Source organism: Pedobacter sp., assembly GCF_041662865.1.
In the GTDB taxonomy this organism is placed as follows: Bacteria; Bacteroidota; Bacteroidia; order Sphingobacteriales; family Sphingobacteriaceae; genus Pedobacter.
Genome location: NZ_JBAZRL010000009.1, coordinates 1 through 57,671, shown reverse-complemented (window position 1 = coordinate 57,671; position 57,671 = coordinate 1). Strand labels below are relative to the sequence as shown.

Annotated in this window: 61 protein-coding genes and 1 pseudogene (1 of these 62 running past the window's edge); 24 read left to right on the top strand and 38 right to left on the bottom strand. The window is 33.9% G+C overall.

Annotated elements, in window-relative coordinates; all coding sequences use genetic code 11:
* On the top strand, positions 1–614 hold the 3' portion of the coding sequence (locus tag WC622_RS05205) for an exopolyphosphatase (protein WP_372817964.1). It extends 292 nt beyond the left edge of the window; 614 of the gene's 906 nt are visible here — the last part of the coding sequence; the start codon falls outside the window, past its left edge; it ends in the stop codon at positions 612–614.
* Positions 615–669: 55 nt separating this feature from the next.
* On the opposite strand, the gene WC622_RS05200 is transcribed toward WC622_RS05205, so the two are convergent.
* The 9 genes from WC622_RS05200 to msrA form a co-directional block, all read right to left on the bottom strand.
* Positions 670–1,239 carry a nucleoside triphosphate pyrophosphatase gene (locus WC622_RS05200; protein WP_372817962.1) on the bottom strand — a complete coding sequence of 190 codons (570 nt, stop codon included), beginning with the start codon at positions 1,237–1,239 and terminating at the stop codon, positions 670–672.
* 74 nt (positions 1,240–1,313) lie between these two features.
* Entirely contained in the window at positions 1,314–1,712 is a 399-nt protein-coding gene (locus WC622_RS05195; protein ID WP_372817960.1) for a hypothetical protein, read from the bottom strand.
* A 168-nt stretch (positions 1,713–1,880) separates the two neighbouring features.
* The gene (locus WC622_RS05190; RefSeq protein ID WP_372817958.1) at positions 1,881–2,408 is read right to left on the bottom strand and encodes a KdsC family phosphatase; all 528 of its coding nucleotides are present in this window, start codon (positions 2,406–2,408) and stop codon (positions 1,881–1,883) included.
* 16 nt (positions 2,409–2,424) lie between these two features.
* Positions 2,425–2,670, bottom strand: coding sequence for a Fe-S cluster assembly protein IscX (iscX, locus tag WC622_RS05185; RefSeq protein WP_131553036.1), 246 nt, complete (start codon positions 2,668–2,670; stop codon positions 2,425–2,427).
* A gap of 79 nt (positions 2,671–2,749) precedes the next feature.
* Complete coding sequence (locus WC622_RS05180) at positions 2,750–3,082, bottom strand: 2Fe-2S iron-sulfur cluster-binding protein (RefSeq protein WP_372818033.1); 333 nt, start codon at positions 3,080–3,082, stop codon at positions 2,750–2,752.
* A gap of 42 nt (positions 3,083–3,124) precedes the next feature.
* Positions 3,125–3,883, bottom strand: coding sequence for a Rossmann-like and DUF2520 domain-containing protein (locus WC622_RS05175; RefSeq protein ID WP_372817956.1), 759 nt, complete (start codon positions 3,881–3,883; stop codon positions 3,125–3,127).
* 1 nt (position 3,884) lies between these two features.
* Positions 3,885–6,356, bottom strand: coding sequence for a heme lyase CcmF/NrfE family subunit (locus WC622_RS05170; protein WP_372817954.1), 2,472 nt, complete (start codon positions 6,354–6,356; stop codon positions 3,885–3,887).
* Positions 6,356–6,772, bottom strand: a complete 417-nt coding sequence (locus WC622_RS05165; protein ID WP_173268499.1) for a cytochrome c maturation protein CcmE — start codon at positions 6,770–6,772, stop codon at positions 6,356–6,358. Before WC622_RS05165 ends, WC622_RS05170 begins: the two co-directional genes overlap by 1 nt.
* A gap of 170 nt (positions 6,773–6,942) precedes the next feature.
* On the bottom strand, positions 6,943–7,581 hold the full coding sequence (msrA, locus tag WC622_RS05160; RefSeq protein WP_372817952.1) for a peptide-methionine (S)-S-oxide reductase MsrA: 639 nt from the start codon (positions 7,579–7,581) through the stop codon (positions 6,943–6,945).
* A gap of 163 nt (positions 7,582–7,744) precedes the next feature.
* On the opposite strand from msrA, the gene WC622_RS05155 reads away from it, so the two are divergent.
* Positions 7,745–8,203, top strand: a complete 459-nt coding sequence (locus tag WC622_RS05155) for a hypothetical protein (RefSeq protein WP_372817950.1) — start codon at positions 7,745–7,747, stop codon at positions 8,201–8,203.
* Between the two features lie 64 nt (positions 8,204–8,267).
* Here WC622_RS05155 and WC622_RS05150 read toward each other — a convergent pair whose 3' ends face one another.
* The 4 genes from WC622_RS05150 to WC622_RS05135 form a co-directional block, all read right to left on the bottom strand.
* Positions 8,268–9,689: a Glu/Leu/Phe/Val dehydrogenase gene (locus tag WC622_RS05150; RefSeq protein WP_372817948.1), complete on the bottom strand. Its 1,422-nt coding sequence runs from the start codon at positions 9,687–9,689 to the stop codon at positions 8,268–8,270.
* 145 nt (positions 9,690–9,834) lie between these two features.
* Complete coding sequence (locus tag WC622_RS05145) at positions 9,835–10,053, bottom strand: CcmD family protein (RefSeq protein WP_372817946.1); 219 nt, start codon at positions 10,051–10,053, stop codon at positions 9,835–9,837.
* A gap of 4 nt (positions 10,054–10,057) precedes the next feature.
* Positions 10,058–10,714 carry a cytochrome c biogenesis protein CcsA gene (gene ccsA / locus WC622_RS05140; RefSeq protein ID WP_372817944.1) on the bottom strand — a complete coding sequence of 219 codons (657 nt, stop codon included), beginning with the start codon at positions 10,712–10,714 and terminating at the stop codon, positions 10,058–10,060.
* 20 nt (positions 10,715–10,734) lie between these two features.
* The gene (locus WC622_RS05135; protein WP_372817942.1) at positions 10,735–11,400 is read right to left on the bottom strand and encodes a heme exporter protein CcmB; all 666 of its coding nucleotides are present in this window, start codon (positions 11,398–11,400) and stop codon (positions 10,735–10,737) included.
* 69 nt (positions 11,401–11,469) lie between these two features.
* Between WC622_RS05135 and WC622_RS05130 the strand changes: the two genes are divergently transcribed.
* The gene (locus WC622_RS05130) at positions 11,470–11,955 is read left to right on the top strand and encodes a methylated-DNA--[protein]-cysteine S-methyltransferase (protein WP_372817940.1); all 486 of its coding nucleotides are present in this window, start codon (positions 11,470–11,472) and stop codon (positions 11,953–11,955) included.
* 35 nt (positions 11,956–11,990) lie between these two features.
* Positions 11,991–12,506, top strand: coding sequence for a DUF421 domain-containing protein (locus tag WC622_RS05125; protein WP_372817939.1), 516 nt, complete (start codon positions 11,991–11,993; stop codon positions 12,504–12,506).
* Here WC622_RS05125 and WC622_RS05120 read toward each other — a convergent pair.
* The 4 genes from WC622_RS05120 to WC622_RS05105 form a co-directional block, all read right to left on the bottom strand.
* Positions 12,489–12,893 carry a hypothetical protein gene (locus WC622_RS05120; protein WP_372817937.1) on the bottom strand — a complete coding sequence of 135 codons (405 nt, stop codon included), beginning with the start codon at positions 12,891–12,893 and terminating at the stop codon, positions 12,489–12,491. The genes WC622_RS05125 and WC622_RS05120 overlap by 18 nt on opposite strands.
* 19 nt (positions 12,894–12,912) lie before the next feature.
* On the bottom strand, positions 12,913–13,248 hold the full coding sequence (gene gldC, locus WC622_RS05115) for a gliding motility protein GldC (protein ID WP_372817935.1): 336 nt from the start codon (positions 13,246–13,248) through the stop codon (positions 12,913–12,915).
* A 62-nt stretch (positions 13,249–13,310) separates the two neighbouring features.
* Complete coding sequence (locus WC622_RS05110; RefSeq protein WP_372817933.1) at positions 13,311–13,574, bottom strand: hypothetical protein; 264 nt, start codon at positions 13,572–13,574, stop codon at positions 13,311–13,313.
* Positions 13,574–14,920 carry a DEAD/DEAH box helicase gene (locus WC622_RS05105; protein WP_372817931.1) on the bottom strand — a complete coding sequence of 449 codons (1,347 nt, stop codon included), beginning with the start codon at positions 14,918–14,920 and terminating at the stop codon, positions 13,574–13,576. The genes WC622_RS05110 and WC622_RS05105 overlap by 1 nt, the downstream gene beginning before the upstream one ends.
* Before the next feature lie 131 nt (positions 14,921–15,051).
* Here WC622_RS05105 and WC622_RS05100 point away from each other — a divergent pair, with 131 nt between their 5' ends.
* Both WC622_RS05100 and WC622_RS05095 read left to right on the top strand, forming a co-directional pair.
* A complete protein-coding gene (locus tag WC622_RS05100) occupies positions 15,052–16,386 on the top strand; it encodes a dihydroorotase (RefSeq protein ID WP_372817929.1) in 1,335 nt (444 codons plus the stop codon).
* A gap of 3 nt (positions 16,387–16,389) precedes the next feature.
* Positions 16,390–17,460, top strand: a complete 1,071-nt coding sequence (locus WC622_RS05095; protein ID WP_372817927.1) for a DUF3810 domain-containing protein — start codon at positions 16,390–16,392, stop codon at positions 17,458–17,460.
* 72 nt (positions 17,461–17,532) lie between these two features.
* Here the strand turns inward: WC622_RS05095 and WC622_RS05090 are convergent, their stop codons facing one another.
* On the bottom strand, positions 17,533–18,114 hold the full coding sequence (locus WC622_RS05090) for a tRNA-(ms[2]io[6]A)-hydroxylase (RefSeq protein WP_372817925.1): 582 nt from the start codon (positions 18,112–18,114) through the stop codon (positions 17,533–17,535).
* Between the two features lie 105 nt (positions 18,115–18,219).
* On the opposite strand from WC622_RS05090, the gene hscA reads away from it, so the two are divergent.
* The 3 genes from hscA (at position 18,220) to WC622_RS05075 (ending at position 21,719) form a co-directional block, all read left to right on the top strand.
* Complete coding sequence (gene hscA / locus WC622_RS05085) at positions 18,220–20,082, top strand: Fe-S protein assembly chaperone HscA (protein ID WP_372817923.1); 1,863 nt, start codon at positions 18,220–18,222, stop codon at positions 20,080–20,082.
* Positions 20,083–20,097: 15 nt separating this feature from the next.
* Positions 20,098–20,550 (top strand): GNAT family N-acetyltransferase, encoded by a 453-nt coding sequence (locus WC622_RS05080; RefSeq protein ID WP_372817921.1) that lies wholly within the window; start codon positions 20,098–20,100, stop codon positions 20,548–20,550.
* 212 nt (positions 20,551–20,762) lie between these two features.
* Entirely contained in the window at positions 20,763–21,719 is a 957-nt protein-coding gene (locus tag WC622_RS05075) for a zinc dependent phospholipase C family protein (RefSeq protein ID WP_372817919.1), read from the top strand.
* Positions 21,720–21,894: 175 nt separating this feature from the next.
* Here WC622_RS05075 and WC622_RS05070 read toward each other — a convergent pair whose 3' ends face one another.
* The 9 genes and pseudogenes from WC622_RS05070 to WC622_RS05030 form a co-directional block, all read right to left on the bottom strand.
* Entirely contained in the window at positions 21,895–22,581 is a 687-nt protein-coding gene (locus tag WC622_RS05070; RefSeq protein WP_372817917.1) for a VTT domain-containing protein, read from the bottom strand.
* A gap of 319 nt (positions 22,582–22,900) precedes the next feature.
* Complete coding sequence (gene dnaN, locus WC622_RS05065) at positions 22,901–24,025, bottom strand: DNA polymerase III subunit beta (RefSeq protein WP_372817916.1); 1,125 nt, start codon at positions 24,023–24,025, stop codon at positions 22,901–22,903.
* Between the two features lie 33 nt (positions 24,026–24,058).
* The gene (gldG, locus tag WC622_RS05060; RefSeq protein ID WP_372817915.1) at positions 24,059–25,789 is read right to left on the bottom strand and encodes a gliding motility-associated ABC transporter substrate-binding protein GldG; all 1,731 of its coding nucleotides are present in this window, start codon (positions 25,787–25,789) and stop codon (positions 24,059–24,061) included.
* Positions 25,783–26,511, bottom strand: a complete 729-nt coding sequence (gene gldF, locus WC622_RS05055) for a gliding motility-associated ABC transporter permease subunit GldF (RefSeq protein WP_372817913.1) — start codon at positions 26,509–26,511, stop codon at positions 25,783–25,785. The genes gldG and gldF overlap by 7 nt, the downstream gene beginning before the upstream one ends.
* Before the next feature lie 95 nt (positions 26,512–26,606).
* Complete coding sequence (locus WC622_RS05050) at positions 26,607–27,251, bottom strand: porin family protein (protein WP_372817911.1); 645 nt, start codon at positions 27,249–27,251, stop codon at positions 26,607–26,609.
* Between the two features lie 101 nt (positions 27,252–27,352).
* Positions 27,353–27,859 carry a hypothetical protein gene (locus tag WC622_RS05045; protein ID WP_372817910.1) on the bottom strand — a complete coding sequence of 169 codons (507 nt, stop codon included), beginning with the start codon at positions 27,857–27,859 and terminating at the stop codon, positions 27,353–27,355.
* 99 nt (positions 27,860–27,958) lie between these two features.
* A complete protein-coding gene (locus WC622_RS05040; protein ID WP_372817908.1) occupies positions 27,959–28,480 on the bottom strand; it encodes a hypothetical protein in 522 nt (173 codons plus the stop codon).
* Positions 28,481–28,604: 124 nt separating this feature from the next.
* A pseudogene (locus WC622_RS05035) lies at positions 28,605–29,311 on the bottom strand (ATP-binding cassette domain-containing protein).
* Position 29,312: 1 nt separating this feature from the next.
* Positions 29,313–30,233, bottom strand: a complete 921-nt coding sequence (locus WC622_RS05030; protein ID WP_372817906.1) for a glycerophosphodiester phosphodiesterase family protein — start codon at positions 30,231–30,233, stop codon at positions 29,313–29,315.
* 530 nt (positions 30,234–30,763) lie between these two features.
* On the opposite strand from WC622_RS05030, the gene WC622_RS05025 reads away from it, so the two are divergent.
* The 3 genes from WC622_RS05025 (at position 30,764) to WC622_RS05015 (ending at position 34,680) form a co-directional block, all read left to right on the top strand.
* Positions 30,764–32,515, top strand: coding sequence for a hypothetical protein (locus tag WC622_RS05025; protein ID WP_372817905.1), 1,752 nt, complete (start codon positions 30,764–30,766; stop codon positions 32,513–32,515).
* A 5-nt stretch (positions 32,516–32,520) separates the two neighbouring features.
* On the top strand, positions 32,521–33,081 hold the full coding sequence (locus tag WC622_RS05020; protein ID WP_372817903.1) for a hypothetical protein: 561 nt from the start codon (positions 32,521–32,523) through the stop codon (positions 33,079–33,081).
* A gap of 117 nt (positions 33,082–33,198) precedes the next feature.
* Positions 33,199–34,680, top strand: coding sequence for a glycine--tRNA ligase (locus WC622_RS05015; protein ID WP_372817901.1), 1,482 nt, complete (start codon positions 33,199–33,201; stop codon positions 34,678–34,680).
* A gap of 46 nt (positions 34,681–34,726) precedes the next feature.
* Here the strand turns inward: WC622_RS05015 and WC622_RS05010 are convergent, their stop codons facing one another.
* Together WC622_RS05010 and WC622_RS05005 are read right to left on the bottom strand one after the other, a co-directional pair.
* Positions 34,727–35,068 (bottom strand): arsenate reductase family protein, encoded by a 342-nt coding sequence (locus WC622_RS05010; RefSeq protein ID WP_372817900.1) that lies wholly within the window; start codon positions 35,066–35,068, stop codon positions 34,727–34,729.
* A gap of 3 nt (positions 35,069–35,071) precedes the next feature.
* Entirely contained in the window at positions 35,072–36,271 is a 1,200-nt protein-coding gene (locus tag WC622_RS05005) for an NlpC/P60 family protein (protein WP_372817898.1), read from the bottom strand.
* Positions 36,272–36,419: 148 nt separating this feature from the next.
* Between WC622_RS05005 and WC622_RS05000 the strand changes: the two genes are divergently transcribed.
* From WC622_RS05000 to WC622_RS04970, 7 genes are all read left to right on the top strand, one after another.
* Positions 36,420–38,348: an LTA synthase family protein gene (locus tag WC622_RS05000; RefSeq protein ID WP_372817896.1), complete on the top strand. Its 1,929-nt coding sequence runs from the start codon at positions 36,420–36,422 to the stop codon at positions 38,346–38,348.
* 2 nt (positions 38,349–38,350) lie between these two features.
* A complete protein-coding gene (locus WC622_RS04995) occupies positions 38,351–38,827 on the top strand; it encodes a GtrA family protein (RefSeq protein WP_372817894.1) in 477 nt (158 codons plus the stop codon).
* Positions 38,828–39,413: 586 nt separating this feature from the next.
* On the top strand, positions 39,414–41,189 hold the full coding sequence (locus WC622_RS04990) for an aromatic amino acid hydroxylase (RefSeq protein WP_372817892.1): 1,776 nt from the start codon (positions 39,414–39,416) through the stop codon (positions 41,187–41,189).
* A gap of 59 nt (positions 41,190–41,248) precedes the next feature.
* Positions 41,249–41,950, top strand: a complete 702-nt coding sequence (locus WC622_RS04985) for an SDR family oxidoreductase (protein ID WP_372817890.1) — start codon at positions 41,249–41,251, stop codon at positions 41,948–41,950.
* 57 nt (positions 41,951–42,007) lie between these two features.
* Positions 42,008–42,376 carry a DUF4870 domain-containing protein gene (locus WC622_RS04980; protein ID WP_372817888.1) on the top strand — a complete coding sequence of 123 codons (369 nt, stop codon included), beginning with the start codon at positions 42,008–42,010 and terminating at the stop codon, positions 42,374–42,376.
* A gap of 133 nt (positions 42,377–42,509) precedes the next feature.
* On the top strand, positions 42,510–43,046 hold the full coding sequence (locus tag WC622_RS04975; protein WP_372817886.1) for a C40 family peptidase: 537 nt from the start codon (positions 42,510–42,512) through the stop codon (positions 43,044–43,046).
* Between the two features lie 81 nt (positions 43,047–43,127).
* On the top strand, positions 43,128–43,538 hold the full coding sequence (locus WC622_RS04970) for a DUF1801 domain-containing protein (RefSeq protein WP_372817884.1): 411 nt from the start codon (positions 43,128–43,130) through the stop codon (positions 43,536–43,538).
* Positions 43,539–43,541: 3 nt separating this feature from the next.
* On the opposite strand, the gene WC622_RS04965 is transcribed toward WC622_RS04970, so the two are convergent.
* From WC622_RS04965 to rpiA, 4 genes are all read right to left on the bottom strand, one after another.
* Positions 43,542–44,429: a flavin reductase family protein gene (locus tag WC622_RS04965; RefSeq protein ID WP_372817882.1), complete on the bottom strand. Its 888-nt coding sequence runs from the start codon at positions 44,427–44,429 to the stop codon at positions 43,542–43,544.
* Positions 44,430–44,476: 47 nt separating this feature from the next.
* On the bottom strand, positions 44,477–44,878 hold the full coding sequence (locus tag WC622_RS04960) for a four helix bundle protein (RefSeq protein WP_372817880.1): 402 nt from the start codon (positions 44,876–44,878) through the stop codon (positions 44,477–44,479).
* A gap of 63 nt (positions 44,879–44,941) precedes the next feature.
* The gene (locus WC622_RS04955) at positions 44,942–45,940 is read right to left on the bottom strand and encodes a fumarylacetoacetate hydrolase family protein (protein ID WP_372817878.1); all 999 of its coding nucleotides are present in this window, start codon (positions 45,938–45,940) and stop codon (positions 44,942–44,944) included.
* Between the two features lie 74 nt (positions 45,941–46,014).
* Positions 46,015–46,704 (bottom strand): ribose-5-phosphate isomerase RpiA, encoded by a 690-nt coding sequence (rpiA, locus tag WC622_RS04950; protein ID WP_372817877.1) that lies wholly within the window; start codon positions 46,702–46,704, stop codon positions 46,015–46,017.
* Positions 46,705–46,952: 248 nt separating this feature from the next.
* On the opposite strand from rpiA, the gene WC622_RS04945 reads away from it, so the two are divergent.
* From WC622_RS04945 to WC622_RS04935, 3 genes are all read left to right on the top strand, one after another.
* Positions 46,953–48,119: a homogentisate 1,2-dioxygenase gene (locus WC622_RS04945; protein WP_372817875.1), complete on the top strand. Its 1,167-nt coding sequence runs from the start codon at positions 46,953–46,955 to the stop codon at positions 48,117–48,119.
* Positions 48,120–48,168: 49 nt separating this feature from the next.
* Positions 48,169–49,299 carry a 4-hydroxyphenylpyruvate dioxygenase gene (hppD, locus tag WC622_RS04940; protein ID WP_372817873.1) on the top strand — a complete coding sequence of 377 codons (1,131 nt, stop codon included), beginning with the start codon at positions 48,169–48,171 and terminating at the stop codon, positions 49,297–49,299.
* Positions 49,300–49,428: 129 nt separating this feature from the next.
* Positions 49,429–49,785, top strand: coding sequence for a DUF6970 domain-containing protein (locus WC622_RS04935; protein WP_372817871.1), 357 nt, complete (start codon positions 49,429–49,431; stop codon positions 49,783–49,785).
* Positions 49,786–49,983: 198 nt separating this feature from the next.
* Here the strand turns inward: WC622_RS04935 and WC622_RS04930 are convergent, their stop codons facing one another.
* Complete coding sequence (locus tag WC622_RS04930; protein WP_372817870.1) at positions 49,984–52,980, bottom strand: glycoside hydrolase domain-containing protein; 2,997 nt, start codon at positions 52,978–52,980, stop codon at positions 49,984–49,986.
* 170 nt (positions 52,981–53,150) lie between these two features.
* Here WC622_RS04930 and WC622_RS04925 point away from each other — a divergent pair, with 170 nt between their 5' ends.
* Complete coding sequence (locus WC622_RS04925; RefSeq protein WP_372817868.1) at positions 53,151–54,074, top strand: YihY/virulence factor BrkB family protein; 924 nt, start codon at positions 53,151–53,153, stop codon at positions 54,072–54,074.
* Here the strand turns inward: WC622_RS04925 and WC622_RS04920 are convergent.
* Positions 54,071–54,349 (bottom strand): hypothetical protein, encoded by a 279-nt coding sequence (locus WC622_RS04920; RefSeq protein ID WP_372817866.1) that lies wholly within the window; start codon positions 54,347–54,349, stop codon positions 54,071–54,073. The genes WC622_RS04925 and WC622_RS04920 overlap by 4 nt on opposite strands.
* A 112-nt stretch (positions 54,350–54,461) precedes the next feature.
* Complete coding sequence (locus tag WC622_RS04915) at positions 54,462–55,049, bottom strand: porin family protein (RefSeq protein ID WP_372817864.1); 588 nt, start codon at positions 55,047–55,049, stop codon at positions 54,462–54,464.
* Between the two features lie 125 nt (positions 55,050–55,174).
* Here WC622_RS04915 and WC622_RS04910 point away from each other — a divergent pair, with 125 nt between their 5' ends.
* Complete coding sequence (locus tag WC622_RS04910) at positions 55,175–56,935, top strand: histidine kinase N-terminal 7TM domain-containing protein (protein WP_372817862.1); 1,761 nt, start codon at positions 55,175–55,177, stop codon at positions 56,933–56,935.
* Between the two features lie 39 nt (positions 56,936–56,974).
* Here the strand turns inward: WC622_RS04910 and WC622_RS04905 are convergent, their stop codons facing one another.
* A complete protein-coding gene (locus WC622_RS04905) occupies positions 56,975–57,274 on the bottom strand; it encodes a hypothetical protein (protein WP_372817860.1) in 300 nt (99 codons plus the stop codon).
* Positions 57,275–57,417: 143 nt separating this feature from the next.
* The coding region (locus WC622_RS04900; RefSeq protein WP_372817858.1) for a DUF4268 domain-containing protein at positions 57,418–57,671 on the bottom strand (254 nt) is incomplete at its 5' end.

The following is a 57,671-nucleotide window of genomic DNA, read 5'->3' as shown; positions in this document are numbered from 1 at the left end:
AGGCTAATATTGAAATTGATATTATTGATGGTGATGAGGAAGCACAATATATTTACGAAGGGGTAAAATGTAGTGGAGCTATTAAAGATAAATCTTTAATTATGGATATTGGCGGTGGTAGTACTGAATTTATTCTGTGCGATGAAGATACGCTTGTTTGGAAAAAGAGTTATAATATTGGTGCAGCAAGGTTAATGCAACGATTTTTTAAATCAGATCCGATTAATGAGGCTGATCAGCAATCAATAATAGAACATTTAGATGAGGAATTAAAAGCACTTAAAGTAATTTGTGCAGCTTATAAACCTAAAACACTTATTGGTTCGGCTGGTGCATTTGAAACCTTTGCAGGAATGATTTCGCCAAAGATTGATGTTGCCAAAATAAGTACGGCAAACATTTCTTTACCTGCATATACTGAATTGGCTAGCACTTTAATTAAAGCTACTCACAATGAACGTGCAAACATGAAAGGCTTAATTCCGCTTCGTGTAGATATGATTGTAATGGCGAGTTTATTAACGAATTATATTATAAATTCGATTGATATAAAGAAGATAAAACTTTCTACTTATGATTTGAAGATGGGTGTTTTGCAGAGTTTGAAGGTATAGACTAGCCTATCACCACCTCCAACCATCACTCCCCTGTGGGTGATAATATTGAGTGTTATCCTAAATCACTTAATGCTTGATATAGTTTTTCTGTTGGCAAACCCATCACGTTAGTATAAGAACCTTCGACACGTTTAACTACGACTAAACCCCACCAATCTTGTACGCCGTAGGCTCCTGCTTTATCATAAGGTTGGTAATTATCGATGTAAAAATCTATTTCTTCATCACTTACTTCTTTACAATGCACTTCGGTTAAATCATAAAATGATACCAATTTATTATCCTTAATTAAGGTTACACCCGTATATACTTCGTGTGTACGACCAGATAATTTACGCAACATTTCTTGCGCATGTGGTTTATCATTTGGTTTACCTAAAATTTCACCATCTAAAGCCACGATAGTATCTGCAGTGATTACAATTTTATTTTCGGCATTACCAAATGCTTTTGCTTTTTGCTCTGAAATATACACAGCAACTTGTGCAGGACTTAATCCATCAGGATAGCTTTCGTCTACTTCCTTCAATTCAATAGTAAACTCTAAGCCTATCAATTTCATTAATTCTTGACGACGTGGAGATTTTGAGGCTAAAATAATGGGTTGTTGCTGTTGGTACATGTTGTATAAATTTGTGCTAAAATAACAAAAGCGACCATAAGTCGCTTTTGTTATTTATAAAATGTGATGGTTAATTATTGACCACCGCCACCTTGTCTTTCTTTCATTGCTTTTTCTCTAGCAGCTTTAACTTCATCTTGCCAAGTTTTGTAAGCTTTTTTCTGATCTTCTGTTAAAAGAGCAGTTACTTTAGCATCAAGATCAGCTTGCATTTTAGTCATTTTCTCTCTCATAGTAGCCATATCGCCACCTCCACCTTGCATTTCTTCACGCATTTTTTTCTGAACTTCAGCTGCTTCTGTATATACTGCAGTTGCTTTTGTTTTTTGATCGTCAGTTAATTTAACTTTTTCATCTAATTGCTTAACTCTTTCTTCTGGTGTAGCCATCATACGACGTTGACCACCTTGTTGTGCACTTGCTCCGAAAGCTAATCCTGCAACAAACACCAATGATAATACTAATTTTTTCATGTTGTTTTTTGTTTTTAAGTGTTTTGGAACGTCTTAGCCATGCATAGAAATCCCTGGTTCTTTTATGTTTTTGTATTTCTTAGAACGTAAAAGTATTAGAAAGTTTAATTTATGGTCAGCAAATAATTGTAACAATCTTAAACACTTAAAAAACAATGGGGTAAATTTCTATTTACTCGAATCTGCAGCAGAAGGATTAAGATCAAACCAGTTTTGTTGTACTTTTAGTACCTTTTCAATCACATCTCTAACAGCAGCTTCGCCTCCTTTTTTAGGAGAAATATAATGTGAAATTTGTTTAATCTCATCTATAGCATCAAGCGGGCAAGTGGCAACACCAACTAATTGCATTACATAATAGTCTGGCATATCATCGCCCATATATAAAACCTGTGCAGGAGAAATATTTTTTTCTTTTAGATAGGTTTCAAAAACCTCAACCTTGTCAACTACTTTTAAGAAAACATCTGGCAAGCCTAAATTTTCAAAACGTTTTGTTGTTGCAGCACCACCACTTCCAGATATAATACAAATGTTATAGCCTTTTTTTAATGCCAGTTGTAAGGCATAACCATCTTTAATATTAAAAGTGCGTAAAAGATCTCCAGATTCAGATGCAATAACAGTTCCATCTGTTAAAACGCCGTCTACATCGAAAATAAAAGTGGTGATATTTTTTAGGTTTTCTAAAAACATTGTAGTTATATATTAACTAATCTTGATTATCTCTCCATTCGTAAACCCAAGCTGATTGAATTTGCTCTAGATGTCCTTCATTGCTTTCTTCACGAGTCCCTTTAAAGTTTGGCAAGGAAAGTACCCAATCTAACAACTCAGTAAACCTAATACGGTATATTTTAGCCTCATTAAATTCATCACCAAACTTTTCGTAGAGTTCTTGAGCTATATCTTCGTGGTCATTCCAGTAAATTGGTAATGCAAATTTATCGTTGTTCATACTATTGTTGTAAATTGAAATATTGTAAAATTTTAGTTAACTGCCCTTCGACAAGCTCAGGATGACAAACATCTAAAATTTAATGTCCTAAAAATTCTGATTGATCTGGTATAGTTACTTCAATATCTCCATCTAAAACTATACATTGGCAAGCTAAACGTGATGTAATTCTAGGTCTCACTGCTCTATCAATAAAATCTTCTTCTTTATCTGATATTTCTTGAATATTATCCATGCCTTTATTCACATAAATATGACATGTACTGCATCCGCAAACGCCACCACAATTGTGTTGTAGTTCTATCCCATTATCTAAGCAAATATCTAAAACATCTTCGCCGGCTGCAATAGGTATTTCTACTGGCGTTTTGCCTTGTTCTTCAAAATTTATCTTTAATTTAAAAATACTCATAATTAGTTGCAAAAGTAAGGAGCTAAAACCGCAATCGTGTAATTATCTGGTTTTTTTAATGCTCTCACTTACTATTTTATATATCTCTAGTAATTGTGGCTGTTGTAACAACAATTCTTCGTGTTTTTTTAATGTTTGTTCGTCACTTCTAATTGCCGGACCAGTTTGTACTGCTAATGGCAAAGCCTGTTGAACTTTTGCAGCAGTTTCTGTAATTAATGGTCTTAAAATATCAAACTCTAACTGATTTGCAGTTAAAACCTCTTCCGCCAATGCGTAAAAATGATTGGTAAAATTACATGCAAAAACTGCTGCTAAATGCAAAATTTTACGCTTTTCACTATTTATTTCTACCACACGAGTACTCAATTTATTTGCCAGCTTTTTTAAGAACTGTAAGGTAGCATCATTATTTGCTTCTACACAAAGTGGAATAGTTGCAAAACTTAATTCTTTATCCTTAGAGAAAGTTTGTAGTGGATAAAAAACTCCATAGTTTGCGCTACCAGCTAAAATATCCATATTAACACTGCCTGAAGTATGTGCAATTACTCCTTTAAAATCAATTAATTGTTGTGCTATTTCTGCAATTGCATCATCTTTAACTGAAATTAAACAGATATCCGCATTTTTATCAAGTGCTGATAAGTTTTCGATCGCAGTAGCATTTACTTGATCCGCTAAAATTTTTCCGTTATTGTAATGATAAGACCAAACTTGTGTTACTTGCACATTTGCTGAAAACAACGCTTTAGCTAAATGCGTCGCAACATTCCCAGCGCCTATAATTACAACTTTCATTTTAATTCGCTTTCAGTTCTTTCTTTCTTCTAAAAATAGAGATTAAGAAACCGATTACCATTACAATTGTACCTACCCAATATAAGTTTATATAAGGGAATTCGATAGATTTGAATACTAACCAATCCTTTGCTTGTTGTGGTTTTTCGTAAATCTGCACTTCAAACTTTCCTTGTTCTGGTATTATTTTGGTAAATCTAATTCTCAATCCTAATTCTTCAATTTTCCTGGCAAAATCGAATGTATTATTTCCTTTTACTAAAAATAAAGGCTCGGTTTTGTAAATTTTACCACTAACATTAATTTCTAATGGTAAGCCAACAGCTAAATCGCCAGCATCAATTTTCAAATCTCTAACTACAGGTTTATTGTTGATAGGTTTTACTGTTAACACACCGCTGCTCACATGAATGGTATCGCCAACGCTTAAGTTTACAATTCTAGGTGCTTTATAATTTTCTTCTTCAGAATGACCTTCGTGATCGCCATGTTCCTCTTCTTTTACGGCAGCACTAGTAATGTGCGTGTAAATATCAGATGTTACATAATGTTTGGTGTCTGGGGAAGCGATTAAACCCATTTTGCCGTTTTCTTGAATGCTTGGATTTACCTCAAAATCTTCTTTTACTTTTCCACTTTGTGCATCAATTACTTTAAAATTAAGTTTGTAATATGTATTTGGTGCAATGGTAGTATCGCTGATATAGGTAACTGTATATTTGCCCATTTTCTTGGGTTCGTTTTTATACAGCATGATATTTTCTCCAGGTTTCGCTGCTTTTTCGAAATCCTTAACTGGGATAAAGTTAGTTTCATTTATCGAAATAGGATTACTTGTTGCTGCTGCTACTAAAGCACCTAATAACAAAATAGCGAAGCCGATGTGTGCTACTGCAGAACCTACTAATTTACTTCCTTTTCCAGCAAATGCTGTAGATAATAATCTGGCGTTAGATAGAACTGCAAAAATACAGCTGAACGTTAAGAAGATATACATCAAATTAGTGTAAACACCTGTTAACCATGCAAAGCCACCGGTTAAAACCAATGCAAAAACGATTGATGAAATTAAACTACTATAGAATTTGCGTGGGTCTGTTCTTTTGTATTTCAGAAATTGAGAGAAGCCTGAAATTAGAGTAATTAATATGGCGAATGGTGCTTGCCATTGATTATAGAACCTAATTGCATCTTTAATTGGCGCATAGTTTGTACCAAATGCTTTGTTAAATACTGGTACTGAAGTGGCGAAAATAATATGAATACAAGATACTGTAAGTACTAAAGCGCCAATAAACATCCAAAATTCACGAGAATATGTTTCTTCGTCCTTATGGGTAATTGGTAATTCACTCCACCTTGTGGCTATAAAATAAATTGCAATGATTAAGAAGATTACGTTATAGGCAATCAAATGACCGAACATACCTAAATCAGTAAAAGCATGTACAGAAGTATCTCCCAAAATACCACTTCTGGTTAGGAAAGATGCATATAAAACTAAAAGGAAACTGATTAATACCAAAGCCATCGCTGTAAAGTAAGCATGACCAGTATTTTTGTAAGCAATGATTACATGCAATCCTCCAATTAAAGTTAACCAAGGAATTATAGACGCATTTTCTACTGGATCCCAAGCCCAAAAACCACCAAAGTTTAGTGCTTCATATGCCCAGAACGAGCCCATAATAATACCAGTACCTAAAATCATTACCGCAAATAAAACCCAAGGCAATACGGGTTTAACGAATTCTTTATAACGTCTTGTCCATAATGCAGCTATGCCATAGGCGAAAGGAACCACCATACTCGCAAAACCTAAAAACAATGTTGGTGGATGTATCACCATCCAATAGTTTTGCAATAATGGATTTAAACCTTTACCATCAGTGATAAACTTTAAATAATTTCTAAAATTTTCTGGATCTGCAAAAATTACAGGTGCAAATGATTTTAAATCATCTGCTTCTCTTAACAGGATAAACGGAGAACTGCCAATACGTTGACCGAAAATTTCAACACCTAATAACATTGATGTTAAAAACACTTGAGAAAAAGCAACTACAGTCATTACTCCATTTTCCCAAGTTTTTGCTTTCCAAATTAGAATTGTACCTAAAACAGATTGCCAAAATGCCCAAAGCCAAAAACTTCCTTCTTGACCCTCCCAAAAAGCAGAAACAATATAATATACTGGAAGTGTTTTTGAAGAGTGATGGTAAACGTAATAATACTCGAAATAATGATTTAGAATAAGGAAAAACAAGGTTACTCCAATACCAATAACACTTGCAAAATTGATTAAGAAACCAATTCGACCTAGTTTAACCCAAGATTTATCTTCTAAGTTTTTGTTTTTTACCGCAAAGAAATAAGCGATAGTTGATAGTAGCGATGCAGCAAATGCTAGAACAATAAAAAACTGTCCAATTTTACCTGGAAGGAGGTTTTCTCCTATAAATTGTATATCCATTAAGGTTTCTTGTATTGTTTTACCTGACCATCTTGGTTTATTTCAACCAAATTATCATTGTATTTAGAAGGGCATTTCATTAATATTTTGGTTGCATAAAAGGTGTCATTCTCCATTTTACCAATTAGAACCAATTTCTCCGAACGTTCAAAATCTTGTGGTTTGGTGCCATTTAGCACTACTTTTTTTACTTTGCCTTTTTCATCTTTCATGTAAAAAGCAAAATGATTTGGATCTTTAAGTGCATCGTATTGTGTGCCTTTACTTTTTTCCCAGTGTCCCATTACATGTTCTTCTTTATTGGAAGAAGCTGCCTCAGTAAAATTAGAATAGGTATCAGTATCTGCATTTAGACTTACTAGAAAGCCAATACAAATGGCAATTGTAATTAAACCGATAATAGCACTTTTTCTCATGTGGGGTTTAAATTAAAAATCCAAGACCACAAAGATAAAAAAACTATAGTAGCAGGCTATTTGTAATACACAACGTGACAATTAATTGATATTATTCGTTGATTAGTTCGTTGGATGGTTAATTTGTTAGTAGACTTGCCGAAAAAACCAAAAAACTAATAAACCAAAAACTATTTAAACTCGTCTTTTAACAAGTTAGGGAAGGCTTTTCTTAGTTTCTGTATTTTAGGACCACATACATTTACAACGTAACCTTGATTTGGATTCAGTTTCACGAAATTTTGGTGGTATTTTTCGGCCGGATAAAAAGTTGCCATTGGCTTAATTTCTGTTACGATTTGACCTGGATGCAATTGTGAACGATTACTTTTTACGATAGCAGCTTCAATCAGTTTTTTCTCTTCTGGATTGTTATAAAAAGCAATAGAACGATAACTTGTACCTATATCTGGACCTTGTCTATTTAATTGAGTGCCATCATGCACTACAAAAAAAACATCTAATAATTGAGCAAAACTAATTACTGATGGATCATAAACGATTTGAACTGCTTCCGCATGACCTGTCGTTTCTGTATTTACATCTTCATACGATGGATTTTTAGTCGTGCCTCCAGCATAGCCGCTTGTTGTTTTGATCACTCCTTTTAATTCTGAAAAACCTTCTTGTAGTCCCCAAAAACACCCGCCAGCAAAAACTGCTACTCTTTGAGTTTTTGTAATTTTCGGAACTTCTGCTTTTACTTTTTCTTCTGCATTAGTACAAGAGAAAAATACGGTTACAAATAAAAGTGCGATTAGATTTTTCATGATGATTATTTTATACAATATACGCTTAGAAACTGAAAATAGTTTTTCCTAATTGTCATGATTAAATAATAAATGAATAGCATTCTTACTATGAAATACCCAATAGTAGGTATTTGTATTGGTTTAAGTACCAGCTAACTTTAGCAAATAAATGCTGTGAATAATGCAAAATATTCAAGAAGATATTAGTCTAACTATTCTGTATTTTCTATTATCTCTGTTTATAAGCATTGTATTTATTAGTCAAAACGATTTGCTATACACCGATGCAAATCAAATGATCTTATCTACTAGTATTGCTGGTGCAAAATGGAGTGTTCAAATAATTGCTGCGTTCATTTTTTTAAGGAAAAAGAAATTCGAATTTATTAGGAGAATAAGTTTGGTTTGTCTTATTGGCTCTATTTCATTGCTCTCCTATTATGTTATTGCCTTATTTCCACTTTCTAACTGGCACAAATTTGCATTAAGTTTATTCATTTGTGCGGTTATAATGTTGATATTTTATTTTATAGCTGTAGCTAAAACTCGTGTTGGTCTTCAGTGGTATTTCGGTTGGCTAATTTGTCTTATCATAGCAATTCTACTCCAATTAACATGTGTTTTTCATGCCATCACTTAATTCTAAAAAAAATTCATAAAAAAAGCCCCAATAAATCGGGGCTTTCTTGTTATGGTATATTGAACTATGGCCAAATACCTAAGTTCATGTAAGAAATAGCAATTTTATCAATAGAGTTTACGAAAGCTGCTGTTCTTAGCGTTTTCACCTCTGGTTTGTTCACTAAAGTTTCTCTAATTTCCCGATAAGAATGGATCATGGTATCTTCTAATCCAGAATTTACCAATTCCATTTCAGATGCACCTTTAACAATCATTAACCGGTTTTCATTAGGGATTTTTTTACCTGTCAAGTTCTCTAATGTATTAATTAAATTAGCATTAGAGTTTTCTGCATAACGGCTTTCCATACGGCCAAAAGCAACATGGGAAAGATTTTTTAGCCATTCGAAATAAGAAACTGTTACCCCACCTGCATTGCAATACATATCAGGAATAATCATACCGCCCATTTCAGTAAAAATTTCTTCTGCTTCTGGAGTACATGGTCCGTTTGCACCTTCTGCAATAATTTTTGCTTTAATGTTACGAACATTTGCTGCAGTAATTTGATTTTCTAAAGCTGCTGGCACTAAAATATCGCACGGTTGCTCTAAACCTTCCATCGAGTTTTTAAAATCTGTTGCACCAGAGAAACCTAAGATAGAACCTGTGTTTTTACGGTGTGCAAAAACCTCATCAATATTTAAACCATTTGCATTGTAAATTGCACCTTCATATTCGGCGACACCAACTATTGTTGCACCAAATTCAGCCAAAAATTTAGCTGAGTGATAACCCACATTACCTAAACCTTGTACAATTACTTTTTTATCACCTAAACCAGCTTTTAAACCGATTTTAGCCATATCATCTGCATGAGCTACACACTCGCGTACTGCGTATGCAACACCACGTCCAGTTGCTTCTTTTCTACCACGAATACCGTGTAAAGCAATTGGTTTACCAGTAACACAACCCAAAGCATCTAAAGAACCTGGATTCATTGTCATATAGGTATCAGCAATCCAGCTCATTTCACGTTCGCCGGATCCATAATCAGGAGCAGGAACATCAATGCCGGGGCCAATAAAATTCTTTTTAATCAACTCTGTTGTATAACGACGAGTAATTGTTTCTAACTCTGCAACAGAATAGTTTTTTGGGTTGATACAAATTCCGCCTTTGGCGCCACCAAAAGGAACGTTAACAATTGCACATTTATAAGTCATTAAAGCTGCAAGCGCCATTACTTCGTCTTCGTTAACCATATCACTATAACGGATACCGCCTTTAGTTGGACTCATGTGATGAGAATGTTCCACACGCCAAGCATCAATTACTTCAAAGCCATTTCCTCTACGAATTGGAAATTGAAAACGATATACACTGTTACATGCTTTTATCTGAGCCAATAAACCTTCTGGATGTGAGGTGAATTGTGCGGCACTATCAAAGTTCTTACAAACATCTGTAAAAAAACTTGTTTCGTTTGCTGTATTAGCCATTTTTTTGTTTTATAAATTTGAATTTTCTTCTTGTACGAGTGCAAAATTGCATTAAAATAAACCACTAATGCAAGTGAAAATTTGCTTAGTGTATCATAAACACCATTGCAAAAAAGGTAAAAGATTAGGATTAGGACGTTTAAAATTAGTTTTTGCTAGGAGATTTTTTTTCTAACATTTTTAATCTTTTGTCTAAAGAGAAGAGATAGATCAATAAACCAAGTAAAATTATAACGATTACAGCAACAACAACGTATATTTTCCCATCGCTACGTAAGGCATCAGCCATTTCTACAGTATTGTTCTGAGCGAATAAATTTAGGGTAGTTACTAACATTAATAAAGTAAAAATAATCTTCTTCATGGCATTAATTTGTTTGATGTTCTATAGAGCGAATTCTAAAACGAATGGTATAAATCCAATATCCAATAAGTATCCATCCTAAGCAAGCGGGATAGAAAACAATACGCATACGACTATCTAAATCGTAGCTATTAAACCCTGGATTTCCTCCATTTCCTGGATGCAAAGACGATTGTAAACGTGGTAATACGAATAATAAAACTACCATCATTGGGAAAGCAAAAATATTGTAAATGGCAGATATTTTAGCTCTTTTTTGCTCCTCGTCTATCGCGTTACGCAATACTAAATACGCAAAATATAATAAAATAGATATCGCCGCAAAGTTTTGCTTAGGATCAAAACTCCAGAATTGTCCCCATGTATATTTTGCCCAAACTGCACCAGTTATTAATCCTAAAAGCCCGAAAATAATGCCCGCATTTATAGCCTCAACCGCTTTTAAATCATAAACATCATTGGTATACATTAAAGATTTAATGCTATAAAAAACAGAGATTGAAAATAATACAATCATTGCAAACCACATCGGCACGTGGAAATACAAATTTCTGATGGTTTCATTTAAAATATCTAAATGCGGAACGCCTAATAATAACCCAGCGATTGTTGAATAAATCACTAAAACAGCACCTAAAATTTTCCACCAAGATTTTTGCATTTTTTATTTTGATTTGGTCTTTAATCCCGCCAAAGGTAAGGAAATAACAATAAAGACACAGCCATTACCAATACATTTATCACAGCCAATAAGCCTATATCGTCTAAACTTACACTTCTATCTAATCCATCAATGGCATTTTTTGCCAGTTTGATTAACACTATTAACACTGGAATAATAATCGGAAAACTTAAAATTGCCATCAACATTCCACCATTCCCTGCTTTCGAAGCGATTGCCGAAACCATGGTAAATATGGTTGCAAAACTTAAACTTCCTAAAACAGTTGCTACCAAGTACATTCCCATATCAGCTCCTGCTGGAAAAGAGAAAACCAAAGTGTAAAATAACAAAGCAATTAGTGTTAAACCAATCATTAATAAACTATTATACACTGTTTTAGCTATAATTAATGCTACAGGACTAACCAACGTATAAATGTATAAGTGCCTGCCTTTGCTTTCTTGTAAAAAACTTTTAGCTACTGCATTAATAGAAGCAAAAAGCATGATAATCCAAAATAATGCATTCCAAGTTAATTTTTCTGGAACACTTACAAAGGATAAAAAACAAACAAATACGGTTGAAACTACATATAACAAAATGCCATTGAGCGCATATTTAGAACGCCATTCTAATAACATTTCCTTGCGGATGAGTTGTTTAACTTGATTTGCAACTTGCATAGCGACAAAGATAGTTTTATTGCTAAATTGTTGTATTGTTAAATTGTTGTATTGTTGTAATATTGTGTTGTGGATCAAAAATATTGTAGCCTTGTAAAAAGTCCGGTTGGAGATATAACTATTCTAGCGGATAATGTTGCTGTAAATGTGATAACGTTTGGTGAAAGAGAAATCGAGGGATTGAAAGAAAACGAAATCAGTAAAACTGCAGCAGAACAATTAAGAACTTATTTTGATGGGAAATTGCAAGAATTCACATTTCCAATTAATCAAACAGGAACCGAATTTCAGCAAGAGGTTTGGGATAATCTATCTAAAATACCTTATGCTGAGACAATCTCTTATGCTAAGTTTTCTGCACATCATCCTTTAGCCATTCGAGCTATTGCATCAGCGAACGGGAAAAATAATATCGCTATTGTTGTTCCTTGTCACAGAGTAATTGGCAGTGATGGCAAATTAGTTGGTTATGCTGGTGGTTTATGGCGAAAAAAATGGCTCTTACAACACGAACGGGAAGTTGCTCAAAAAGGTCAAACAGAGTTGAAGTTTTAACGTAAATCGTATTTCTAAAATCGTAAATTTATTAGATGAATCCTTATTTAGATATCGCATTACGAAGTTTAGCAGTATATGTTTTTATGCTAACAGCTATTCGATTAACTGGCAAAAAAGAGTTTTCGCAGTTAAATACTATTGATGTGGTACTAATTTTGTTAATAAGCAATGCGGTACAAAATGCAATGGTGGGCAATAATACGAGTCTGCTTGGTGGATTAGCTGCAGCTGCTGTGCTTTTTATTTTAAATTATGCGTTAAAGAAACTGATGTTCAAGAGTAAAGTCGTACGCGAGTTTATTTCCCAGCGTCCTGAAATTTTAATCCATGATGGTAAATTAGATTTTAATAAACTTAGCCATTTAGGTATTAGCGATGATGAGTTAAAAGAAGCCATGCGAGAACATGGTGTAGAATATTACAAAGATGTAAAACTGGCTATTTTTGAAGTAGATGGTAACATTAGCATTATTACAGGCAATAAAGCATTAAAACAAACACACTATAAACGCAAAAAAGCGCACAAAACGTTAACTACTGGTGGTTAACCTTTCTCTTTTTACGCTCGTTAGCAATAATAAAACAGCCACTAATAAAACTATCCATCCCCATTGGTAATGAATAGTTTTTGCTAAAACTTTATCAAAAAACTTCGAGCCAAAATAGTTATTCGATTTAAAATAAACTGCAGCTGCCATTAATAAACTCCAAATAAATAACACAATAGTTAGCAATCTAAATGCTTTCAATTGTCTTACAAACAAACATAGTGAGGTTAATGCAAGAATGGCAAAAGTAATCAGAAACAAACGCTGATCTGTTTGATATAAATTCCAGTTTCCTTTTAATGGTACTTTAATTATTGGAGTAATCCCCGCAGCAATTACTGCTAAAAGTAAGCCTAAATAAGCATTGAATTTTTTTACAATTAACATCTTTTGAGTTTATTAAATATTATTTCCTAGTATCAATACCCATTTTATCCGCAAAGTGTGCACAATAATCACGTAAATCTTCTACGATGTTTTCTTCGCCAGTCGCTTTTAAAAAGCTATCACCCATAGTTTGCAAAGTTTCATAAAAAAAACGCTTCATTTCATCAACAGGCATATCTTTTGTCCATAAATCAATGCGCATTGAGTTTTTATAATTATGATCCCAAAAAGATAACATCATAGATTTTACAGGTACTTGATCTTTATTCTCTCCATCTGTACTTTGATATAAAATTTGATCTGGCAAATTATTATCGTCTAACTCTACTGTTATTTTTATCTCTGCTTTCTTCATGTTAATTTTTTTACGGTTGCAAATATGCTGATTTTACAAAGCATATTTAAACGCATATCGTTTTACTTTTGTAATATTAAAATAAGGATAGCAGTTAGTACGATGAACACTAATTCTATAATCCAAATTCGTTTCAAATCTTTTAAAGTAAATCTAAAGATCAAATCACTCACAAAACTTACAACCACTAAACAACCCAAAAGGAATTTATAAAAAGCTGTCATGTCAAAATGTTGACCAACAGTTTTTGTTTGAAAAATACTAATAACTAACAACGCAAAACTTAGCGCTGTTACGATATTCAATGGTGTTAATCGTAGTTTCATTATGATTTCTTCTTATCAAAACGTTTTTTATTCTTAAACACTTTTGTTTTGTGTGCTTTATTTCTAGCTTTTTCTCTTTCGCGATCTTCGATCTGTTTAGCGTTTTTCTTTTCGTGGAAAGCACCTTTAAAATCTGGATCTTCTTTGCGTTTTTGCAAATCTATTTCCTTTGCGATTTGTTGTTTTTCATCATAAGGTGTTTCCTCAACAAAAACCCCTTCAGGAATTGGTTCAACTGGAATAAACTGACGCGTTAATTTTTCAATTTTACGGATATAATATTTCTCTGCTTCTGTGCAAAAAGTAATCGCATCGCCTGTGGCAAAAGCCCTACCTGTACGCCCAATTCTGTGTACATAATCTTCAATAATAATGGGCACGTCAAAGTTTATCACATGACTTACATCAGTTACATCAATTCCTCTTGATGCCACATCGGTAGCCACCAAAACCCTAATATTTCCTTCTTTAAAGCTATTTATAGAATTGATCCGTGTATTTTGACCTTTATTTGCGTGAATAACTCTAACTGATTCTTCACCAAATTTACGAACCACATAACTGAAAATATTATCAGCTACTGCTTTAGTTTTACAGAAAATAATCAATCTATTAAAAACTTCAACATCCTTCAACAAATGTTGTAAAAGATTAATTTTCGTTTTAAAATTCGGCACTTCATACAAAACCTGCGTAACCGTACTTGCTGGTGTTGCTTGTTCAGATGCTTCAATTATAGTTGGATGTTTTAAAAAATCTCCAGCAATTTTCTGTACTAAATCGCTCATGGTAGCCGAAAAAAGCAAATTTTGACGTTTACGCGGTACAACTTCTAAAATTCTGTGAATGGAACCAATAAATCCCATATCCATCATTTTATCCGCTTCATCTAAAACTAAAAACTGTAAATATTTGGTATTAATTTCTCCCGAAAGGTAAATATCTAAAAAGCGACCAGGTGTTGCAATAATAATATCAACCCCAGCTTTTAACTGTTCTTTTTGTGCTTTCGGGCCAATTCCGCCAAAAATAACTACTGAACGTAAATCTGTATAGGTGCTAAAGCGCTTTACTTCTTCTGCAATTTGCATCGCTAATTCGCGAGTTGGCGCTAAAATTAAAGCTCTTGCTGCATCGCCCTGTGCATACTTTAATTTCATTAGCATTGGCAAAACGTAGGCAGCAGTTTTCCCCGTTCCCGTTTCGGCAATGCCACAAATATCCTGACCAGATAAAACCGGCGCAATTGCTTTTTCCTGTATGGGAGTGGCAACAGTGTAGCCCGCATCGGCAACTGCATTTAATATTTGCCTATTTAAATTAAATTCTTCGAACGATTTTGCCATAGCGTACAAAGATAGCATTTTTGTAAGGATGGTTAATTGTTTAACTGATCGAAGTGGTCAATCGGTGTATGCATTTTCAATTAAACAATTTTACAATTAAACAATTAACCCAATTTACTACCTTTACCAGCATGAATACGTATCTGATAAAAGGCGCAACTTTAGTTAACGAAGGACAGCAATTTATAGCTGATGTTTTAATAAAAAATGGATTAATTGAGAAAATTGGTCAGAATTTATCAGCTCCAGAAGCACAAGAAATTAACGCTGATGGACTTTACCTTTTACCAGGAATGATAGACGACCAAGTTCATTTTCGTGAGCCAGGTTTAACGCACAAAGCAGATATTTTTACGGAAAGTATGGCAGCCGTAGCAGGCGGAATTACTTCTTTTATGGAGATGCCGAACACTGTTCCAAATACATTAACGCAAGAATTACTAGCAGATAAATATGATATAGCTGCACAAACATCGTTAGCTAATTATTCATTTTACATGGGCGCTAGTAATGATAACATAGAAGAAGTATTAAAAACTGATGCTAAAAATGTGTGTGGAATTAAGGTTTTCATGGGTTCATCAACTGGCAATATGCTAGTTGATAATGAACAGACTTTAGAAAACATTTTCAGCAAAGCGCCCATATTAGTCGCCACTCATTGCGAAGATGAAGCAACAATTCGTGAAAACTTAGCCATTTTTAAAGCGAAATACGGTGAAGATTTGACAATAGAAATGCATCCTTTAATTCGCAGTGCGGAAGCTTGTTATAAATCTTCTTCCTTAGCGGTTGAGTTAGCTAAACGTTACCAAACCCGCTTACACATTTTACATATTTCTACTGCAAAAGAAATTGCATTATTTGATAACTCCATTCCCTTAAAGGATAAAAAAATTACTGCCGAAGCCTGTGTACATCATCTTTGGTTTAATGATCAAGATTACGCCACAAAAGGGAATTTCATCAAATGGAATCCTGCTGTAAAAACCGCAGCCGATCAGGCTGGAATTTTACGAGGTGTTTTAAATGATAACATTGATGTCATTGCTACTGATCATGCACCACATACGTTAGCAGAAAAACAACAGCCTTATTCGCAAGCACCTTCTGGCGGGCCATTAGTACAACATGCTTTACCAGCATTATTAGAAATGCATTTGCAAGGGAAAATCTCTCTAGAAAAGATTGCAGAAAAGACTGCACATAACTTGGCAATTTGTTTTGATATCGAAAAACGTGGCTTTATTCGTGAGGGTTATTGGGCAGATTTAGTTTTAGTAAACTTAAACGATCCGTTTAAAGTAACGCCATTAAACATTTTTTACAAATGTGGTTGGTCGCCATTTGATGGAGAAACTTTTCAAGCTAGTATTACGCATACATTTGTATCAGGCAATTTGGCTTATCAACATGGCAAATTTGTAACAAGCGAAATTGGAAAGAGATTGAGTTTTACTCGCTAGTTTATGCAAACTATTATCCCTCGTAAACTCCTGATAAAATCAGCCATAATCTTTGGCATTGCCTTACTTATATTTCTTTTTGGATTATTTCCTCAATTAGTGCTTACTATTTATTCAAAAGGTGTATACCCTATCATTTCTTCAGTTTTAAGATGGGTTTCTTCTATTTTTCCTTTTGCTTTAGGTGATATTCTATACGGACTATTGATTATTTTCGCTCTAATACAGCTCTTTTTATTCTTTAAAAGAAGAAAATCACTAACTAGAGCACATCGATTAATCATTCCCTTAAAACTGTTTAATCTAATCTTGATTTTATACATCGCTTTTAAACTACTTTGGGGCTTAAATTATTCTCGACCAAGTATTACCCAACAATTAACAATTAGTGATGAAAAATATAGCGTTAAAGAATTAGTGCTTTTAGGCAATTACTTTATCGACAAATTAAACACACTTCAACCACAACTATCACCTAAACTCAGTTATGATATTAATCAACTTCGTGAAAAAGCAGTTGTAGAATATCATAATATGGAAAAGAAAAATCCATTTTTCAAGTATAATGCACCTTCTGTAAAACCAGTATTAAACGATTGGATGGTTAGTAAAATAGGTATTGAAGGTTATTACAATCCATTAAGTGGCGAAGCGAATGTAAATATGAAACTACCAGCTTGGGTGTTGCCTTTTGTGGCTTGTCACGAAATCTCTCACCAAATGGGAGTTGCCCGCGAAGATGAAGCCAATTTAGTAGCTTATTTGGTGGGTATAAATAGTAGTGATATCAACTTCCAATATTCCGTAAATTATAATATGTTGCGTTATATTTTATTCGAAATTAGAATAAAATCACCTGAAGATTACCTTAAAATGCGAGACAAAATAGCTCCAGAGGTTTTAGCAAATTTCAAAGCAGAAAATGAATTCTGGGCAAAATACAATGGGCAAATGTCGAATTATATGGGTGTAGCTTTCGATAAATTTTTAAAGCTTAACAATCAAAAAAGAGGAATTAAAAGCTACCAAAATATTGTGATTTGGTTATGGAATATACACAGAAAAGAGTTATAAGTTGCAGGTTATGTGTTATCAGCCTGGATGCATCCAAACCAGTAACCTGTAACTCAAAACCTATAACACATACTATCCATGTATTGCTTCTTTATTGCCAAAACTCATAATTAACTCTCCTTCAAAAGCCAACCATTCCTTCCAACGTTTATCTACATCAACATCCACGGTATATTTACGTGCAAAGTTTAAGAAAGTAGTATAATGTCCTGCTTCAGAAACCATTAAATCATGATAAAATTTAGCTAATTCCTTATCTTGGATATTTTGAGATAATACTCGGAAACGTTCACAGCTTCTCGCTTCAATCATCGCTGCAAACAATAATCTCTCTATAAAACTATTGTTTCTTGAACCATCCTTTTTACAGAATTTCATTAATTGACCAACATAATCGTCCTTTCTACCACGGCCTAAGGTATATCCTCTTTTTTTAATGATATCTACCACTTGCTGAAAATGTTGCATTTCTTCCAAGGCAATAATTGTTAACTCCGACACCAAGTCAATATGCTCGCAATTATCTGCAATCAAATTAATTGCATTAGTAGCTGCCTTTTGCTCGCACCAAGCATGGTCGGTTAAAATTTCCTCTAAATTAGATTCTGCAATATTCGCCCAACGTGGGTCAGTCAATAATTTAAGTCCTAGCATGTTTCAAAATTACTAAATTAGTCCGAAAGCTAGGATGTCGGAATTTCCTACTTTTTACATCTTTTGGACTTTAACCTTACAACATTATTGTAAATTTGCGCTGTTATGGCAAAAATATCCATCAACCTGGCAACGGGCTCATTACAACAAGAAGAAATTATAGTCGGTATAGATTTAGGCACCACTAATAGTTTGGTTGCTTTTATCAATCCAGAGAAAAACCCACAGGTAATTAACGATACTGGAAAAGGCCTTTTAGTGCCCTCTATTGTGCATTTTAATGAGCATGGTGATGCAGAAGTTGGTAATGAAGCTAAAGCATTTTTAACTTCAGATCCTGCTAATACTATATTTTCTGTAAAACGATTATTAGGTCGTTCGTACAAAGATGTAGCCAACCACAAAGACATTTTTAGCTATAAAATTATTGATGATGATACTGATGCTTTAGTGAAAATTAAAGCTGGAAATAAATTTTATACTCCTATTGAGCTTTCCGCAGAAATCTTAAAAGAATTAAAAACAAGAGCAGAACACGCCTTAAAAACCCCAGTAAATAGAGCCGTAATTACTGTTCCAGCTTATTTTAACGATAGTCAAAGACAAGCAACTCGTGTCGCTGGCAAATTAGCTGGTTTAGATGTTTTGCGAATTGTGAATGAACCAACGGCAGCAAGTTTAGCATACGGTTTAGGCCTTGATCCTACTCAGCAAAAAACAATTGCAGTGTACGATTTAGGCGGCGGGACTTTCGATGTTTCTATTCTTCAAATCCAAAATGGAATTTTTGAGGTTTTAGCAACCAATGGTAATACTTTTTTAGGTGGAGATGATTTTGACAGAGCCATTTTAAAGTATTGGATAGAGAAAAACAATTTAGATTTTGCTACGGTTGCTCAAGATAATATCTTAATGCAAACCTTACGTTTACAAGCCGAAGCTGCTAAAAAAGCATTATCAACACAAAATTTATACAATGAACAATTAGGTGAAATTTGGTGCACGTTAGATAAACAAACATTCGAAAAACTAATTGCAGATAAAGTTGCTGAAACTTTAACCTGTTGTAAACAAGCCTTAACTGATGCGAATTTAAACATCGCCGAAATTGATGAAGTAGTTTTAGTGGGTGGCTCAACGCGTACACCTTATGTAAAACAAGCGGTAAGCGATTTCTTTAATCGCCAACCACACGATCAAATTAATCCTGATGAGGTAGTTGCTTTAGGTGCTGCCATTCAAGCAGATATTTTAGCTGGAAATCGCTCAGATATTTTATTATTAGATGTTACTCCACTTTCATTAGGTATCGAAACCATGGGTGGTCTAATGGACGTAATTATTGCTCGTAACAGTAAAGTGCCTACAAAAGCTGGCCGCCAATACACTACATCAATTGATGGACAAGTAAATATGAAAATCTCTGTTTATCAAGGTGAACGAGATTTGGTAAAAGAAAATCGCAAACTAGCCGAGTTCGATTTAAAAGGAATTCCTGCTATGCCTGCAGGTTTGCCAAAGGTTGATATTAATTTCTTACTTAATGCAGATGGTATTTTAACTGTTCAAGCTATAGAGTTACGCTCTGGCGTAAAACAAGAAATAGATATTATTCCTAGTTATGGTTTAAGTGACGATACCGTAGAAAAAATGTTAATTGATAGCATTGAAAATGCCAAAAGCGATGTAGAACAGCGTATGCTTATTGAAGCTAAAAGTGAAGGCGAACAATTAGTGTACACCGCAGAGAGATTTATTAAGAAGAACGGCAACATCTTAAACGAGCAAGAGCTAACCTTAACTATAGTGCTTATTGCCGAACTTAAAGATGCTTTAGATAGTGGTGAAAAAGATCGCATTTTAAAGAAAGCCGACGAACTGAACGAATTTACTCGTCCTTTTGCAGAGCGATTAATGGATATGGCAGTTGGTCAAGCAATGAAAGGCAAAAGAGTTGATGAAGAATAATTAACTTAATTTCCAATGATTAACTGCATAAGAGCAACCTCTGAAAATAAAGACTTCCAAAAATTGGTGGCCGAACTTGATGCTGATTTAAAAATTAGAGACGGCGAAGATCATTCATTTTATGCTCAGTTTAATAAAATAGACGCTATTAAATATGCAGTTGTCGCATATGAAAATGGAATTGCTGTAGGTTGTGGAGCAATTAAAGCTCATACACCAGGCACAATGGAAGTGAAACGAATGTTTGTATCCCCTACCAAACGTGGATTAGGAATAGCGTCAACAATCTTAAATGAACTAGAGATTTGGGCGAAAGAACTTCAGATTAAAAAATGTGTGCTCGAAACTGGCAATAAGCAACCTGAAGCCATTGCACTTTATCTAAAAAGTGGATATCAAATTACACCAAACTACGGACAATATGAAGGTGTAGAGAATAGTGTATGTTTTGAAAAAGTACTAGCTTAAATTTGTTTGATAATTTTTTAAGCTTACCCGTCATTCCCGCAAAAGCCGGAATCGTAAAGCGACAAAAAGGCTTTATCATCACATTAAGATTCCCAATCAAGTTGGGAATGACGCTTGTATCAGTCTGAGCGTAGCCGAAAACTTCTTACGAGTGTTATAGATTTTTAAACACCTTTTAAGAAAATCTAAATAGATTTTCCTATCTTCATTTTATGAAAAGATTAACGATTCTACTATTGTTAATCATCCCTTTTCTATTTTGCACTTCTTGGGGCTTTTTTGCCCACCGAAGAATTAATCAGCTAGCGGTATTTACTTTGCCAGCAGATATGATTAGTTTCTACAAAACTGGCTATAAATATATTACCGAACATGCTGTAGATCCAGATAAGCGTAGATATATTGATACACTTGAAGCTCCTCGACATTATTTAGATGTAGAAAACTATGAGGAAAACATAGATAGCATTCCTGAGAAATTTAACGATGCCTTAGCCAAATATGGGCAAAAGAAGCTGAATGAAAATGGCATTGTGCCTTGGCAAATTCAACGAACCTATTATAGTTTAGTTAAAGCATTTAAAACTCATGATTCGCTAAGAATTTTAAAGTATTCCGCCGAATTAGGGCATTACATTGGCGATGCTCATGTTCCTTTACATACCACTAATAATCATAATGGGCAATTAACCAATCAGGTAGGAATACACGCTTTTTGGGAAAGCAGATTACCAGAATTATTTGCTGGCGGATATAATTTTGTGGTTGGTAAAGCCTATTATATTGACGACCCCTTAAAAACTGCTTGGGGAATTGTAAAGCATTCACATAGTTTATTGGATAGCGTTTTACTTTTTGAAGCAGAACTTAATAAAACGTTTCCATCTGATCAGAAATATAGTTTCTCAGAGCGAAGTAATGCTGTTACTAAACAATATTCACCTGCGTACTCAAAAGCTTACCAAGATAAAATGAATGGCATGGTAGAAAAACAAATGCGTTCTGCAATTTTAACGATTGGTTCCTTTTGGTTCTCTGCATGGGTAGATGCTGGTCAACCCGAACTTAAAAATCTAATAAAAATAGAACTAAGTCCAGAGGAAAGAAAAGCCACAGAGCTGGAAGAAAAGAAATATAAAGAAGGCAAAATTATTGGCAGAGAAAATTAAAATTCCCCTTTCCTATAGCTATTGTATAGACACATAATTATAAAGCTTTGAATTGTATGTCATGCCCAACTTGATTGGGTATCGTAATTCGATAAAAGGCTAATATGTCTTGTTTGTACTTTACGATTCCCTCCAGATAGCTATCGGAATTCTCGGAAATGATAGGAAAAAATTATTATTTCTCTTCAGTTATTCCTTCTTCAATAATCTCTTCAATCTTTTTCTTGCTGAACAAAGATTTCAAAGCACCGTAGACAACTGGCAAAAACGTGCCAATTGCAATAATTAATACCAAGATTTCAAAATTTTTCTCTACAAATGGGATTTTACCTAATAAGTAACCTGCAAATAACAAACTACTTATCCAAGCTATACCACCTATAACATTATAATAAGTAAACTTACCAAAAGACATTCTAGCAGCCCCTGCTACAAATGGCGCAATTGTTCTCACAATAGGTAGAAAACGACTAAAAACGATAGCTCTAGCACCATGTTTCTCAAAATATTCATGAGATTGATGGTAGTATTTCAATTTAAGGATTTTATTATTTTCTTTAAATACTTTAATACCAAAATATTTACCCAATTGGTAATTTACCGAATTTCCTAAAATGGCTGCAGCAATTAAAATCACTAACATAAACCAAATATTTAAACCAGTTCCATTACCTGCAACTAAAGCACCAACTGCAAATAGCATGGAATCTCCTGGTAAAAATGGCGTAACCACAAATCCAGTTTCCGCGAAAATAATGATGAATAATATAAGGTAAGTCCAGGTTTTATAATCCTGCATAATGACCTCTAAAGTTTCTTTTGTATTAGTAAGTAATCGTATAAGTAAGTCTAAGAATTCCAATTTTTATATTTTTTTCAAAAATAGGTATATGGTTTTGATAACCATGCGTAATTCCAAATTTTGATGTTAATTATAGGTAATTTTTTTATATTTAAGTTAGTATTTGAGTTTCCGCTAATCAAATGGTATATATTTTACCAGCTTAGAATCCTATCCGAGAGTACTTTAGCTCCATCTGACCCGGAAGAACTCTCACTTTTCATAATTTTAGTCTAACTCTGGCATTAAACAATAATGGCTCGGTCAAAAACCAAGCCATTGCTATAAAATTGTAAGTTTAAAGTTTAATTAATCACTAAAAACAAAACTTGTTTACTGATTAGTAACTATTATTAAGCATTACCGGCATCACTAACATTAAAACATCTTCATTTTCGTCGTTAGTTTGTGGTATTAATAAACCTGCTCTATTTGGTGTAGACAATTCTAAAGTAACTTCTTCGCCACTTAAATTACTTAGCATTTCGATTAAGAAACGGGCGTTAAAACCAATTTCTAAATCTTCGCCTTCGTATTGACAGCTTAAACGTTCGTGCGCTTCATTTGCAAAATCTAAATCTTCTGAAGAAATATTTAATTCACTTCCGTTAATTTTTAATCGCACTTGATGTGTAGTTTTATTTGCAAAAATTACTACCCTACGTAATGTATTTAAGAACAATGCTCTGTCAATTACCAATTTATTCGGATTATTAGCTGGAATTACCGCTTCATAATCTGGATAACGTTCATCAATTAAACGACAAACTAGATTGATATTTTCAAATTTAAAGAAAGCACTTGTTGCATTGTAATCTACCGAAACATTTACATCCGTACTTGGTAAAGCAGCTTTTAATAAAGTCAGTGCTTTTTTAGGTAAGATGAATGATGAAGCTTTATCAGCTTTGCTATCCGTTCTGCGGTAACGCACTAATTTATGCGCATCTGTTGCTACAAAAGTGATATGTTGAGGAGAAAGTTGGCAATACACACCTGTCATTGCTGGGCGTAACTCATCGTTACTTACTGCAAAAATGGTTTTGGTAATCGCTTCAATTAAAACTGAGGCAGGTAAATTTACCGATGAAGCGTTTTCTACTACTGGAATTTTAGGAAAATCATCTCCGTTTTCACCACTCAATTTATATTTTCCATCACCCGCACTAATCTCAATAGAGAATGAAGTATCATCAATATTGAAAGAAATTGGTTGATCTGGTAATGTTTTTAACGTATCTAATAATATTCTAGATGGAACGGCAACTTTACCTTCTTCTTTAGATTCTACAGCTAACGATGTGGTCATGCTCGTTTGCAAATCTGTAGCAGAAATAGTTAGATTTCCATCCTTAATTTCGAATAAGAAATTTTCTAATATTGGCAAAACAGTACTGCTGCTAGATGCGCCATTAACTGTTTGTAAATGTTTTAATAATGTTGATGTTGATACTATAAATCTCATAGTTGATTTTATCTGTTCTCAAAAATATAAAAATTACTTTGCATACTTATGCTTACGGTAATAATGTTGAAAAATTGCGAAACATATTAACAATAGTAGCGGAGCAACCGCATTAATTAGTTGCCATTTTGTTTTTTCGGTACGTATACGGGCTTTATCTAATAATCTTACCTTAATTTCTTTATTACGCAGGGCGATTAGATTATTATCATCTGTAAAATAATCTGCAATGTTTAACAATAGTGCTTTATTTCCGTAGTTCTGTTGTGAATATCGATCAAATCCTAACGGGAAAGGCGTATTTTCTGATTTACTTACCTGATTGTTAAAAATATCTCCATCACCTATTACAATCATTTTGGTGGGCCTACTTGTTGCAGGCACATCGTATTTTTCTGTAATTCCTTCTGGTACTGGTCGATTTAAAAACACAGATTTAAAACTACCTTCTAATAAAACTCCAGCACTTTTTGGGATACTGGTATATTCTTCTTGTGTTGGTTGTTGCGCTAATAATTGTAATGAAAGTAATTTAGGCGCATCATAAATTTTATTATTTGGTGATGTTTGAAGAATGATTTTCTTATTCACATTTGGAACGCCAATTGTATCTACGGTACTTGCAAATTCAGTCCTAATGCCATCAATATTTTTAACCACATTACTCGTTGTATCAGGCATTAAAATTGGAAAATATAACCACGGTGCGGTATCAATTTGTGTCTGTTGTCCAGCAGCACCCGTTGCATAAGGAATTAGAGCGCAATTAATATCTGTAATTAGATTGTAGTTAATTCGAGCACCATACTCAAAAAGCATGTCATCTAAATTCAACTGCTTGTTAACCGCCATGATTTGTGGTCGTTTTTGCAAACTATCTAACTCTGCACTCACTTGATCAATTGCCCAAACTACTCGTCCACCTTGCATTACAAAATAATTAATTTTGTATTTTTCTACTTCTGTCAATGCTTGCTGTGGTTTAGCAACAATTAAAACTTTCAAATTATCCAAACCTTCCTTTGTAATGAGCTTTAAATCTACTCTACCTACATAATATTGTTGAGACAAAGATGTAATCGCGTCGTACAAATAAAGATTTGAGGGTTCACCATGTCCTTCTGTAAAACCAATACGCGGATTGCTTTTGGTAATTAATCTTTTAATGGCCGATGTAAATGTGTACTCAAGATTCTGAATAGAGCTGGTGATATTTTCTTCATAATCTGTAGCTGCGCCGCCTGTTTTTTGCAACAAATTAACTGGCATTTGCTCTCCATCGCTTTCTATAAGCGCCATTGGGAAGATTATTTTCTGCGTAATCCCTGCATCATTTTTAATGTTAACTGCTAACGGTTTTATGCCGATTTGTAAATACCTATTTATGATGGTGTCTTGTTCATTTGCAGGTACATTTGCCAAAGGATCTTCAAAAACAATTTTCACATTGGCATTCGAATAGGCTTTATAATCGTTTAATAAATCCTTTGTCGCGTTGCGTAATCTCTTAAAAGCAGCAGGTATTTCTCCATCTAGAAAAACCGTAATGGTAATGTCTTTGGTCGTTTTTTGTAAATTTTCTTTCGTTTTTTGCGTTAGGGTATATCGTTTTTCTTTGGTGAAATCGAAACGAGTATAAAATTGCTGAGCAATGAAATTCAAAATGATCAGTATTACTATAAAAGATAAAAATTCAATCCATTTTCTTTTTGGATGATATGCTTTAGGCTTTGAACTTTCTACTTTAAGCTTTTTTTCTACCATTTCCTACCTCCAATAACAAGTTTAGTTAACCCCAAAAACACAAGCACAAAACTGATGAAATAGATTAAATCTCGTGTGTCCAAAACTCCTCGGCTAATAGATTGGTAATGTTCATTAATTCCTAAATTGATGAGTACTGTTTCTAAATAGTTTAGTTCGAACAATTTGCTAAGTGAATCAAATCCACTGAAAGCGAAAAAACATAAAAAAACAGCAATAGCAAATGCAATAACTTGATTTTTTGTAATGGATGATGTAAAAATTCCGATTGCAGTAAAAGCATTCCCCAGTAAAAATAAGCCTAAATAAGAACCTATTACGGCTCCAGAATCTACATTCCCTTTGGGTAAACCTAACTGATAAACGCTATAATAATAAACCAATGTTGGTAGTAGCGCAAAGAGCATTAAAACAATACAAGCTAAATATTTTGCTATGATAATTTGTAAATCACTTAATGGTCTGGTGGCTAAGAGTACATACGTTCCCTCTTTGCGTTCTTCGGCAAAAGAGCGCATGGTAATAGCAGGAATTAAAAACATAAATAAAAACGGAACTAAACTAAAAAATCCATTTAGTTCGGCGTAGCCATAATCTAATATGGATGTATCAGGAAAATACCATAAAAGTAAGGCACATGCCAACAAAAAAATACCAATGGTGATATAGGCCATTAGTGAATTTAAAAAACTGAATAATTCTCGTTTAAAAACTGCGTACATGCAAAGAGATTAATGAAGCCGAAGTTATGCAATATCTGCTAAAACAAAAAGGCTTCCCAATATTTCGAGAAGCCTTTAACTTAAAAATTTATTCTTTAAAAAGTAAAGCCTAAGCCGACAGAGAAAACTTTGTTTTTGAACTTAATATCAAGACCTTGTTGATCAGGAACTACGCTACTTAAGCCTAACCCATAACCAGCATGAATATTCACGCGATTAAGTTGGTAACCACCTAAAAAGTTTATTCCGAAATCGCTACGTTTAAAATCATCTTCACTAGAACCGATTTCAATATCTTCTTTTACGCCTCCTGATTTTGCATAAGCATCAACAGCAAATGCATAATACGGACCTGCGCCAAAAAAAACTTTACCACTTCCAGCTTTAAAATTTGCTAATAGATTTACGGGAACTTCAATGTACATAGAGCTTATAGTGCCGCTTTCATCTGCACTCACAGCACCACCACTAAAATCAAAACCACCTCCATTTACTTTCATTCCTTTATTAATTAAAGTTAGTCCAGGCTGAACAGAAAATATAGTTGAGATTGGAATATCTGCTGTTCCACCTACATAAAATGATGTTCTCGAATCGAAACTTGCCGATACCCCCATTGTAGACAAAGTCATGCTTGAGAAAGTGATACCAGCTTTTACACCGAATTTAACTGGAGTTTGAGCCAAAACTGCTGTACTTAAGCCAGCAATTAAGATTAAGGATAGTACTAGTTTTTTCATGTTTTCTTGTTTGTTTATCTATTACAAAACTATAAATTTAGTAGCAATAAAAAAGCCCCAACAAAAAATATTTGCTGGAGCATTTTACCATATATAACCACTTACGACCCAAAAGCATAAGCAGCACGTAGTCCTACAAAGCCAAATGAATTGCCATCTTTTGACCAGTTTTCATAACGCAAACCAAGATCTAAACTAGACTTATCTGTTATGGAAAAAGAAGTACCTAAACTTGGGGTAATGGCAAAAAAACCTCTTCCACCTTCTCTCTGTATAGTTGCTCCAACTTCACCAGCACCATAAAAATTACCTGCGAAATAATATTTTCCGCCAACCTTTAAAGAAGTAAACCCAATGTTTCCCTGATTGCCTTTTGACGTAGAAAAAAGTGATAAATAACCTATAGAACCTGTTAAATTAACAGATTTAGCAACTGGATGTTCGTAATATACTGAACCGCCTGCCAACATTAGGTTTTTGCTTCCGTTATCTGTAGGCAAGCCAATGTCTGCGCCAATACTTAATTTTCTAACAGCTCCCCCTTTCTGTGCATTTACGGCTGTACTTAAGCCAGCAATTAAGGTTAAGGATAGCACTAGTTTTTTCATGTTTCTTGTTTGTTTATCTATTACAAAACTGTAAATTTAGTAGCAATAAAAAAGCTCCAGCAAAAATATTTACTGGAGCTTTTCATTATAATTGGTTGCTTATAAACCAAATGCAAATGCTGCACGAATACCAATAAAGCCAGAAGAAGCTTTTGACCAGTTTTCATAACGTACACCAAGATCTAAACTAGATTTTTCTGCAACTGAAAAAGATGCACCTAAAGTTGGTGCATAAGCAAATGAAGTACCAATGCCATCTTCAGTGCTAATTGCAGCACCTGCTTCCGCAGCAGCATAAAAGTTGCCGCCAAAATAATATTTAGCACCAGCCTTTAATGGAATAAATCCGTAGCTAGTTTTTGCTCCGAATGCTTTTAAAACATCTTTTGCATCGCCAGTAATCATATCAGCAATGTAACCAGCTGATAGCGTAAAATTTAATGATTTTGCGATTGGCTGTTCAAATTGTAATGAACCCCCAACTAATAATTCGTTAGATCCTTCAGTTGGAATACCGAATTCAGCACCAATACTTAATTTTCTAACAGCACCTTCTGTTTGTGCTGACGCTGCAAAGCCTAAACCTGCAACAAGGGCTAATGATAATAGTAATTTTTTCATTGTGTTTTTTTGTAATTTATGTTTGTATTAATTGTGCGATTAGATACAATAACTAAGCCAGTAGTTACAAAGAATTGTCAGATTTTTGACAACTTATAAGAATAATTAGCTAATGGCATGACTTTCAATTGGTTAATTTTCTGAAGACTTCTTCTAAGGAATTGGTTTTATTTTGCGCTTTAAGTTCTTCTATAGTAGCATCTGCGACAATTTTTCCCTTATTGATGATAATTACCTCATCGCAAATTGCCTCAACTTCTTGCATAATATGTGTAGAAAGGATAACTGTTTTATTCTTTCCCAAGTTTTTAATTAATGTCCTGATATCTGCCAGTTGATTTGGGTCTAAACCAGAAGTTGGTTCATCTAGTATTAACACTTGGGGGTTATGAATAATTGTTTGTGCCAAACCGACACGTTGTTTATATCCTTTAGAAAGCATATTGATTTTTTTATGCTGTTCTGGCACTAATCCAACTTGTTTAATCACATCCTCTACCCTATGTTCTAAATTTTCTAGTTGATAGGTTTGCCCTACAAAACTTAAAAATTCACGAATGTACATATCCGTATATAATGGCGTATTTTCTGGCAAATAGCCTATTTGCTTTTTTATGGCTATTGCATCTGTCAAAATATCCTTATTGCAAATTTCAATGCTACCAGCAGTAGCTGCCAAATAGCCAGTTAGCATTTTCATAGTTGTAGATTTACCGGCGCCATTTGGCCCTAAAAAACCTAAAATCTTACCAGGTATCGCTTCAAAGCTAATACTGTCAACTGCCTTTGTGAACCGAAGTGTTTAGATAGGTCTTTTACTTTAATGCTCATTTTACTTCATTGTTAAGTTTGCAAACTTAGGCTTTTTGTCGTTTCTATAATTATCAAATTGTGTACCTGCCAATGCCAATTCATCTGTCGATAAAATATCAGCACCATTTGCTAACAATTGTTCGTATACTTTTTGATTAGGATTAGCAATAGCGCTTTTATCTAAGTTACCCATTGTACCTAAAATACAGGTAATCCCTTTGCTATGTAAATATTCATATACGGCTTTATCTGGTGCTGATACCCCTACAAAAGCAACAATCCTATTATTTGGCACGCCCATTTCATTTAAACGCTCTATATCTGCAATGCTTCTGGCAGAAGCCGATATCATTAAATCTGGCGCCAGTTGATGTACTTCCGCAGCTTGATTAGCATTATAAGTAATTACAATGGAGTTAGTTTCTGATTTTGTTCTGCGTACAGCAGCTATAATTTTAGCATAAGGTACACCACGTTTAATATCGATAGTAAAAATCACCTTGTTTTTCCCCCAAGTTAACACTTCATCCAAAGTTGGGATTTTAAAAGAAGTTATTTTTCCATCATCATCTTTTAAGTTAAATTTCTGCAATTCTGCATAAGTGTAGCTTCCAATCAACCCTGTTCCAGTACTTGTTCTGTCCAGTTTATCATCATGCATAATTACAAGAGCAGAATCCTTACTTAAAGCTACATCAAACTCTATAATTACGGGCTGATACGTATTTGCATTTTCGAAAGTTTCAATAGCATTTTCTGGAAAACCCGGCATTGGTCCGCCACGATGCGCACTAATTAAAGGGAATCCCGTTGTTTTACGGTTTAGGAAATTAGTAAAATCATCCGCAGAGCGAAAAGAGATATAATTGTGCTTTGTTGGCGATATGCATGATAAGCATACCATAAAAACAGCGACAACAAGTAGATTGATTTTTTTCATACTCCAAAAGTAAATTAAAGTTACAAGGTAGAAATATTTTGAGCTTGAAATGTTACATTATCAAACTGTTATTTAGTTATTAATTACAAAACCATCCTTTCATTTTATCTCGCTTTTTACACTGTTTACCGTCCGTATAGGCTCGGTATACCGTCGGTTCACCGTCGAAATAGGCTTTTCGACGGTGAACCGACACAGGATTGACGGAGAAGCGACGGTGAAAACATCATTTTTTCCTCATGCTGTTTGAGATGCCCAGCGGAACATATCGAACAGCCATAGACATAACAGTTATAACGAGAAGGTTATCACCAATAAGGGGAAAACTGTTACTAATTTTACCCTATAAAATTTCAAAAACAAAACTTAATTAATTGCGTAAAATAATTTTATTAGAAAACAATCTACTGTAAATCAATTAATAAGCCGATTAATTTAAAATATCAATCAAATTTAAAATCATTATAATGCTTGGCTGAGCTATTGTTTCTTATGTAAGAATTATAAACCAATTTAATTACATAAAACATATGAAAAAACCACCATCTTCATTTACATTAATTCAAAATTTTCCAAAAAAAACAACGCTGATTTGCTTATTAAGTATTTTCTTTGCTTTTTTAATTTCATGCAGAAAGGATGAGAATACAACGAAGGATTTAGAGCGCATCTCTAATCGCCTAGAATTCTCCTCTTTACAGTTTAAAGAAATCTATACAAATTTACGAAGCTTATCAAAGTCTCAAATTTTAACCAAAAGTGACAAGAATTTTAAATCTTTATTGGAGTTTGAAAATCACGAAAATTCATTAGAAAATAATAAAATAATAGAAAGTTATATTGAAAGTATACCTAATGAACTTGCCAATCTTAAGAAATCATTAAAATTCATTAAAAAACCTCTTATAGATTCTAACAAATTATATACTATTGTACTAACAAAGTTAATAGACGATAATGCATTAAAAAGTTTGATAAATGAACAAGGTGAAATTCAAATAGATAATATAATTTATAAAATAACACCATTAGGCACTATTTTTACAGAAATCAATAACGTAGAAAATCTTAAAAAAACTTATTTAGAATTAGCAAAGCAAAATAACCTTACAAAATACTTAACAAATTCAAAAGACAAATTAGAGTTTTCAAATCTAATAGCTACTACAGCACAAAAAAAAGATATACAAAGTTTAACAAGCGGAGTATACTATTTAGAAACTTTTGATAACAATACAAATTATCTTTTACAAGCACCCGAAGATCCAACTGAAGGTGGAGGTGGAGGTGGTTGGGATGGTGGACCTATTATAAACACAGACCCATATGGAGATATGAAAACTGTTGATAAGGATTTTAGAGATGGCGCCGGTGGCATATGGGATACATTTTTTACAAATTCAACAGAGTATTATTATTTTAACGATGATAATAGAATATCGGTTTTATTTTATAATCGAAATTATGGTTTTGTGCAAACTCTTGGTTTAAAAGTAAAATTACAAAATCAAGGTTGGTTTTGGTGGAATAAAACAAATGCCACTGAGATTAGAGCTGGTTGGGATCGTATTGTTTATAAGCAAACTCATACAATTCCGCAAATTAGTTTACCCTCAAGCGAAATACAATCATTACCAAATCCTTATTTTGTAAATCCATACCAAGCACCATCAAATGGATGGTGGACAACCGCATCTTATTCATCACTTTATAGTTGGCATTTTGCGAATGATAACAATGAGTTATTAGCCATTGTGTTACCATCCTATTTAACTCCAACAAGCAGTAACATTACTTTGTCATCAAGTCAATTAAAATCATATGTAATAGACTCATGGAATAAATTAAAATCGGCATTAGTTAAATCGGTTCCAATGTCTGCCTCAGGTGACCCATATAACTTCAAGTTCCCTATACATGATATTAAAGATGGGGTTACAAGATTATTCTCTATAAACGACATGGAAAAGTTGCCAAAAACTGTAAATTCAGCCCCTACTACTTACCAGCAGATTAGTTTTGGAGATAAAATAAGAAATTATATTGGACCCTATGAGAAAATAGAATATAATACAGACATCGTTGATATTCCTTTAGATTTTTCAACAGCGACAATTAGTCTAAGTCAAAACCCTAACAGCCCATTGTCTGTAAAAAACACATTGAATTCTTTGGGCATTAGTAATTGGGATGATGGATTTGATGTTGAAGCTGCAGATGTATATGGTACTGTTAAATATAATGGTAGATGGCTAGGAATAAGAATTAAAGTAACAAAATAAAATATATGAAAAACAAGATAAAGTTAGTGATTGCTATACTATTTTTTACAAATACATTATATGCGCAGAATGATAATAGTCAAGAAAAAACAAAACAAGAAAAGGGCTATTTTAACATTACTGAACTTGGTTATTACGCAGGTAACAGCAATATTAGAAGAGCAAATGATGGTACAAGTTCTAGTGTAGATATTAAAAGTTTGAGAACCATTAATGGTTTATTCCTTACTCAAAAATTTAGTTTAGGTATAGGAATTGGTGTTGATGGCGTGAAAATAAAAGATTACGGTTTCTTCAACACTGTGAATGCATTTGCTGATGTGAGATATTATTTAAAAGATGATGAGGATGGCTACTTTTTCTATATGGATTTAGGCAGTGCTATAAAAATTTCGAGCGATACACAAAAGGGGTTGCTATTGAATTTAGGTGTAGGGCATAAATTTATGTTAAGCGATAACTTTATTATTGTGCCAAGCATTGGATATAATCAGCAAGATTTTAAAGTAACCTCAACTAAATACAGTAACGAAACGCTTGCTTTAAAAATTGGGATGTTATTTTAAAACGTTTACTTAAAACTATTCATAAATAGCCACTAAATTTCAGTGGCTATTTCTATTTACAAAAACCTCATTTTCATCACACATACCTTTAAGCCTTTTTCTTATATTTGCCTCACTATGGCTAAAACAAACGACGAACAATTTAAAAATGTAATATCACACGCTAAAGAATACGGTTTTGTATTTCAAAGCAGCGAAATATATGACGGTTTAAGTGCCGTTTATGATTATGGACAATTAGGTGCAGAACTAAAAAACAACCTAAAAACCTATTGGTGGAAAGCTATGGTGCAAATGCATGAAAACATTGTAGGAATTGATTCTGCAATATTTATGCACCCTAAAGTATGGAAAGCAAGTGGTCATGTGGATGGTTTTAACGATCCGATGATTGACAATAAAGATTCGAAAAAACGTTATCGTGCTGATCAATTATTAGAAGATAAAATTGCTCGTTACGAAAAAGATGGCAAAACCGAAAAAGCGGCAAAATTGCAAGCTGACATGGATGCTGCTTTAACGGCAGAGGATTTACCTCGCTTAAAAGTACTAATTGAAGAACACGAAATTGCTTGTCCGGTTAGTGGCACAAAAAATTGGACTGATGTTCGTCAGTTTAACTTAATGTTTAGCACTCAGTTTGGTGCAATGGCAGAAGGAAGTGATGAAGTTTATCTTCGTCCAGAAACAGCTCAAGGTATTTTTGTAAATTTTTTAAATGTGCAAAAATCTGGAAGAATGAAAATTCCTTTCGGGATTGCACAAATTGGTAAAGCATTTAGAAACGAAGTAATTGCCCGTCAGTTTATCATGCGTATGCGTGAGTTTGAGCAAATGGAAATGCAATTCTTTGTTCGCCCAGGCGAGGATAAAAAATGGTTTGCTTACTGGAAAGAAGCTCGTTTAAAATGGCACAAAGCTTTAGGAACTCCGGCAGAAAAATACCGTTTCCACGATCACGTTAAACTAGCGCACTACGCTAATGCAGCTACAGATATCGAGTTCGAATACCCATTCGGATTTAAAGAAGTAGAAGGAATTCACAGTAGAACTGACTTCGATTTAACGCAACACCAAGAGTTTTCTGGCAAGAAAATGCAATATTTTGATAACGATTTAAACGAAGAAGGAAAACCTTATGGTAATTACGTTCCTTACGTTATCGAAACTTCTATTGGTTTAGATCGCATGTTTCTATTAACGATGATCAATGCTTTTGAGGAAGAAGATTTAAGCACTCCAGAAAGACAAGATAGCAGAACGTTACTCCGTTTACATCCTGCTTTGGCACCGATTAAAGTGGCTATTTTTCCGCTAACCAAAAAAGATGGTTTACCAGAAAAAGCTCGTGAAATTATGGATCATTTGAAATTCGATTTCAACTGTGTGTATGAAGAAAAAGATGCAATCGGAAAACGCTATCGCCGTATGGATGCTATTGGAACTCCTTTCTGTGTAACAGTAGATCACCAAACTTTAGAAGATAATACAGTGACCATTCGTCATCGTGATACCATGGAGCAGCAACGAATTGAAATAAAAGAATTGCACACCATTATTGAGGGTAAAGTAAGCTGGAGAACTTTGTTAGCTCAGTAAATTATAGAAATAAAATAGCCGCTAGCAAAAAACTAGCGGCTTTTTTTTATAAAATATCATCAAGTGCATCATCAGTTCTTGCAATAACCGCCTTATCTCCATTTACAACAATAGGACGTTGTATTAAAATTGGATTTTCATGCATAGCGATAATCCATTCTTCATCTGTTAACTCTTTTCCTTTAAATTTTTCTAGGTAAACCTTTTCAGTTGTTCTGATTAAATCATGTGGACTACAACTTAATTTATTGAGTAGTATTTTCAACTCTTCCACGCTAGGCACATCTTCCAAATAGTTAATAATTTGAAATTCTTCATCGCCCTGTGTTAGTGTTTTTAAAGCCGTACGACTTTTACTGCAGCTACTATTATGATAAATTGTCAGCATATTTTAGTTTTTCCCGTACCAATCATGATGGTCTACTCTGGTAATTTCAGGTTTCCCAATGGCAGTTAAAATTCTTCTAGCACCTACTAATGTGGTTGATTGGCCTTGATCATAATTAGCAGCAGTGGGCACTAAACTATTAATTTTAACCATACCTGCACTCTGAATAAACTCTCCATTACCCATGTAAATTGCAGTATGCGTAACTCTTCCGCCGTTTATTCCTCTACGCTTAGCGGCAGAAAAAAACAACAGGTCGCCAGACTTTAAATTCGCCAAACATTTAGTTACACTAACCGTATCGTTTTCTAAAACATCAATCGCATCACCAACCAACGCCTGTTGCGAAGCATCACGTGGAATAATAATTCCATTTAAAAAATAAGCCGTTTTAGTAAAGCCACTACAATCTACTCCTTTAATAGAAGTGCCACCCCACAAATAAGGCACACCCAATAAAGTTTGTGCAGTGGCAAGAATAGCAGTAGCATTTGGATTCGGTCTTTTTAGCCATTGTTTATAAACTCCAGCTTGTTCTTTTTGTATAAAAGCAATTCGCTTATCAGGAAAACTCACTTTATAAAAACCATTGTCCTCACCTAAAACTTGTAATATATTTCCATTTACCAGATCAGAAACTCGAGTAGAATTTACATCAGCTTTGCTAAATGCATGACCATAATCAGCAGTAAAAACAACTTTATCAGCTTTTTGCCAATCTTTAAAAGTTTGTTCGTTCATTACAGCAAGTGCACCACCATCTGTCCAGGCTAAATAACCATCAGGTGTTTTAACCAAATAAAATCCACCTTGTTTTTTTAATATCTCAACAGGTGTTCCTAACAACATTTGTGTCATTAGCTCTGCCCCATGTTGCGGATTGCTCCTGTTATTTCCCACAGAAATATTTGCGACACCATATACTAAGCCATTTAATGATTTAGCTGGCAATAAAGCCGACGTAAACTTTACGTTTTGCATTGTAGGCTTCATTTTTTCAAATTCAAGCAAAGCCGCTTCCGATGTGGTTTCTAATCGAACCGAGTCACCTCGCATCTGCAGGTTAAAATAAACAGAACGTTTATCTGGAGCGTATTTTTTTTGCACCTCAGCAGCAACAGTACGATACGCCAAAGTATCAGATTGAGCCTTAGCTCCAATTACACAAAAACTTAAAAATAAGCCTAAATATAAACCCTTCATTTGCCTAAAATTTTGAATAACGAAGTTACACTATCTATAAAATTTTAGTGTTTTATTTAAGTAATTTATCTTTTACAACCTTATTTTATCACTACTTCACAAATTCTATTCTCTATTTTTAGTTAAATTGCCAAACTTTTAGCAAAAAATGAAACCCATAAATAAAAGAGAACAATCCATTTATGTAGCGTTAGTTTATCGTTTTATAGTGTTATTACTATTATATACGCTCTGTAGACTTGGTTTTTATATTACTAATCGTTCACTTTTTAATCATATTCCTTTTGCCGATTTACTGTACATTTTTGCTGGTGGTATAAAGTTCGATATCGCCGCTTTACTTTATATCAACTCCTTATACATCGTATTACAGGCAGTTCCATTTCCTTTTAGGTATAGGAATGGCTACCAGCTTTTTTGTAAATGGTTATTTATTATCTCAAACAGCATCGGTTTCTTAGCCAACTTTGTAGACTTCGCTTACTATAAATACACCTTAAAACACACCACAGCCAGTGTCTTTTCACAATTTAGTAATGAACAAAACAAGTTAAAACTAGTCGTAGATTTCTTGGCGGATTATTGGTATTTACTTATCCTATTTATCATTTTCATTTATCTATTTATAAAACTATACCAAGTAATTCGCATACAAAGAGCACCTAAATTTACGTGGTACATTTACCTAACACACACTTTAGCTTTAGTATTAATAGCCGCTTTAAGTGTAATCGGCATGCGTGGAGGCTGGCGACATAGTACCCGACCAATTACCATGAGTAATGCTGGCGATTTTGTAAAATCTCCTAGCGACATGAGTTTGGTGTTGAATACGCCTTTCACCATCATGAAAACCTTAAAGGCAGCCAACCTAAAACCCATCAACTATTATAACCAACAACAGCTTGATAGCCTTTACAACCCCATTCATCAACCAGAAAATAAAGGCCCATTTAATAAACTAAACGTTGTCTTTTTAATTATTGAAAGCTTAGGAAAAGAACACATTGGTGCCTTAAACAAAGACTTGTTAAACGGAACATACAAAGGCTATACTCCTTTTATAGACAGCTTAGTAGCCAATAGTTTTACTTCTTCACATACTTACGCCAACGGGCGAAAATCTATAGACGCACTCCCATCCATCATTTCAGGCATTCCATCCATCCGTGAACCCTTTGTACTTTCATCTTATTCCAGTAATAAAACTACGAGTATTGCAAAATTACTGGGCGATGAAGGCTACGAAACTGCTTTCTTTCATGGCGCACCAAACGGTTCGATGGGTTTTTCGGCCTATACTAACCTTGCTGGAATTAAAAAATATTACGGTAAAACCGAATACAACAACGATGCAGATTTTGATGGTATATGGGGCATTTGGGATGAACCTTTTATGCAATACATGGCAAAAACTATCAACACATTTAAGCAACCATTTTTCTCTGCTTTCTTCTCTGTTTCTTCACATCACCCTTTTAAAGTACCCGAAAAATATATTGGTAAGTTTCCAAAAGGACCACTACCCGTACAAGAACCAATCGGCTATACCGATATGGCACTAAAAAAATTCTTTGCCACTGCCTCAAAAATGCCTTGGTATAAAAACACCTTGTTTGTATTGGTTGCAGATCATGCCACCGTATCTTACCTACCGGAATATCAAACTACACCAGGCTTTTTCTCTATTCCTATTTTATTTTACTACCCAGGTGGAGATTTAAAAGGAAAAACAGATAAATTGATACAACAAGCGGATATTATGCCTACCGTTTTAAATTATTTGAACTACAATAAACCCTATTTCGCTTTTGGTTTTGATGCATTTAGCGCTAAAAACAACAACTTTGTAGTGAATAATAACGATGGCAGTTTTAGCTTTTACCAAGGCGATTATCTTTTAATTAACGATGGTTTAAAATCTAACGCTTTATTTAATTTAAAAACCGACCGATTAACAAAAAACAACCTCGTTAATAAAGTACCAGAAGTTCAAAATACAATGGAAAAATACCTAAAGGCTTTTATACAGCAATACAATAACAGAATGATTAAAGACCAATTAACTGCAAAATAAACATGAGAAAAAGAGCATTAATGGTCATCGACTTCTTTTACCCACCATTCAAAAAATGGTTTACCCTACACACATTTAGGTACATGGCAGCTGGCGGTATAACCGCAGCAACAGGTATCATAGGTTATTTTTTAATCTATAATTACGTATTACACCAGCAAGATGTAACTGTTGGAACTTATTTAGTAACTGCACATATCGCAGCCCTAGCCATCGAATCTGTTTCTACATTTATTGTAGGTTTTACGCTGAATAAATATCTTGTATTTACACAATCAACCCTAAAAGGGCGTATTCAACTTTTTAGATATGCAACTGTAGTTGCAACAAACATTCTACTCAATTACGCCCTCATGAAAATCCTTGTCGAAGGATTTCTATTTTACCCCACCATCGCAAAAACGCTAATCACTATCATATTAGCCGTATTTAGCTATTTTTCGCAAAAGTATTTTTCATTTAGAGTAAAAAAGGAATAAACACTACTAGAAAAGCATGGCAAGTACAACTATCAAAACAAGTCCTACTTTTCACTTTACTTCGCTACGCTTCGTGTTCGTTTCAACCAGGCTTAAAGAACCTCTAAACAGAGCCATAAATAACATCCACCAATAATAAACCTAATATGTGCAAGTAGAAACTTAGCATCTACCATTTTGCAATTAGGAGATTGCTTCGTGCCTCGCAAAGACGACCGCCCTACATCCACTCCCAAACCACAACCTTTTCTAAGAACAGGGACTGGCCTTGTAGCATCCCGAAGGAGAAAGCATTCAAACTTCTGCATCAACATTCAAAAACCACAACACAAGACAGAAAGCAGTTTGATACTTCATCAAACCTTTTTCTGTAGCCCTTAAGTTTGGATCGCTTAATCCAAGTGATGATGCGCATCCTTGATCTTTTGTTTCTTTTCTATCAAGAGAAAAGAAAGAGCCCTAGCGGCGGCGAGCTAAAGACAAGCCAATTAAAAAATGACACTCATCATTTTAGCGTAAAAGGACATTCTTTTCTTGCATTCCTAAGGCAAACAAGCTAATTTAGCCATAATCAATACCATACACAATGAGTGATTTTAATAATCAGCAAGTAGCCCAACTCCCTAAACACTTAAGGCAGTTTATAGTAGAGCAACATTACGAAAAATACACACCAATAGATCAAGCGGTGTGGAGATATGTAATGCGCCAAAATTATAGCTATTTAAAGCATGTGGCATATTATCCGTACATCAAAGGCTTACAACGAGCTGGCTTAAGCATAGAATATATACCTGATTTACAAACCATGAACGATAACCTAGGCAAAATTGGCTGGGGGGCAGTTACTGTTGATGGATTTATTCCACCAGCAGCTTTTATGGAGTATCAAGCTTATAGAGTATTAGTTATCGCGGCAGACATTCGCCAAATTAACCATATAGAATACACACCAGCACCGGATATTATACATGAAAGTGCTGGTCATGCACCAATTATTGCTGACTCGGATTACAATAATTACTTAAGTTATTTTGGATCTATTGGTGCAAAAGCAATGTTTTCGAGCAAAGATTTTGAATTGTACGAAGCCATACGCAAGCTTTCTATTTTAAAAGAAGCGGTAAATGCAGATGAAGAAGAGATCGCTCTTGCCGAAAAAACATTGAGTCAAATTGCTGATAACATGGGCGAACCTTCTGAAATGGCTTTACTAGGTCGTTTACATTGGTGGACAGTTGAATATGGATTAATTGGAACACTAGAAAATCCTAAAATTTATGGTGCAGGTTTACTTTCATCTATTGGCGAAAGCGCAACCTGTATGAACCCAGATGTTAAAAAGATTTGGTACAATTTAGATACTATAAATTATCAATACGATATTACACAACAACAACCACAATTATTTGTAACACCAACCTTCCAAAATTTAATAGATGTTTTAGAAGCATTTGCAGATACCATGGCATTTAGACGTGGTGGAGCCGAAAGTATCTTAAAAGCAATAGAATGTAAAAACCCTGCAACAGCGGTTTATAGCTCTGGTTTGCAACTTACCGGCACATTTACAGATGTTGGTTTAAACAAAGCTGATGAATTGACTTTTATTAAAACTACAGGTCCATCTGCATTGGCTTTTAATGGCAAACAACTTCCAGGGCATGGAAAGGATTACCATAAAGATGGGTTTTCTTCGCCAGTTGGCAAATTAAGAGATGTAGCAAAACCTTTAGAAGAGCACAACTTAATAGAATTGGAATTAGCTGGAATATTTGAGGGAAAACAGGTTGAACTTACTTTTGAAAGTGGCATTAACGTAAGTGGTTTAGTTAAAGAAATTGTCATTAAGGAAAGTAAAGTCATTTTAATCGTTTTCGAAAACTGTACAGTTAAAGAAGACAATGGCAATATTCTATTTAAACCAGAATGGGGAACTTATGATATGGCTATAGGCGAGAAAATAGTTTCGGTATTTAATGGTGCAGCTGATAAAGACGCTTTTGAAGAAATTACTTTTGTAAGTAAAGAACAAACACATAAAGTAACATATGATGAGGCAACTCAACAATTGCATACTTTATATCAAAAAGTTCGTTTGGTAAGAGAAAACCAAAGTGGATACGAAGACCTAGTTTCTATTTTTAATGCATTGAAAACTGCTCATCGCACAGATTGGCTTTGTGCCTTAGAAATTTTAGAAATTGTACATCATAAACAATTGGATCCTGCATTTGAGAAAGAACTGCGTATCTATTTAGAAATGAAAGCCGCAGCAGAACCTGATCATGCAAAACTAATTAACGATGGCTTACATGTAATAGCTAATCCAGTAACACAACTAATAACTGAAGAAGATTAACTGTTATTATTAGTTTTACGTTTTTAGTAACGTAAATCTTATAACCAATAACTTTATAAATGAACGTAATAATAACAGGTGCAAGCAGTGGTATAGGTTTTGAAACTGCACTAGAATTTAGTTTAGATAGTAAGAATAAAGTAGTCTGCATAGCTCGTTCGGCTGATAAGCTGCGAAAACTGCATGAAATTGCAAAAGGCATTAATCCAGATTGCACCCTATTACCCGTTGCATTTGATTTAGTAAACGATGATTATGCTGCCTTAGTTCCTTTCATTAAAGAGCGCTTAGGTACAGTTGATATTTTAATTAATAATGCTGGTAGTTTAATCAATAAACTATTTACTGAAACTACCGAAGCAGATTTAGCAGAAATGCTAGAGCATAATGTAATGAGCCATTTTAAAATGATAAGCCATACATTGCCATTTATGCAAGGTGGAGGTCATATCGTAAATATTGGGAGCATGGGTGGTTTTCAAGGAAGTGTTAAATTTCCAGGACTAGCAGCCTATTCGGCCAGTAAAGCAGCTTTACATGCGTTAAGTGAATGTTTAGCTTTTGAATTGGCAGAAACTGGAATTAAAGTAAATTGTTTAGCATTGGGTTCAGCCCAAACTGAAATGTTAGAAGCAGCATTCCCAGGTTATGAAAGTCCTGTAATTGCTTTTGAAATGGGAAAATATGTGGCTGATTTTGCTCGCACTGGGCATAAGTTTTTTAATGGAAAAGTATTACCTGTCGCAGTAACTACCCCATAGCACTTTTTTTTGTTTGGCAATAGGTTTGAAGAGTAGTAATAAACAAATTCAAACTTTATGGAAAACAATATTACCACAACAGACAGCGGAAAAACTGCTGCAATTATTAGTTATTTTTCACTTATCGGATGGTTAATTGCTTATTTTGCTTTGCACAAAGACAAAAAAACTGAGCTTGGAAGTTATCAACTCAGACAAACTTTACTATTTTCAATTGTATCTATTATATTAGGATGGGGATTTAGTTTTGTAATAGGAATCTTAATCATAACCACTGGGATTTTAGCTTTAACCTACTTACTATATGTAGTTTATCTTGCACTTTTTGTAATATGGATTATCGGGTTAATTGGCGCTGTTAAAGGATTAAAAACACCAATGCCAATTATTGGAGAAAAAGCTCAAACAATGTTCTCATCTATTTAATTTTAACATTTATTATGAAAAGCCTATTTATTTAAATATAAGTAGGCTTTTTAGCAAGTAACGATTTCTACAATCATCAAGTTTTCAACACTTTACCTCATTTATATTTTTTTGTTATCTTTGGCAACCTGATATGAAGAAATTCTTAACTATCCTTTCTTTTATTTTGTTCTTTACCTTAACTAGTAAAGCTCAAGAAACAAAGTCGCTTCCTAAACAATATCAAGAAGCGGTTACAGGCATCTTAGGTAAAATTCCAGATGCTGCTGCAAATCAAGCTACGCAAATCATGGATTTTGCAAAATCACTATTGGGAGTTCGTTACAAATATGCCTCGAGTAGTCCAGAAAGAGGTTTTGATTGCTCTGGTTTTGTAAGTTATGTTTTCAAGAATTTCGGATTTACTGGAGCGCGATCTTCTAGAGATTTTGCAAAACAAGGAAAACAAGTTGCGCTTAATGAAGCTAAAGTTGGAGATGTTTTAGTGTTTACCGGCACCAATGCAAAATTGAGAACTCCAGGTCATGTTGGCATTATTTACTCTATCGATGAGGATGGAAAAATCAAATTTATTCATGCTTCTTCTGGTAAAGCACATGGTGTTACAGTAACCGATTTAGAAGGTTATTACAAAACACGACTTTTAAAAGCTGTTACTGTTTTAGAATAATTCCACTCCTAATTTCGCCGATCTTCTGAATTTGCCAAATGGCAAAACTTTCTTTATTTTCATATTCTCAATTCATTGAAAATGGCTGAACTTAAAACAAAAGTTACTGAACAGGCTGTGTCCGATTATTTACAGCAAATTACTGATGAAAATCTCCGAAAAGATTGTCAGATGATTTGCCAAATAATGGAAGATGTGACCAAGGCTAAAGCAAAAATGTGGGGAACTGCAATTATTGGTGTTGGAGATTATACTTACAGTTATTCGACAGGAAGAACTGGCGATTGGTTTATGGTAGGTTTTTCGCCACGAAAAGCTAATATTAGTTTATACATTATGGGGTGCAAGGCTGATGAAAGAGAGGATATTCTTTCCCGCCTAGGCAAGCATAAAACTGGCAAAGGATGTATTTACATTAAAAATTTAAAAGATATTAATGTAGATGTTTTAAGAGAAATGTGTGAGATTTCTTATCAGAACTTGAAGAAATAGAGATTACAACAAAACTACTTTCAACGCATCAAAAACATTTCCTAAGCCTAGCATCTGATGTGCTAACTCATGCAATTCTCTTTCTCTATTCATTTCATCGCCTATTGTAGCGTCTAAAATATCTTTAACTGCCGTACTCCATCGTATGGCATCAATCTCTTCATTAGTCGGTAAATATTCGATGTTTCCTAGCATTCCTAGATCATTACCTGTTAAAACTGATGAATTTCTAACCGAAATAGGTAAAGCATCAACTCCTATTCCTAAAGTTGTTAAAGGTTTTGCTACTTTAAATAAACTTTCTGGGTTAACTCTGCAATACCAATCACCACCTAAACGGGCTACTAAATCTATTTTAGCCTGATCAATCTTCCCGTCCTCATCTAAAATCTCTTCCTTTATGTGAATTAATTTTATTTCTGCAAGCACTAAATTTCCAGCTCCATGTTTATCCCCTAAGGGGATGATTTCCCTTACAATACATTCTAACTGAACAGGTGCTTCGGCAACTCTTGGGGGGGTTACCAATTCAGATTCAAGCATGGTAAAGCCTGCTTTTTCAAATTCATTTACTCCTTTAGCATATTCTGTACTTGCCAAACTGGTTTGTTGCACCATGGCATAATTAACAATGTTAATGACACATTCTTTAACCTCCATCACATTCTCCAAACTATGTTTTGTAGTATTATCTCTAACTCTTCTAGCAGGAGAAAATATACACATGGGCGGATTTGTACTAAACATATTAAAGAAACTAAAAGGGCTTAAATTAATATTCCCTTCAGAATCTATGGTCGATGCAAAGCAAATTGGTCGCGGAGCAATGGCATATTGCAAGTAATTTTGCAATTGCATAGGTGAAAGATCTGATGTTTTTAAAGTGAGCATTTATAAAAATTGGAATGTTTGAAAGTTGGAATGCTTTGGGTGTTTAGTTAGACAATTCCTTTTTTTGTCGCTTTCTTATTCTTTTCAAATTCTTTGAGATAATCAATAAAACGCTTGGTTTTTAAAGAAAATTCTATTGCTTTGGTATAAAAGAACAAATAATCAGTTTCATTTATTTTATTAGTTTCTTTTAAAATAATAACCTTATTTCTAAACTCTCCCGAAGACCCCTTTGCATAGATTAAAAAACGAACAAAATCAGGATTATTATTGTACTCAAAACCTTCCGCAACATTATCAGCCATTGACATTGCCGCTCTTCTAAATTGATCTTTCAATCCGAAATCAGATTTCATTGGTTCTAGGTCAGAAATTCGATAGGCTTCAACAGCAATCTGTTTCCCAATTTGCCAAATTTCCATGTCTTCAAATTTTTCAATCTTTGCCATATTTTACATTATCTCAATCTAAATCCAAAATTTTCCAACTTTCAACTTTAAAACCTTTCAACTTTAGGACTTCTTCAATGCTAATAAAGAAAAATCTGTATTAGTTCTAGTAATGATATTTGTTAAGCTACCTAAACCAGTAATTTCCATTTCAACATCATCCCCAGCTTGCAACCATTGAGTTTTGTAGTTTGGATCATTTAGTAAACCTGTACCGTTTAATTCTAAGAAACAGCCTGTCCCAACAGTTCCAGAACCAATCACATCGCCTGGTAAAATATCTACACCATATGCACAGCGCTCAATAATTTCTGCAAAAGTCCAATCCATATCAGCCATATTTCCTGCAGATACTTCTACCCCATTTATTCTACATGTCATTTTCAAATCGTATGCATTACCTACATGATTTGGCTTTGCAGCTACTTTATATTGTTCCAATTCATCTGGCGTTACTAACCAGGGGCCGATTACTGTAGAAAAATCTTTCCCTTTAGCAGGACCCAAGTTTAGGAGCATTTCTTCCATTTGTAAAGTTCGGGCGCTCATGTCATTCATAATCATATACCCAGCAATGTATTCGTCAGCCTCTGCTGCTCTTACATTACGGCCCTTTTTACCAATTACAACGGCTACTTCTAACTCAAAATCTAGTTTCTGAAAATGATCTGGCATACATTCTATTTCACCAGGACCTTGAATTGCATTGTGGTTGGTGAAATAAAAGATTGGATATTGATCAAATTCTGCAATCATGTCTACCTTGCGATTACGTCTTGCTGCTGCCACATGCTGACGAAAAGCATAGCCATCTCTACAAGAAGTTGGGTGTGGAACAGGTGCCAGTATTTGATAAAAAACTTCTTGTTTAGGTTTTAAATCTCCACTAATAATATCTTGATTGATTTGTTTAGCTCTTTCCATCAAAGCATCTCCGCCTTGTAAAAAAGCATTCATATCATCTGGAATTAACTTATTACAAGAATTTAAATTGTAAATATGTCCGTTTACAAAAACACCCAAGTGCTCTCTATCTTCGGTTTTGTAGGATACTAACTTCATAGGATATCTGGTTAAATACAGTGGTAAAGCTAAGGATTAGTGCTAGGTTTCAAAATTTTTATTCGATATTTATACTATATCGTTTTATGATAGCTGATGATTTCGTTTCCTTTGGCCATAAGTATGATATCAGTCAAGTTCACAAAAATACCATGTGCCAAAATTCCATCTATTTGATTTAGCTCATTGGCTAATTTTTCAGGATCATCTATTAATCCAAAGTCAGTATCAAAAATATAATTCTGGTTGTCGGTTATAAATGTTTTGCCATTTTCAACACGTTTCATAGGCTTACCTTTCAGTTTTTTAAGCTTAAGCATCACATATTTTTCGGCATTTGGATTGACTTCTATTGGCACTTTAAATGCGCCTAGTTTTTCCACCAATTTGCTTCCATCTGTAATAATAATTCTCTTCTTGCTTAATGAAGCAACTATTTTCTCTCTAAATAATGCTCCTCCACCACCCTTTATTAATTTAAAATCTTTGGTAAACTCATCTGCACCATCAATACTAACATCAATGGAACTTACTTTACCTAACTCCAATAAAGGAATGCCTAAAGAAATAGCCAGTTGTTTTGTAGCTTCAGAGCTAGGAACTCCAGTAATTTTAAGTCCATCTTTCATCAGCTTTGCTAATTCTTTAATAGCTAAGGTTGCAGTAGAACCAGTACCTAAACCTACTACATCGTTATTTTTCACAAACGCAATAGCAGCCTTCGCAGCAGTTAATTTTTCCAGATCTTGATTGTCATTTGCCATATTTAAAAGTATGAATTAATTTGAAATTCGCTTTAAAAATCATAATTTTACTCAACGAAATGATTAGCAAATCAACATATCAAAACCATAATGCAAACGAGGTTCTCGCTGCTTTTAGGTATGCTATGCTTTCAAAAATCATTTTTGCACAATATTCTTTTTAAGCCGTTTTTCTGAGCGTCAATTTAAAACGTTTCTTACGTTTTAATCGTTATATATTTACATTTCTAACCAAATTACCTAACGCTATGCCAATTTACCATACATTAGGAACTATTCCACCAAAGCGACATACGGTTTTCCGTAAACCAGATGGCAATTTATACGCAGAGGAATTAGTTTCAACTGAAGGTTTTTCAAGTTTATATTCATTGGTTTATCATTGTCACCCACCAACAATTGTAAAAGAATTAGGCGAGCCTTATTCTGTAGAACCAAAAATTGCTCGCGAAAAACATTTGCGACACACGAGTTTAATTGGTTTCAATATTAAACCAGAAGATGATTATTTGAAAAGTCGTAAGCCAGTTTTGGTGAATAGCGATTTACATATTTCATTGGCAGCGCCGAGAAAATCAATGACTGATTATTTTTATAAGAATAGTCAAGCTGATGAAGTAATTTTTATTCACGAAGGTTCTGGAACTTTAAAGACCGGTTTTGGTAAAATCAAATTTGGGTATGGCGATTATTTGGTTGTTCCTCGTGGCACTATATATCAATTAGAATTTAATGATGAGAAAAATAGACTTTTCATTGTAGAAAGTTTCAGCCCAATTCGCACACCAAAACGTTACCGTAATTCATTTGGACAATTAGAAGAGCATTCCCCTTATTGCGAAAGAGATATTCGTAGACCACAAGATTTAGAAACAATTGATGAGTTTGGAGATTTTAAAGTCCTAATCAAAAAACAAGGGATTATGTATCCTTATACTTATGGAACTCATCCATTTGATTTTGTAGGTTGGGATGGTTTTCATTATCCATGGGCATTTTCTATTCATGATTTTGAACCGATTACCGGTCGTTTACATCAACCACCACCAGTTCATCAAACTTTTGAAGGACATAATTTTGTGATTTGTTCTTTTGTTCCTCGTAAATACGACTATCACCCATTATCAATTCCTGCGCCTTATAACCACAGCAATGTAGATAGTGATGAGGTTTTATATTATGTTGATGGTGATTTCATGAGCCGCAAAAGTGTAGTTAAAGGACAAATCACGTTACACCCAGGGGGAATTCCTCATGGCCCTCATCCCGGAACGGTAGAAAAATCAATTGGCAAAGAAAAAACGGAAGAACTAGCTGTCATGATAGATCCCTTTAGGCCTTTAATGTTAACTCAAGATGCGGTTGATATTGAAGATGAGAGTTATCATACGAGTTGGCAAATTAATGTAGAATAGGGACAGGATTATAAGATTTAAGGATAAGTAGGATTAACATTTCAACAATATGAGCACACAAACATTTGCAGAAAAAATAGCAAAAGCACAAGATTTCCTTCCCATAAATGGAACGGATTATATAGAATTTTACGTGGGGAATGCCAAACAGGCTGCTCACTATTATAAAACAGCATTCGGTTTCCAATCTTTGGCTTATGCTGGACCAGAAACTGGCGTTAGAGATAGAGCTTCTTATGTTTTACAACAAGGCAAAATCAGATTGATTTTAACTACAGCTTTGAAATCTGATAGTCCAATAGCCGAACATGTAAAAACACATGGTGATGGTGTAAAAATATTGGCACTTTGGGTTGACGACGCCTATAGTGCGTTTGAAGAAACTACAAAACGTGGGGCAAAACCATATTTACAGCCACAAACCTTAACAGACGAAGATGGTGAGGTGAAAATGAGCGGCATTTATACCTACGGCGAAACTGTTCACATGTTTATTGAGCGCAAAAACTATAAGGGTATTTTCATGCCAGGTTATAGAGCCTTAAAAAGTGATTATAATCCTGCAGATGCCGGGCTTTTATACATTGACCATTGTGTAGGGAATGTAGGTTGGAACCGAATGAACGAGACCGTAAAATGGTATGAAGACGTAATGGGTTTTGTAAACATTCTCTCTTTTGATGATAAACAAATCAACACTGAATATTCTGCTTTGATGAGTAAAGTGATGAGTAATGGAAATGGTTTCTCAAAATTCCCAATCAATGAACCTGCAGAAGGCAAAAAGAAATCTCAAATTGAAGAATATTTAGAGTTTTATGAAGGGGAAGGTGTTCAGCATATTGCAGTTGCAACAAAAGACATTGTTAAAACAGTTACCGATTTAAAATCTCGTGGTGTAGAATTTTTAAGTGCACCCCCAGAGGCCTATTACGAAATGATGCCAACTCGCGTAGGGGAAATAGACGAAGAAATTGCGTTGTTAAAAAGCTTAGGTATTTTGGTTGATTGCGACGAAGAAGGATATTTATTGCAAATTTTCACCAAACCTGTTGAAGATCGCCCTACTCTTTTCTTTGAAATTATTCAGCGTAAAGGAGCACAATCTTTTGGAGCCGGAAACTTTAAAGCTTTATTCGAATCATTGGAACGTGAGCAAGAATTAAGGGGAAATTTATAGCTATTTAACTTTGACAAACTTCTTTCCATTTTGCTAGAACTTTGTCAAAGTTTAAGCGCTTTAAGCTATCGGTCGGTGTCGCATAGAATTATTTGTAAACCATTTTTAACATTATATTGTTCTTAGCTAATGATAGCTTCAAAAATTAAACTATTGCTGATTGTATTTGTCTTATTACAAACCCAAACTTGCAAGAAAGATGATTTTAAGGATGTTCCAGTTTGTATCTTAGAAAAAATCAAGGAACTAAAAACTGAAGATGTCTCAAATCCGCCAACAAGTGTTTGGCAATATGAATATAATGGAAAGACTGTTTATTTTATTCCACAAAAATGTTGTGATCTTCCAAGTTTGCTTTACGATAAGAATTGTAATCTAATTTGTAGTCCAGATGGTGGTTTTACAGGTAAAGGCGACGGAAAATGCAAAGACTTTTTTGAAAAGCGAACCAAAGAGAAATTAATCTGGAAGGACGATAGAAAATAGAATAATAAAAAGCTGCTTAGAAAATTAAGCAGCTTTTTTAACAATGTCCTAAAGCGTAATAAATTATTACAAATATCACAATGGTTGATAAACAACCACCACCCAATTTTTTAGCGCCATAACCGGCTAGTATTGTTCTGAAGAAATTATTCATATTTTAAATGGTTTAAGATATAACCATTATTTACATGAAAAGTTTTACTTCTCTTTAATCACTAGCAGTAAACCTTTTCCTTTCAGAATTGAAATTTCACTTTGTGCAGTTAAAGAACTTGAGGTTTGAAAATCTTCCACTTCTGGAACAGTAATTACAGCTTTGGTTGGATCAATTCCTAATTTATTCCAATCAATATTTAAGGTGATTTTCACATCATTATCTGCCCAACTTGCAATTGAAACTAATGCAGCGCCTTGTTTCTTATAAACTGTTGCCAAAACTTCAGCATTGCTTGTTTTAACTGGGCAGTTTTCTGACCAATAGCCAATCATTTTTGTGCCTTTCATTCCAAAGTCATCCCAAACTTTCCATATTGGACGAGGATCATTATTCCCAGACCAAGGTAAACGATTAGTCATTCCGTAAATCATTCCACGCCATTGGTTTCCACCATCTTGTAACATTTCGCCCATTAAACCAAACGGAATTCCACTCACTTCTGTTAAAAAGAAATCAGGCTTGTTTTTTTCATAATCGAAATATTCGCCGAACCAAAGGCGATTTAAATAAGGAAAATGTTCCATGTATAAATTAGCACTATTGTTAAATCCGTCGCTTTTATTGTATTGATTTGCTGAGTGTAAGTCTATAATTCCTGGGTGCCCATCTTGAGTTAGCACACGTTTAATGCGTTTCATAGTTATTCTATCAAATGCTACATCATCCAAATAAATACCATCAATACCAACATTTTTGGTTAACCAATTCATGCCTTCTACATAGTAATTATGCCAACGACTCATCCCACTGTTTACAATTGCAGCATCCTTAATTTCTGGCACAAACCAAGCTGCGATATAATCATCTTTAACATGTTCTTGCAACCAAGAAAATCCGCCGCCTTTACCTGGTGAATAAATTTCATGTCCTAAACTTCGCATTGGAAATGTCTCATAAGCTCTATTAGATAATTCCCGAACAGTGTTGTAAATTTTCACTTTTAGTCCTTTGCTATGCGCTTCATCTATATAGCTTTTCATTTTTGCATGTTCAATAAATGGATAATTGATCCAAGGATTAATTGGTGTTGCATGATGAATATTTATAACTGTTGCACCTGTCGCTTTAATGCTATCAATACTATTATATTTATGATAAAAGCGATTTTCCCATTGGAAATCAGTATTTATAGTATGAAAAGGGGTAATTAATAATGTGAAATTATAATACAATACATCACCCTTTTTAAGTTGACGTTCGCCTGTATAGTTGTTCGCTAACATCGAGCTTCCTTTTATACCTATAGTCACACCGCCTTTATTTTCATTGCCCCAAGAAGTTGGCAGCAATAATGGCTTTTGTAAATAGAAGTTAGTATTTAATGGTCTAACATATTTTTCATCTCGTAATGCATATTGCAAGCCTGCGTTTACGTTTCCTAACCAAGCACCATCTTGATTTTTATTTGCTACATCCCATTTCCAGTCAAATTTTTCTGGGCGTGTTCCTCCTTTTTGTCCAAAGCCCATCATATAAGTTGCCGCAGTTTTATTAAAAGGAATATGCATGGTTACATCCTTTAAATCAACATCTTTTAATGCGGTAACTTTTACAGTGTAAGCTAAAAAACCATCAAATTCTAAGCTGCCAGCAACATCCATTTGTAAGCTATCATTGGCATTTTTGCTTTTCCATTGCACAGTTCCAGCTTCTTTTTTGGTAAATTCTATGCCGCCATCTTTAAGCACCGTATTTTTTCCATCCGCTTTGCGCACAAAATGGAAATGAATATTTTCTGCCAACAAATTATTTGGAGTTGTTGTATAATCTGTCATTTCTGGACTAAAGAAAGTCTGAATTTGTTTTGGAAAACCATTTTTATCTAGTTCGACTTTTCTACCCAAAAGACTAATTGTATTTTCTTGAACTTGTAATGCAGTGTAAGGTGCAATAACTGTATTTTTTTGCGCTAATGTAGAATTTAACCACGTTAAACGCGTTTGTTTCCATGGTTCATCAATTCCTCCATTTGATTTCACAGTTCTAGGAACTACCATTAAGTTTATTTTCACAGTTTGTGAAGGAGCATTAGCAGAAGAAACAGTTACCGTTCCACTATACGCTGCGCTATATGCATTTGTTGGAATAGTTAGCAAACACCATAACGCTTGCACTTGATTAGCTGGCACATCAACTTCTTTTTTAAATGGGACTCCATCGTATGCAATTCCATCTGTATTTAAACAAGAAAGCAAAGCTGATGAAATTTTATGCCCTGTTTTATCCTTTAAATCGCTAAACTTCAATTTCACATTTTGTAAATCTTTTAAAGCAAAAATACCCAGTTGAAAAGAAAAATTTTCTCCTCTAAAAGCTTTGTCTGTAAATGTTTTTTGTACTCCTTTATTAATCCACCGTTGTGGAATATCATTTTTCATAATGATTGGAAAATTTCTGCTTTCAGGAAAAACGAGATAAGCTGGCTCAGCATTTTTTACTCTCAACGTTTTCATTTCTTCCGCAGTTGCAATAACTTCCATTGGGTAAACGCTGTTAAAAGCATTAATAGATTCGATTTGCAGCACTTTAGTATTTATAGCAGTTGTGTTTGCGTCTTTTATAGAAAATTCACTAGTAGACTTTTCTTGTTTTGGATAAATTCCTTTTGGATAATTTGATCTTCCTTCATTTTTGTAAGGTTGGTAATAAATATAATAAGTACCAATTCCACTTTCTGGTTCGAAACAAATCAACCCATTTTCTTTATCTACTGAAATAGGTAAAATGCTTTTAATTTTCTTACCTGTTTTTGCATCTTGAACAATGATTGCTTTTTGATCTGGGTTTGGATCACTTCTACGCCAGTTAATCATCACCTTTGCTATTTTCCCTGTACCATTAAAATTCACTACGGCTCGCTGATTTCCTAACGAATCGGCATTCCAACTATTATTGCCTGATGTATATTTTATTTCTTGAGCATTTACATAAAATGATACCATGCACAAGAAGAATACGGAGGAAAATAGATTTTTCATGAATTAGGGATTTATAAGATTAAAGGAGTTGTAAATTTAATTTTTTTCTTCATTGTTTAACAAAAACTCACAAATTTAAGCACATTTATAACTGACAAACTTGCTTTTAATGCTTAAGCGAAATAATTCAGCATAATTTTATTAATTTTGAATCAGGGTAAACGCTAAGGATGTACGCAATCACAATAAAGAGATCTCAATTATTTTTCAAACACTTAAGAATAGCATTCAAGTTATTTCAGAGAAATGATCCTTTACGTTTAGCTGGAGCAACTGCCTTTTTTGCTAATTTTGCATTACCCCCCATCCTACTCATCTTAATTAGATTATTTGGTTTTTTTATCGATAGAAAGATATTAGTGACCAGATTATTTGAGCGTTTGGCCAATATTTTAGATGATAGTAGTACTGCTCAAATTCGCCAAACCTTAAGGAATATCCGTGGAGTTGATTACAATTGGTGGGCAACAATCCTCAGTTTTGTATTTTTCATTTTTGTGGCCACTACGCTATTTAGTGTTATTAAAAGCTCTATGGATCAGATTTGGAGTATTGGATTAAACGAAAAATTAGGGATTTTATTTAATTTGAAGCTAAGAGCTCGCTCTATGATAATTATTTTGCTGGCAGGAATTTTATTCTTTGTCGGTCTATTAACCGATAGCATACAAGCAATAATTGGCAGTTACATTAATACCGCAGCACCAACTTTTGGGAAAATATTTCTCTCCATATTAAATCAATTGCTTTTTATAATTATTGTAACAGTTTGGTTTACGGTTTTATTTAGATTTTTAACCAATGGTAGACCAAGTTGGAAAACAGCAATAAGGGGAGGTTTATTAACTGGTATTTTATTTACATTGGGTAAATTCATTTTACGCATTATGCTTCCGTTGAGCAATATAGGTAACATATATGGCGCATCTGGATCTATTGTTTTAATTATGCTTTTTGTATTCTATTCTTCGTTTATTTTTTATTTTGGTGCCTGCTTCGTGAAAGTACTTAGTGATGCAGGTAGTAGACCAATACATCCCATTAAAGGAGCTTTCCTTTATGAGTTAAAAGAAGTTATTAAGGAAAAGCATTAATTAGTTCGCATTCCTACTTGCTCAAAACCTTGCATTTCGAATACAGCCAATTTATTCAGAAGATTGCAGTGTAGCGTTCCGAAAAAATTAAAAATTCCATCTTTATTTTTTCCTTCAATACAAATTGTCTCTTTAACTATTTCACGTTGTGCTAAATTCTGGTCGCCAAGAATTAAATTTTCGTCCTGAATAATAATGTCTTTTGCTTCAATTGCAAACTCTTTTAATAGCGCCAAAAAGCTCTGGCCGTTTAGTAACAGTTCTTTGATATTCATGGTGTTAAAGGTTAGGTTTTGATTAAAAAACACCTATCAATTTTAACGCCAAAAAAAATGGATAAACTTAAAAAGTCTATCCATTTTTTATTAATTATAAAAGATGATTTAACTAAAACAATTTGTAAGCTAAACCCAGTGTAAATAAATTCAATTTCGTTGATGAATAACCTTCTGCGTTAAGTTTAGAAAGGCCTAATTCATATCTTAAATCTACACCTAATTTGCCAAGATCTAAACCAGCGCCGAATTGCCATGCAAAAGCTTGATCTTTAAAACTGCCATTAAAAGCTGCAGATGCAGCTTCAGAAAGGCTTTGATCTTCGTTTAATACAAATGAAACAACTGGGCCAGTATTTAAGCGTAAACCTACACCAGCCGCTCCTAATTTAGTTCCCACTAAAACTGGCACATCTAAACTGGTAAATTTTACTTTATTCTCAACTCCTGCAGAATTTTGTAGCGTTGCATTTTTGCCAGATAAATAAAGTTCTGGTTGCAAATGCAAACCTGCAGCTCCAATACGAGCCCAAACTCCTGCATAATAACCTGCTTGGTTATCGCTACTAAAAGTATTAGATGTATTAAATTTTGATAGATTCATTCCTCCTTTTAAACCAAACTGAAAAGAAGGTAGCACTTGACTAAATGCAAAAAAACTACTGCAAAGTAGCAATAAAGATAAACTGAGCTTTTTCATGTGAAATAATAATTATTTGTATAAATGTAATATATTTTTAATTATAACTTATTCTTGATTTCGACCAACTATACTGAAATTCAATATAAATAGTATCTTTATTGGATATTTTTTGACCGCTTTCAATGGAATTTACTTACAATGCCTATGCCATCTTTTTATTAATATGCGGCGCTGTACTTCTAATTCTAGCTAATTATATCTTTAAAAGAGGTGGCAATGCCGTAAAATGGTTTAGCTTAATGATGATTTCTAATGCTATATGGTCTATCGCATATGGTTTAGAATTAGCAAGCGGCTCTTTGTGGCAAATTAAGTTTCTTATTAACATAGAATATATCGGTATTGCCAGTTTACCATTAAATTGGTTTCTATTTTGTCTTCATTTTTGTGGTAAAGAATGTTGGTATAAAAAACCATTAAATTTAATCCTTTTGCTCATTATGCCTATTGCTGCAATAGTATTGGTATGGACAAACGATTTACATCATTTATATTATACAAATATTTCCCTAGCTACGGATGGACCTTTCCCAATGGCTAATATCACCTTTGGATTGTTTTATAAAATCTTTACCATCTATTTTTATTTGTTGTTAGCTTGCGGATGCTATCTAATTTTTGTGAAGTTCAGGATGTCAGATCCTATTTATAAAAAACAAAATTACAGTATTATTATAGCTGCACTTTTACCTTGGCTTTCAAACATTGCACATGTTTTGGGTGTAAGACCTCTTGGATATTTAGATATCACTCCGTTTGCATTTATTTTTACTTCATTTTTAATTTTAATAGGCATTTATCGCTTTAAACTTTTTGATATTATTCCTATTGCAAGGGAAAAAGTACTGGAATTAATGCGAGATGGCTTTTTGTTATTAGACCAACAAAATAGAGTGATTGATTATAATGAATCCATAAAGAAATATATTAAAACCAATGGGAAAAAATTAATCGGCCTTCCTATAGAGCAAGTATTTCCGAATCAACCAGAGTTTTTTAAACGGATTAAGGATCATGAACAAGGTAAAGTAGAATTAATTCTTATTATTAATGGCGAGAAACTCTATTTAGAAACAGAAATACTCTTTTTAAACGATAATAAACTCAATAATGATTTTGCCATAATCAAGCTACAAGATTTAACAAGCATTAAAAATGATACTATACGTACTAAAGAACAAGCCAAAGAACTTGAAAAACTAAATCAATTAAAGGATAGAATATTTTCGATTATTGCACATGATTTAAGAGGGCCATTAGTCAATCTTTCTGAGGTTTTAAAGATGATAGCTAATAATCAAATTACAAGTGAAGAATTTAAAAGCATCTCTCCTACACTTAGCAAAGATATTATTTACACTACCGATCTTTTAGAAAATATACTCCATTGGTCTAGAAGTCAACTAAAAGGATTTGGGATTAAACAGGAATTCTTTAATCTCCGCAACCTCATTATTAATGAAATAAATTACCATTTACCCGGTGCTACATTAAAAAAAATAAAAATTATTCATGATGTTTTTCCCGGAGAAATGGTTTATGGAGATATTTTAATGGTACAAATTGTAATGCGGAACATTATTAATAATGCTATTAAGTTTTGTTATGAAGATTGTGAAATTCACATTACTGCCGCCTATCAGAAAAATGGAATGATGTTGGTTTGTATAAAAGATAATGGAATTGGGATATCAAAAAATATTCTTAACAAACTTTTTAAAGATGAGAATATTACAACTCGAGGTACTTCTAATGAGAAAGGAACAGGATTAGGATTAATGGTGTGCAAGGACTTTATGAACCGAAATGGCGGTAATATTACTGTAGAAACGGAAGAAGGAAAAGGATCTAAATTTTGTATCAGTATTCCTACTACAAAATAAAAAAGGGTTCAGAAAATATCTGAACCCTTTTGCAATTACTTATTGACCAGTAGCTTCATTAATAGCTTGCTGTTCTTTTAAAGCATCTACATTATTTTTATTTCCAAAGTTTTGGGTTTTATCAGCAAAGTAAGCTAATATATCCACTATAGAATCGAGATTATCTGCAACACGTTGGTGCATATCGGGTAAATCTTTATCCAATTTTTTATCGCTTAGTTCTATATTGTCGACTTCAATTTTTCCAATTTTCTGAATAATTGCTTGTTGCGAGTGTTGTAAGTCTTCTAATTCTCTTACAATCTTTTCCATTAATTCAAACTTTTTTAGAGTATCCATATGTTAATTTATTAACGTTAAAATTTACAGTTATCCATTATACAACGGATTATTAGTAAAAATGTTTGGATTATATAAATAGGCTTTGGATTTTAACCCAATAACAGATTGCACAAAAAGCAGATTAGTAGATTTAAAAACTGCTAAGAAATAGCTTCGAAAACAGGCTTTACATCTGTCCAGAATTGATCTAAAGCAATAATTCGAGGCTTTAAAAATGAAATTAGTTCTGGCCAATTTTGTTGGTTGTAAATACTAACGTTGTTTATTGTTTTAGTAATTTGACTTAACGGAATACCAAATTCATTCATAGCATTTTGTTCCCAATCCCATTCTTCATTTACTGCAGTTGAAAATAACGATTTAAAAGCTTTAAATTTTTCAAAATACAGATTCC

What these genes read in the sequence shown, in the direction of transcription:
- iscX (WP_131553036.1), bottom strand. Translation starts at nt 2,670, where the DNA reads ATGAACAACGATAAATTTGCATTACCAATTTACTGGAATGACCACGAA.
- WC622_RS05075 (WP_372817919.1), top strand. Translation starts at nt 20,763, where the DNA reads ATGAAAAGATTAACGATTCTACTATTGTTAATCATCCCTTTTCTATTT.
- WC622_RS05100 (WP_372817929.1), top strand. Translation starts at nt 15,052, where the DNA reads ATGAATACGTATCTGATAAAAGGCGCAACTTTAGTTAACGAAGGACAG.
- WC622_RS05105 (WP_372817931.1), bottom strand. Translation starts at nt 14,920, where the DNA reads ATGGCAAAATCGTTCGAAGAATTTAATTTAAATAGGCAAATATTAAAT.
- msrA (WP_372817952.1), bottom strand. Translation starts at nt 7,581, where the DNA reads ATGAAAAATCTAATCGCACTTTTATTTGTAACCGTATTTTTCTCTTGT.
- WC622_RS04995 (WP_372817894.1), top strand. Translation starts at nt 38,351, where the DNA reads ATGAGAAAAAGAGCATTAATGGTCATCGACTTCTTTTACCCACCATTC.
- WC622_RS05095 (WP_372817927.1), top strand. Translation starts at nt 16,390, where the DNA reads ATGCAAACTATTATCCCTCGTAAACTCCTGATAAAATCAGCCATAATC.
- WC622_RS05200 (WP_372817962.1), bottom strand. Translation starts at nt 1,239, where the DNA reads ATGTACCAACAGCAACAACCCATTATTTTAGCCTCAAAATCTCCACGT.
- WC622_RS05195 (WP_372817960.1), bottom strand. Translation starts at nt 1,712, where the DNA reads ATGAAAAAATTAGTATTATCATTGGTGTTTGTTGCAGGATTAGCTTTC.
- WC622_RS04930 (WP_372817870.1), bottom strand. Translation starts at nt 52,980, where the DNA reads ATGAAAAATCTATTTTCCTCCGTATTCTTCTTGTGCATGGTATCATTT.
- WC622_RS05135 (WP_372817942.1), bottom strand. Translation starts at nt 11,400, where the DNA reads ATGCAAGTTGCAAATCAAGTTAAACAACTCATCCGCAAGGAAATGTTA.
- WC622_RS04985 (WP_372817890.1), top strand. Translation starts at nt 41,249, where the DNA reads ATGAACGTAATAATAACAGGTGCAAGCAGTGGTATAGGTTTTGAAACT.
- WC622_RS04920 (WP_372817866.1), bottom strand. Translation starts at nt 54,349, where the DNA reads ATGAATATCAAAGAACTGTTACTAAACGGCCAGAGCTTTTTGGCGCTA.
- WC622_RS04980 (WP_372817888.1), top strand. Translation starts at nt 42,008, where the DNA reads ATGGAAAACAATATTACCACAACAGACAGCGGAAAAACTGCTGCAATT.
- WC622_RS05005 (WP_372817898.1), bottom strand. Translation starts at nt 36,271, where the DNA reads ATGAAGGGTTTATATTTAGGCTTATTTTTAAGTTTTTGTGTAATTGGA.
- WC622_RS04915 (WP_372817864.1), bottom strand. Translation starts at nt 55,049, where the DNA reads ATGAAAAAGCTCAGTTTATCTTTATTGCTACTTTGCAGTAGTTTTTTT.
- WC622_RS05015 (WP_372817901.1), top strand. Translation starts at nt 33,199, where the DNA reads ATGGCTAAAACAAACGACGAACAATTTAAAAATGTAATATCACACGCT.
- WC622_RS04910 (WP_372817862.1), top strand. Translation starts at nt 55,175, where the DNA reads ATGGAATTTACTTACAATGCCTATGCCATCTTTTTATTAATATGCGGC.
- WC622_RS05040 (WP_372817908.1), bottom strand. Translation starts at nt 28,480, where the DNA reads ATGAAAAAATTACTATTATCATTAGCCCTTGTTGCAGGTTTAGGCTTT.
- rpiA (WP_372817877.1), bottom strand. Translation starts at nt 46,704, where the DNA reads ATGGCAAATGACAATCAAGATCTGGAAAAATTAACTGCTGCGAAGGCT.
- WC622_RS04925 (WP_372817868.1), top strand. Translation starts at nt 53,151, where the DNA reads ATGTACGCAATCACAATAAAGAGATCTCAATTATTTTTCAAACACTTA.
- WC622_RS05000 (WP_372817896.1), top strand. Translation starts at nt 36,420, where the DNA reads ATGAAACCCATAAATAAAAGAGAACAATCCATTTATGTAGCGTTAGTT.
- WC622_RS05020 (WP_372817903.1), top strand. Translation starts at nt 32,521, where the DNA reads ATGAAAAACAAGATAAAGTTAGTGATTGCTATACTATTTTTTACAAAT.
- gldF (WP_372817913.1), bottom strand. Translation starts at nt 26,511, where the DNA reads ATGTACGCAGTTTTTAAACGAGAATTATTCAGTTTTTTAAATTCACTA.
- gldC (WP_372817935.1), bottom strand. Translation starts at nt 13,248, where the DNA reads ATGAAGAAAGCAGAGATAAAAATAACAGTAGAGTTAGACGATAATAAT.
- WC622_RS04955 (WP_372817878.1), bottom strand. Translation starts at nt 45,940, where the DNA reads ATGAAGTTAGTATCCTACAAAACCGAAGATAGAGAGCACTTGGGTGTT.
- WC622_RS05030 (WP_372817906.1), bottom strand. Translation starts at nt 30,233, where the DNA reads ATGAAAAAAATCAATCTACTTGTTGTCGCTGTTTTTATGGTATGCTTA.
- WC622_RS05125 (WP_372817939.1), top strand. Translation starts at nt 11,991, where the DNA reads ATGAATCCTTATTTAGATATCGCATTACGAAGTTTAGCAGTATATGTT.
- WC622_RS05145 (WP_372817946.1), bottom strand. Translation starts at nt 10,053, where the DNA reads ATGAAGAAGATTATTTTTACTTTATTAATGTTAGTAACTACCCTAAAT.
- WC622_RS05155 (WP_372817950.1), top strand. Translation starts at nt 7,745, where the DNA reads ATGCAAAATATTCAAGAAGATATTAGTCTAACTATTCTGTATTTTCTA.
- ccsA (WP_372817944.1), bottom strand. Translation starts at nt 10,714, where the DNA reads ATGCAAAAATCTTGGTGGAAAATTTTAGGTGCTGTTTTAGTGATTTAT.
- WC622_RS05120 (WP_372817937.1), bottom strand. Translation starts at nt 12,893, where the DNA reads ATGTTAATTGTAAAAAAATTCAATGCTTATTTAGGCTTACTTTTAGCA.
- hscA (WP_372817923.1), top strand. Translation starts at nt 18,220, where the DNA reads ATGGCAAAAATATCCATCAACCTGGCAACGGGCTCATTACAACAAGAA.
- WC622_RS05090 (WP_372817925.1), bottom strand. Translation starts at nt 18,114, where the DNA reads ATGCTAGGACTTAAATTATTGACTGACCCACGTTGGGCGAATATTGCA.
- dnaN (WP_372817916.1), bottom strand. Translation starts at nt 24,025, where the DNA reads ATGAGATTTATAGTATCAACATCAACATTATTAAAACATTTACAAACA.
- WC622_RS05170 (WP_372817954.1), bottom strand. Translation starts at nt 6,356, where the DNA reads ATGGATATACAATTTATAGGAGAAAACCTCCTTCCAGGTAAAATTGGA.
- WC622_RS04935 (WP_372817871.1), top strand. Translation starts at nt 49,429, where the DNA reads ATGATAGCTTCAAAAATTAAACTATTGCTGATTGTATTTGTCTTATTA.
- WC622_RS05025 (WP_372817905.1), top strand. Translation starts at nt 30,764, where the DNA reads ATGAAAAAACCACCATCTTCATTTACATTAATTCAAAATTTTCCAAAA.
- gldG (WP_372817915.1), bottom strand. Translation starts at nt 25,789, where the DNA reads ATGGTAGAAAAAAAGCTTAAAGTAGAAAGTTCAAAGCCTAAAGCATAT.
- WC622_RS05045 (WP_372817910.1), bottom strand. Translation starts at nt 27,859, where the DNA reads ATGAAAAAACTAGTGCTATCCTTAACCTTAATTGCTGGCTTAAGTACA.
- WC622_RS05010 (WP_372817900.1), bottom strand. Translation starts at nt 35,068, where the DNA reads ATGCTGACAATTTATCATAATAGTAGCTGCAGTAAAAGTCGTACGGCT.
- WC622_RS04975 (WP_372817886.1), top strand. Translation starts at nt 42,510, where the DNA reads ATGAAGAAATTCTTAACTATCCTTTCTTTTATTTTGTTCTTTACCTTA.
- WC622_RS05165 (WP_173268499.1), bottom strand. Translation starts at nt 6,772, where the DNA reads ATGAGAAAAAGTGCTATTATCGGTTTAATTACAATTGCCATTTGTATT.
- WC622_RS05150 (WP_372817948.1), bottom strand. Translation starts at nt 9,689, where the DNA reads ATGGCTAATACAGCAAACGAAACAAGTTTTTTTACAGATGTTTGTAAG.
- WC622_RS05110 (WP_372817933.1), bottom strand. Translation starts at nt 13,574, where the DNA reads ATGAAACTACGATTAACACCATTGAATATCGTAACAGCGCTAAGTTTT.
- WC622_RS04960 (WP_372817880.1), bottom strand. Translation starts at nt 44,878, where the DNA reads ATGGCAAAGATTGAAAAATTTGAAGACATGGAAATTTGGCAAATTGGG.
- WC622_RS05190 (WP_372817958.1), bottom strand. Translation starts at nt 2,408, where the DNA reads ATGTTTTTAGAAAACCTAAAAAATATCACCACTTTTATTTTCGATGTA.
- WC622_RS05050 (WP_372817911.1), bottom strand. Translation starts at nt 27,251, where the DNA reads ATGAAAAAACTAGTACTATCCTTAATCTTAATTGCTGGCTTAAGTACA.
- WC622_RS04905 (WP_372817860.1), bottom strand. Translation starts at nt 57,274, where the DNA reads ATGGATACTCTAAAAAAGTTTGAATTAATGGAAAAGATTGTAAGAGAA.
- WC622_RS05175 (WP_372817956.1), bottom strand. Translation starts at nt 3,883, where the DNA reads ATGAAAGTTGTAATTATAGGCGCTGGGAATGTTGCGACGCATTTAGCT.
- WC622_RS05080 (WP_372817921.1), top strand. Translation starts at nt 20,098, where the DNA reads ATGATTAACTGCATAAGAGCAACCTCTGAAAATAAAGACTTCCAAAAA.
- WC622_RS04945 (WP_372817875.1), top strand. Translation starts at nt 46,953, where the DNA reads ATGCCAATTTACCATACATTAGGAACTATTCCACCAAAGCGACATACG.
- WC622_RS04990 (WP_372817892.1), top strand. Translation starts at nt 39,414, where the DNA reads ATGAGTGATTTTAATAATCAGCAAGTAGCCCAACTCCCTAAACACTTA.
- WC622_RS04965 (WP_372817882.1), bottom strand. Translation starts at nt 44,429, where the DNA reads ATGCTCACTTTAAAAACATCAGATCTTTCACCTATGCAATTGCAAAAT.
- WC622_RS05180 (WP_372818033.1), bottom strand. Translation starts at nt 3,082, where the DNA reads ATGAGTATTTTTAAATTAAAGATAAATTTTGAAGAACAAGGCAAAACG.
- hppD (WP_372817873.1), top strand. Translation starts at nt 48,169, where the DNA reads ATGAGCACACAAACATTTGCAGAAAAAATAGCAAAAGCACAAGATTTC.
- WC622_RS04970 (WP_372817884.1), top strand. Translation starts at nt 43,128, where the DNA reads ATGGCTGAACTTAAAACAAAAGTTACTGAACAGGCTGTGTCCGATTAT.